56 protein-coding genes, 1 tRNA gene and 1 pseudogene (2 of these 58 cut by a window edge) are annotated in these 57,671 nt (G+C 41.7%); 29 read left to right on the top strand and 29 right to left on the bottom strand.

All coding sequences use genetic code 11. The annotated features are described in order from the left end of the window. Nucleotides 1-515: the end of a hybrid sensor histidine kinase/response regulator gene (locus tag GD630_RS00795; RefSeq protein ID WP_143865259.1), read on the top strand. Its footprint begins 1,792 nt before the window's first position; only the last 515 of its 2,307 coding nucleotides appear in the window; the start codon falls outside the window, past its left edge; the stop codon is at nucleotides 513-515. Continuing rightward, a pseudogene (locus tag GD630_RS00790) lies at nucleotides 508-1,835 on the top strand (sigma-54-dependent transcriptional regulator). Before GD630_RS00795 ends, GD630_RS00790 begins: the two are co-directional and overlap by 8 nt. Nucleotides 1,836-1,979: 144 nt before the next feature. On the opposite strand, the gene GD630_RS00785 reads toward GD630_RS00790, so the two are convergent. From GD630_RS00785 to GD630_RS00770, 4 genes are all read right to left on the bottom strand, one after another. Next, complete coding sequence (locus GD630_RS00785; RefSeq protein ID WP_143865258.1) at nucleotides 1,980-3,095, bottom strand: site-specific integrase; 1,116 nt, start codon at nucleotides 3,093-3,095, stop codon at nucleotides 1,980-1,982. Nucleotides 3,096-3,337: 242 nt separating this feature from the next. Beyond that, a tRNA-Lys gene (locus GD630_RS00780) sits at nucleotides 3,338-3,410 on the bottom strand. Between the two features lie 93 nt (nucleotides 3,411-3,503). Further along, nucleotides 3,504-4,637 (bottom strand): AI-2E family transporter, encoded by a 1,134-nt coding sequence (locus GD630_RS00775; protein ID WP_143865257.1) that lies wholly within the window; start codon nucleotides 4,635-4,637, stop codon nucleotides 3,504-3,506. A 22-nt stretch (nucleotides 4,638-4,659) separates the two neighbouring features. Continuing rightward, complete coding sequence (locus GD630_RS00770) at nucleotides 4,660-5,259, bottom strand: thymidine kinase (protein ID WP_143865256.1); 600 nt, start codon at nucleotides 5,257-5,259, stop codon at nucleotides 4,660-4,662. A gap of 139 nt (nucleotides 5,260-5,398) precedes the next feature. Between GD630_RS00770 and GD630_RS00765 the strand changes: the two genes are divergently transcribed. The 4 genes from GD630_RS00765 (at nucleotide 5,399) to GD630_RS00750 (ending at nucleotide 8,303) form a co-directional block, all read left to right on the top strand. Beyond that, nucleotides 5,399-5,935 carry a hypothetical protein gene (locus tag GD630_RS00765; protein ID WP_143865255.1) on the top strand — a complete coding sequence of 179 codons (537 nt, stop codon included), beginning with the start codon at nucleotides 5,399-5,401 and terminating at the stop codon, nucleotides 5,933-5,935. 7 nt (nucleotides 5,936-5,942) lie between these two features. Continuing rightward, nucleotides 5,943-6,617: a 16S rRNA (cytidine(1402)-2'-O)-methyltransferase gene (gene rsmI / locus GD630_RS00760; protein WP_143865254.1), complete on the top strand. Its 675-nt coding sequence runs from the start codon at nucleotides 5,943-5,945 to the stop codon at nucleotides 6,615-6,617. 36 nt (nucleotides 6,618-6,653) lie between these two features. Next, nucleotides 6,654-7,511 (top strand): Cbp1 family collagen-binding glycoprotein adhesin, encoded by an 858-nt coding sequence (locus GD630_RS00755; RefSeq protein ID WP_143865253.1) that lies wholly within the window; start codon nucleotides 6,654-6,656, stop codon nucleotides 7,509-7,511. Between the two features lie 99 nt (nucleotides 7,512-7,610). Continuing rightward, nucleotides 7,611-8,303 (top strand): YjjG family noncanonical pyrimidine nucleotidase, encoded by a 693-nt coding sequence (locus GD630_RS00750; protein ID WP_143865252.1) that lies wholly within the window; start codon nucleotides 7,611-7,613, stop codon nucleotides 8,301-8,303. Between the two features lie 176 nt (nucleotides 8,304-8,479). On the opposite strand, the gene GD630_RS00745 is transcribed toward GD630_RS00750, so the two are convergent. Continuing rightward, nucleotides 8,480-9,655, bottom strand: a complete 1,176-nt coding sequence (locus tag GD630_RS00745) for a site-specific integrase (protein WP_143865251.1) — start codon at nucleotides 9,653-9,655, stop codon at nucleotides 8,480-8,482. Nucleotides 9,656-9,793: 138 nt separating this feature from the next. Between GD630_RS00745 and hflX the strand changes: the two genes are divergently transcribed. The 4 genes from hflX (at nucleotide 9,794) to GD630_RS00725 (ending at nucleotide 16,073) form a co-directional block, all read left to right on the top strand. Then, nucleotides 9,794-11,050 carry a GTPase HflX gene (gene hflX, locus GD630_RS00740; protein ID WP_143865250.1) on the top strand — a complete coding sequence of 419 codons (1,257 nt, stop codon included), beginning with the start codon at nucleotides 9,794-9,796 and terminating at the stop codon, nucleotides 11,048-11,050. A 16-nt stretch (nucleotides 11,051-11,066) separates the two neighbouring features. After that, nucleotides 11,067-13,058, top strand: a complete 1,992-nt coding sequence (locus GD630_RS00735) for a DUF4954 family protein (RefSeq protein WP_143865249.1) — start codon at nucleotides 11,067-11,069, stop codon at nucleotides 13,056-13,058. A gap of 114 nt (nucleotides 13,059-13,172) precedes the next feature. Beyond that, nucleotides 13,173-14,810 (top strand): fumarate hydratase, encoded by a 1,638-nt coding sequence (locus GD630_RS00730; protein ID WP_143865248.1) that lies wholly within the window; start codon nucleotides 13,173-13,175, stop codon nucleotides 14,808-14,810. 102 nt (nucleotides 14,811-14,912) lie between these two features. After that, nucleotides 14,913-16,073 (top strand): acyltransferase, encoded by a 1,161-nt coding sequence (locus GD630_RS00725; protein WP_143865247.1) that lies wholly within the window; start codon nucleotides 14,913-14,915, stop codon nucleotides 16,071-16,073. A gap of 9 nt (nucleotides 16,074-16,082) precedes the next feature. On the opposite strand, the gene GD630_RS00720 is transcribed toward GD630_RS00725, so the two are convergent. The 8 genes from GD630_RS00720 to GD630_RS00685 all read right to left on the bottom strand — a co-directional run bounded on the left by GD630_RS00720 (nucleotide 16,083) and on the right by GD630_RS00685 (nucleotide 26,596). Continuing rightward, the gene (locus GD630_RS00720) at nucleotides 16,083-17,426 is read right to left on the bottom strand and encodes a TolC family protein (protein ID WP_143865246.1); all 1,344 of its coding nucleotides are present in this window, start codon (nucleotides 17,424-17,426) and stop codon (nucleotides 16,083-16,085) included. Next, nucleotides 17,423-20,455, bottom strand: coding sequence for an efflux RND transporter permease subunit (locus tag GD630_RS00715; RefSeq protein ID WP_143865245.1), 3,033 nt, complete (start codon nucleotides 20,453-20,455; stop codon nucleotides 17,423-17,425). The genes GD630_RS00720 and GD630_RS00715 overlap by 4 nt, the downstream gene beginning before the upstream one ends. A gap of 12 nt (nucleotides 20,456-20,467) precedes the next feature. Beyond that, nucleotides 20,468-21,553 (bottom strand): efflux RND transporter periplasmic adaptor subunit, encoded by a 1,086-nt coding sequence (locus GD630_RS00710; protein WP_007767191.1) that lies wholly within the window; start codon nucleotides 21,551-21,553, stop codon nucleotides 20,468-20,470. Between the two features lie 138 nt (nucleotides 21,554-21,691). Then, the gene (gene rsgA, locus GD630_RS00705) at nucleotides 21,692-22,624 is read right to left on the bottom strand and encodes a ribosome small subunit-dependent GTPase A (protein ID WP_143865244.1); all 933 of its coding nucleotides are present in this window, start codon (nucleotides 22,622-22,624) and stop codon (nucleotides 21,692-21,694) included. A 91-nt stretch (nucleotides 22,625-22,715) separates the two neighbouring features. Then, on the bottom strand, nucleotides 22,716-23,276 hold the full coding sequence (gene frr, locus GD630_RS00700) for a ribosome recycling factor (RefSeq protein ID WP_007757891.1): 561 nt from the start codon (nucleotides 23,274-23,276) through the stop codon (nucleotides 22,716-22,718). Between the two features lie 51 nt (nucleotides 23,277-23,327). Continuing rightward, the gene (locus GD630_RS00695) at nucleotides 23,328-24,239 is read right to left on the bottom strand and encodes a DMT family transporter (RefSeq protein ID WP_143865243.1); all 912 of its coding nucleotides are present in this window, start codon (nucleotides 24,237-24,239) and stop codon (nucleotides 23,328-23,330) included. Between the two features lie 263 nt (nucleotides 24,240-24,502). Further along, nucleotides 24,503-25,213: a UMP kinase gene (pyrH, locus tag GD630_RS00690; RefSeq protein ID WP_007767185.1), complete on the bottom strand. Its 711-nt coding sequence runs from the start codon at nucleotides 25,211-25,213 to the stop codon at nucleotides 24,503-24,505. Between the two features lie 57 nt (nucleotides 25,214-25,270). Then, nucleotides 25,271-26,596 (bottom strand): MATE family efflux transporter, encoded by a 1,326-nt coding sequence (locus GD630_RS00685; RefSeq protein WP_143865242.1) that lies wholly within the window; start codon nucleotides 26,594-26,596, stop codon nucleotides 25,271-25,273. Nucleotides 26,597-26,708: 112 nt separating this feature from the next. On the opposite strand from GD630_RS00685, the gene GD630_RS00680 reads away from it, so the two are divergent. After that, nucleotides 26,709-27,392, top strand: a complete 684-nt coding sequence (locus GD630_RS00680) for a tetratricopeptide repeat protein (RefSeq protein ID WP_143865241.1) — start codon at nucleotides 26,709-26,711, stop codon at nucleotides 27,390-27,392. Nucleotides 27,393-27,426: 34 nt separating this feature from the next. Here GD630_RS00680 and GD630_RS00675 read toward each other — a convergent pair whose 3' ends face one another. The 4 genes from GD630_RS00675 to GD630_RS00660 all read right to left on the bottom strand — a co-directional run bounded on the left by GD630_RS00675 (nucleotide 27,427) and on the right by GD630_RS00660 (nucleotide 30,301). Next, a complete protein-coding gene (locus GD630_RS00675) occupies nucleotides 27,427-28,722 on the bottom strand; it encodes a zinc-dependent metalloproteinase lipoprotein (RefSeq protein WP_143865240.1) in 1,296 nt (431 codons plus the stop codon). 69 nt (nucleotides 28,723-28,791) lie between these two features. After that, a complete protein-coding gene (locus GD630_RS00670; protein WP_143865239.1) occupies nucleotides 28,792-29,550 on the bottom strand; it encodes a biotin--[acetyl-CoA-carboxylase] ligase in 759 nt (252 codons plus the stop codon). Further along, nucleotides 29,534-29,890, bottom strand: coding sequence for an MmcQ/YjbR family DNA-binding protein (locus tag GD630_RS00665; RefSeq protein WP_143865238.1), 357 nt, complete (start codon nucleotides 29,888-29,890; stop codon nucleotides 29,534-29,536). Before GD630_RS00665 ends, GD630_RS00670 begins: the two co-directional genes overlap by 17 nt. Nucleotides 29,891-29,935: 45 nt before the next feature. Next, a complete protein-coding gene (locus tag GD630_RS00660) occupies nucleotides 29,936-30,301 on the bottom strand; it encodes a YraN family protein (protein WP_143865237.1) in 366 nt (121 codons plus the stop codon). 67 nt (nucleotides 30,302-30,368) lie between these two features. Between GD630_RS00660 and GD630_RS00655 the strand changes: the two genes are divergently transcribed. Then, nucleotides 30,369-30,602 (top strand): hypothetical protein, encoded by a 234-nt coding sequence (locus GD630_RS00655; protein WP_004299215.1) that lies wholly within the window; start codon nucleotides 30,369-30,371, stop codon nucleotides 30,600-30,602. 40 nt (nucleotides 30,603-30,642) lie between these two features. Beyond that, on the top strand, nucleotides 30,643-31,080 hold the full coding sequence (locus GD630_RS00650) for a nucleoside deaminase (RefSeq protein WP_007767165.1): 438 nt from the start codon (nucleotides 30,643-30,645) through the stop codon (nucleotides 31,078-31,080). A gap of 47 nt (nucleotides 31,081-31,127) precedes the next feature. Here the strand turns inward: GD630_RS00650 and GD630_RS00645 are convergent, their stop codons facing one another. The 3 genes from GD630_RS00645 to GD630_RS00635 form a co-directional block, all read right to left on the bottom strand. Continuing rightward, nucleotides 31,128-31,427, bottom strand: a complete 300-nt coding sequence (locus tag GD630_RS00645) for a DUF4834 family protein (RefSeq protein WP_143865236.1) — start codon at nucleotides 31,425-31,427, stop codon at nucleotides 31,128-31,130. 67 nt (nucleotides 31,428-31,494) lie between these two features. Then, nucleotides 31,495-32,202, bottom strand: a complete 708-nt coding sequence (gene pssA / locus GD630_RS00640) for a CDP-diacylglycerol--serine O-phosphatidyltransferase (protein ID WP_143865235.1) — start codon at nucleotides 32,200-32,202, stop codon at nucleotides 31,495-31,497. A gap of 10 nt (nucleotides 32,203-32,212) precedes the next feature. Further along, on the bottom strand, nucleotides 32,213-32,899 hold the full coding sequence (locus GD630_RS00635) for a phosphatidylserine decarboxylase family protein (RefSeq protein ID WP_007767159.1): 687 nt from the start codon (nucleotides 32,897-32,899) through the stop codon (nucleotides 32,213-32,215). Between the two features lie 161 nt (nucleotides 32,900-33,060). On the opposite strand from GD630_RS00635, the gene dnaE reads away from it, so the two are divergent. Genes dnaE through GD630_RS00620 form a run of 3 tightly spaced genes read left to right on the top strand, consistent with a single transcriptional unit; the run spans nucleotide 33,061 to nucleotide 37,625 of the window. Beyond that, nucleotides 33,061-36,867, top strand: a complete 3,807-nt coding sequence (gene dnaE, locus GD630_RS00630) for a DNA polymerase III subunit alpha (RefSeq protein ID WP_143865234.1) — start codon at nucleotides 33,061-33,063, stop codon at nucleotides 36,865-36,867. Nucleotides 36,868-36,922: 55 nt separating this feature from the next. After that, complete coding sequence (gene trxA, locus GD630_RS00625) at nucleotides 36,923-37,249, top strand: thioredoxin (protein ID WP_394368267.1); 327 nt, start codon at nucleotides 36,923-36,925, stop codon at nucleotides 37,247-37,249. 40 nt (nucleotides 37,250-37,289) lie between these two features. Beyond that, complete coding sequence (locus tag GD630_RS00620; RefSeq protein WP_007767155.1) at nucleotides 37,290-37,625, top strand: hypothetical protein; 336 nt, start codon at nucleotides 37,290-37,292, stop codon at nucleotides 37,623-37,625. A 445-nt stretch (nucleotides 37,626-38,070) separates the two neighbouring features. Here the strand turns inward: GD630_RS00620 and GD630_RS00615 are convergent, their stop codons facing one another. After that, complete coding sequence (locus tag GD630_RS00615; RefSeq protein WP_143865233.1) at nucleotides 38,071-38,796, bottom strand: RDD family protein; 726 nt, start codon at nucleotides 38,794-38,796, stop codon at nucleotides 38,071-38,073. A 101-nt stretch (nucleotides 38,797-38,897) separates the two neighbouring features. On the opposite strand from GD630_RS00615, the gene GD630_RS00610 reads away from it, so the two are divergent. Genes GD630_RS00610 through GD630_RS00585 form a run of 6 tightly spaced genes read left to right on the top strand, consistent with a single transcriptional unit; the run spans nucleotide 38,898 to nucleotide 44,982 of the window. Then, nucleotides 38,898-39,860 (top strand): stage II sporulation protein M, encoded by a 963-nt coding sequence (locus GD630_RS00610; protein WP_007767105.1) that lies wholly within the window; start codon nucleotides 38,898-38,900, stop codon nucleotides 39,858-39,860. Further along, entirely contained in the window at nucleotides 39,841-40,779 is a 939-nt protein-coding gene (locus GD630_RS00605; RefSeq protein WP_143865232.1) for a hypothetical protein, read from the top strand. The genes GD630_RS00610 and GD630_RS00605 overlap by 20 nt, the downstream gene beginning before the upstream one ends. A gap of 17 nt (nucleotides 40,780-40,796) precedes the next feature. Beyond that, nucleotides 40,797-41,414 carry a DUF4129 domain-containing protein gene (locus tag GD630_RS00600; protein WP_143865231.1) on the top strand — a complete coding sequence of 206 codons (618 nt, stop codon included), beginning with the start codon at nucleotides 40,797-40,799 and terminating at the stop codon, nucleotides 41,412-41,414. Then, complete coding sequence (locus GD630_RS00595; protein ID WP_143865230.1) at nucleotides 41,411-42,685, top strand: DUF4350 domain-containing protein; 1,275 nt, start codon at nucleotides 41,411-41,413, stop codon at nucleotides 42,683-42,685. Before GD630_RS00600 ends, GD630_RS00595 begins: the two co-directional genes overlap by 4 nt. A gap of 11 nt (nucleotides 42,686-42,696) precedes the next feature. After that, the gene (locus GD630_RS00590) at nucleotides 42,697-43,671 is read left to right on the top strand and encodes an AAA family ATPase (RefSeq protein WP_143865229.1); all 975 of its coding nucleotides are present in this window, start codon (nucleotides 42,697-42,699) and stop codon (nucleotides 43,669-43,671) included. Further along, complete coding sequence (locus tag GD630_RS00585; RefSeq protein ID WP_143865228.1) at nucleotides 43,672-44,982, top strand: DUF58 domain-containing protein; 1,311 nt, start codon at nucleotides 43,672-43,674, stop codon at nucleotides 44,980-44,982. It begins immediately after the preceding gene. Between the two features lie 46 nt (nucleotides 44,983-45,028). Here GD630_RS00585 and GD630_RS00580 read toward each other — a convergent pair whose 3' ends face one another. From GD630_RS00580 to GD630_RS00565, 4 genes are all read right to left on the bottom strand, one after another. Further along, on the bottom strand, nucleotides 45,029-45,256 hold the full coding sequence (locus GD630_RS00580; RefSeq protein ID WP_143865227.1) for an immunity 17 family protein: 228 nt from the start codon (nucleotides 45,254-45,256) through the stop codon (nucleotides 45,029-45,031). Then, entirely contained in the window at nucleotides 45,253-45,666 is a 414-nt protein-coding gene (tsaE, locus tag GD630_RS00575) for a tRNA (adenosine(37)-N6)-threonylcarbamoyltransferase complex ATPase subunit type 1 TsaE (RefSeq protein WP_008998923.1), read from the bottom strand. The genes GD630_RS00580 and tsaE overlap by 4 nt, the downstream gene beginning before the upstream one ends. Nucleotides 45,667-45,678: 12 nt before the next feature. Continuing rightward, entirely contained in the window at nucleotides 45,679-46,491 is an 813-nt protein-coding gene (locus tag GD630_RS00570; protein ID WP_007757858.1) for a metal ABC transporter permease, read from the bottom strand. Between the two features lie 81 nt (nucleotides 46,492-46,572). After that, nucleotides 46,573-46,998 carry a phospholipase gene (locus GD630_RS00565; protein ID WP_143865226.1) on the bottom strand — a complete coding sequence of 142 codons (426 nt, stop codon included), beginning with the start codon at nucleotides 46,996-46,998 and terminating at the stop codon, nucleotides 46,573-46,575. 114 nt (nucleotides 46,999-47,112) lie between these two features. Here GD630_RS00565 and GD630_RS00560 point away from each other — a divergent pair, with 114 nt between their 5' ends. After that, nucleotides 47,113-48,240 carry a leucine-rich repeat domain-containing protein gene (locus tag GD630_RS00560; RefSeq protein WP_143865225.1) on the top strand — a complete coding sequence of 376 codons (1,128 nt, stop codon included), beginning with the start codon at nucleotides 47,113-47,115 and terminating at the stop codon, nucleotides 48,238-48,240. 125 nt (nucleotides 48,241-48,365) lie between these two features. On the opposite strand, the gene GD630_RS00555 is transcribed toward GD630_RS00560, so the two are convergent. After that, nucleotides 48,366-49,115, bottom strand: coding sequence for a GNAT family N-acetyltransferase (locus tag GD630_RS00555; protein WP_143865224.1), 750 nt, complete (start codon nucleotides 49,113-49,115; stop codon nucleotides 48,366-48,368). Between the two features lie 93 nt (nucleotides 49,116-49,208). Continuing rightward, on the bottom strand, nucleotides 49,209-50,438 hold the full coding sequence (locus GD630_RS00550) for a 3-phosphoshikimate 1-carboxyvinyltransferase (RefSeq protein WP_182505754.1): 1,230 nt from the start codon (nucleotides 50,436-50,438) through the stop codon (nucleotides 49,209-49,211). 209 nt (nucleotides 50,439-50,647) lie between these two features. On the opposite strand from GD630_RS00550, the gene GD630_RS00545 reads away from it, so the two are divergent. Further along, nucleotides 50,648-51,715 carry a winged helix DNA-binding domain-containing protein gene (locus GD630_RS00545; RefSeq protein ID WP_143865222.1) on the top strand — a complete coding sequence of 356 codons (1,068 nt, stop codon included), beginning with the start codon at nucleotides 50,648-50,650 and terminating at the stop codon, nucleotides 51,713-51,715. A gap of 30 nt (nucleotides 51,716-51,745) precedes the next feature. On the opposite strand, the gene GD630_RS00540 is transcribed toward GD630_RS00545, so the two are convergent. Continuing rightward, the gene (locus GD630_RS00540) at nucleotides 51,746-52,387 is read right to left on the bottom strand and encodes a DUF1349 domain-containing protein (RefSeq protein ID WP_143865352.1); all 642 of its coding nucleotides are present in this window, start codon (nucleotides 52,385-52,387) and stop codon (nucleotides 51,746-51,748) included. Between the two features lie 111 nt (nucleotides 52,388-52,498). Here GD630_RS00540 and GD630_RS00535 point away from each other — a divergent pair, with 111 nt between their 5' ends. After that, nucleotides 52,499-53,272: a response regulator transcription factor gene (locus GD630_RS00535; RefSeq protein ID WP_143865221.1), complete on the top strand. Its 774-nt coding sequence runs from the start codon at nucleotides 52,499-52,501 to the stop codon at nucleotides 53,270-53,272. A gap of 17 nt (nucleotides 53,273-53,289) precedes the next feature. Here GD630_RS00535 and GD630_RS00530 read toward each other — a convergent pair whose 3' ends face one another. Beyond that, nucleotides 53,290-53,982 carry an HAD family hydrolase gene (locus GD630_RS00530; RefSeq protein WP_143865220.1) on the bottom strand — a complete coding sequence of 231 codons (693 nt, stop codon included), beginning with the start codon at nucleotides 53,980-53,982 and terminating at the stop codon, nucleotides 53,290-53,292. Between the two features lie 184 nt (nucleotides 53,983-54,166). On the opposite strand from GD630_RS00530, the gene GD630_RS00525 reads away from it, so the two are divergent. From GD630_RS00525 to GD630_RS00510, 4 genes are all read left to right on the top strand, one after another. Beyond that, nucleotides 54,167-55,231: a DUF2027 domain-containing protein gene (locus GD630_RS00525; RefSeq protein ID WP_117934294.1), complete on the top strand. Its 1,065-nt coding sequence runs from the start codon at nucleotides 54,167-54,169 to the stop codon at nucleotides 55,229-55,231. A 27-nt stretch (nucleotides 55,232-55,258) separates the two neighbouring features. Next, a complete protein-coding gene (locus GD630_RS00520) occupies nucleotides 55,259-55,828 on the top strand; it encodes an RNA polymerase sigma factor (protein WP_117934292.1) in 570 nt (189 codons plus the stop codon). 72 nt (nucleotides 55,829-55,900) lie between these two features. Then, complete coding sequence (locus tag GD630_RS00515; protein WP_143865219.1) at nucleotides 55,901-56,881, top strand: FecR family protein; 981 nt, start codon at nucleotides 55,901-55,903, stop codon at nucleotides 56,879-56,881. A 133-nt stretch (nucleotides 56,882-57,014) separates the two neighbouring features. Beyond that, nucleotides 57,015-57,671, top strand: partial view of a TonB-dependent receptor gene (locus tag GD630_RS00510; RefSeq protein ID WP_143865218.1) — the 5' end (the start) only. It continues 2,739 nt past the right edge of the window; 657 of the gene's 3,396 nt are visible here — the first part of the coding sequence; the start codon lies at nucleotides 57,015-57,017; its stop codon lies beyond the right edge, outside the window.

Raw genomic sequence — 57,671 nt, 5'->3', positions numbered from 1 at the left:
TTCTGCGCTCGTCCAACGTGGGCAATTCTCAGACAATCCCCGTGGTTGTGGCAACCGCTTCGGGCAGTTGCGATGCGGAGGAACTTTTGGAACGTGGCTTTGCCGGATGCCTGTTCAAGCCGTTTTCCATATCGGAACTGATGGAGGTTTCCGACAGATGCGCCATAAAAACAACTCCCAATGAAAAGATTGATTTTTCTGCTTTATTATCCTACGGCAATGAAGCCGTCATGTTGGAAAAGTTGATAACGGAAACCGAGAAAGAAATGCAGGCGGTTCGTGATGCAGCAAAAGAGAAATACCTGCAAAAACTGGATGCCCTGACACACCATCTGCGCAGTTCGTGGGAGATACTTCGCGCCGACCAACCGTTAAGGGTGCTTTATAGAGTGCTTCACAATGGGGTAACGCCAGATGATAACACCATTCAGCAAGCGGTTAATTCTGTGCTTGATAGAGGTGCGGAGATAGTTCAACAGGCAAAAGAAGAAAGGAGAAAATACGAAAATGGATAAGACAAGAATAATCGTTGTGGAAGACAACATAGTGTATTGCGAGTATATCTGCAATATGCTGGCACGGGAAGGATACGATACCGTGAAGGCTTACCACCTGTCAACAGCGAAGAAACAACTGCAACAAGCGGCAGATGATGATATAGTCGTTTCGGATCTGCGTCTGCCGGACGGTGACGGAATAGAACTGTTGCGCTGGATGCGCAAGGAAGGTAAGATGCAACCGTTCATCATCATGACCGACTACGCCGAAGTGCATACCGCCGTTGAAAGTATGAAACTCGGTTCGATAGACTATATACCTAAAAAACTGATAGAGGATAAACTCGTCCCACTTATTCGTACCATACAGAAGGAGCGTCAGGCAGGACTAAATCGAATACCCGTGTTCGCCCGTGAAGGTTCCGCCTTTCAGAAAATCATGCACAGGATAAAGCTGGTAGCCACTACCGATATGAGCGTGATGATATTCGGGGAGAACGGCACGGGCAAGGAACATATCGCCCACCACCTGCACGAAAAAAGCAAACGGGCTGGCAAACCATTCGTGGCGGTGGACTGTGGCTCACTCACCAAAGAACTTGCGCCGTCGGCTTTCTTCGGACACGTCAAAGGTGCGTTCACGGGTGCGGACAGTACCAAGAAAGGGTATTTCCATGAAGCGGAAGGCGGCACGCTGTTTCTTGACGAGGTGGGCAACCTCGCATTGGAAACCCAACAGATGCTGCTCCGCGCCATACAGGAAAGGCGGTATCGTCCTGTCGGTGACAAATCGGACAGAAGTTTCAATGTCCGTATCATCGCCGCCACTAATGAAGATTTGGAAGTAGCGGTGAATGAAAAGCGTTTCCGGCAAGATTTGCTATATCGCCTGCGTGATTTTGTGATAACCGTGCCGTCCTTGCGTGACTGTAAGGAGGACATTATGCCGCTTGCGGAGTTCTTCCGTGAGATAGCCAACAAAGAGTTGGAATGTAACGTGAGTGGTTTCAGTTCGGAAGCTCGTAAAGCGTTGCTGACCCACACATGGCCGGGCAACGTGCGCGAGCTTCGGCAGAAAATCATGGGAGCCGTATTACAGGCGCAGGAAGGCGTTGTCACGAAAGAGCATTTGGAGCTTAGGATAGCTGAAACAAATTCTGTTGTTGGCTTTTCCCTGCGTAACGATGAGGAAGATAAAGAGCGGATTATACGTGCTTTGAGGCAGGCTGACGGCAACCGGAAGGTTGCCGCAGAACTGAACTGCTTGGAATAAGCAGGACAACACTTTATAATAAACTTGAAGAGTATGGACTTAAATATAAATTTCGGCAACCATAGCCGATAATTTATTGAATTTGACTATCTGCAAAGGTTTATTATTCAAAAAATAATATTATCTTTGCATTTAGGAAAAGCGTTCTTTTGAATTACTGCAAAACAAAGTGAAATACAGAATTTCGCTGGTTTCTAAATCGTTACCTATTAAGCTGAAATATTTTGCAAGTGCCTGAATTTTAGCAAGAAAGAAAATTTGCCATGTCTTGCCACATGGGTTGTCAACTTTTTAGTAATTCCACACAGATCGGCAATTTCTTTCAAATAACTGTTCATCCGTTGATTACAAGGTACAGGAAGCACCATGTTCTTTTGTACACAGATCGGATTGTTCTTGTATTTTTCAGCTATTAATGCGGGAATGTCAAGCAACGGTATGTGACACATGTTATTTGTTTTTTCACGAGGCTTTCGAATCCAATCTTCCCCATTAGGATCTTTTGTAATATGCCCAGGACGTAAATGTTTTATATCCGTAAATGCTAATCCAGACAGGCAACAAAAAACAAAAATGTCGCGTACTATTTCTAAACGAGGTATATTAAATTCTTTTTCCATAATAATATGTAATTCTTCCTCGCTGAGAAATTCTCGGTTAGATTGGGTTTGTTTGAACCTGACTCCGAAGAATGGATTATCCGTCATCCATTTATTTGTAAGTGCCAATGTGATAATTTTCTTTAGGTTCTTTAAATATTTAACAGTTGTATTCTGCGCACAACTTTTTTCAGTTTTGATAAAGAATTCAAAATTGGATATGAACTCACGATTGATATTGCACAGAGGTATATCGTTTAATCGATATTCTTTTTTCAAGAACTCCTCAAGATATCGTACAGTTCTCTCATAACGGAGCACCGTAGCTTTCACCACATCTTTCCCTATTAGCTCACGATACTTTGCGTTATGTTCTTTGAAAACCTCCAATAACATCTTGGGAGTTTGTTTTTCACCATAGAATAACTTCTTCAGAATTTCAGCTGTGATAGGTTTATCATCCTGTTCCAGTTCACGATGAATACGAAGTACGCGGGTACGTACTGTTTCCAGATAGTGGTTAAGTTCCAGATACTTTCTGTCCTTACCAATCGCACATTCCCTTTGGGCATTCCACTTGCCAATTTCCACACTGCGCTTGATTTGAATTTCCGCACGTTTCCCATTTACGGTTATTCTCAGGCAGATAGGAGCCTCTCCGTTTTTCAATAATTTGGCCTTCTTGATGTAGAAAAGGACCGAAAAATAATTTCTTTTCATACTCATACACTTTAAAAGTTTAATGGTTCAAAGTTACTTTTAGAAGCGATGAATAGTATCACGTAAAATGCAGACAATCAGCGAATAAAACACCAATTCGGAGGACTAAAATTTGGAGGAATTTAAGTCCTCCGATTTCACCTGTATTAGGTGTTCCAATTTGCGGTAAAATGCAGGTTTGATATAAAAGAAAAAGCTCTGATAAGTTTGATTATCAGAGCTTTACGCATTTTTGCTGTTTCAAAAAGTGATCCGCCTGGGGCTCGAACCCAGGACCCCAACATTAAAAGTGTTGTGCTCTACCTGCTGAGCTAGCGAATCAATCCTTATTGCAAATCAGTTATTTCCTGATTGCGGGTGCAAAGGTAGCTACTTTTATTTAATTTGCAAGCGTTCTGTAGAAAAAAGTTTTAATTATTTTATCTCTTTATGGTTTGTTTCTTGATTATCAGTTATTTCTGCTTCGTCATATTTTATCTTTTCTTTATTGATAATAAAACGTTGGTAGTATGAAAGCATTAAAGTCGTTAACGGCAGAGCAATAATCATGCCGAGCATTCCCATCAATGAACCCCAGATAGAGAGAGACAAGAGAATGATGGCAGGGTTTAGGCCGGTGATCTTTCCCATGATTTTGGGGACGAGGAAAGTATCTTGTATGATTTGAACAACAGCGAAGACAGCCAATGCACATGCGATGATGATCCAGAAATTCTCTCCGGTATCTGCAGCTTTGAGAATAGCTAGTAGGACGGTAGGAAAGAAACCGATGATCTGCAAGTAGGGAACCATATTCAGAGCGCCGATGAAGAGTCCCAAAGCGATAGCCATCGGGAAGTCGATAATCAAGAAACCTATGCTAAAAAGAATACCTACGCAAAAAGCAACTAGCGCCTGACCACGGAAATACTTATTCATGCCATCCTGTACGTCACGTACCAGATTGGATGCAAATGTACGGTACTTATTCGGTAACAGATGCAACCATCCTTCGGCTATTGCTTCATAATCCAACAATATAAAGACTACATATAATAATATGATAAAGGAGGTAAAGATACTGAATAAGATATTGAGGGATTCTGCAAGCAATGTCCACAGTCTGGGTACGGTATCCTTGATTGCCGCCAGGATATTCTCCTCACTTAATATACGGTTCAATGCTTGAAGATCAACATATTCGTGAATGAACTCGGAGAGATTCTTAGGTACATTGTTTCCGGCTCCATTGGTGAGATAAGTCACTAATAAATCGTTCATTCTGCTCATTTCGGAAATCATAGGCGGTACTAGCAAATAAAATACGGTGATTCCGATAGCGCTAATCAGAAACAAAGCACAGAAAATGGAAAGGATACGGCTTTTCAATCGTAGCTTATATTGGAAGAGCTTGACTAACGGATAAATCATATAAGCAATCAACCAGGCAATGAAGAAAGGCAATAACACTCCGCTGAGACGTTCTACAAGCATCAATATTCCTACTACTAATACACATCCGATAGAGCCGCGTATGAAACTGTCGAATGTTATCTTCTTTCTTTCCATAATCTGTTTTTATTTATAGAGTTTATATTTGCTTTTCGTCTTCTTCGCGTGCACGGAGATAACATTCCCTGCACAAAGGCTCGTATTCGGACGTTTCGCCCAAAAGAACCTGTTTTTCATTCTTCACTGTACGATGAGAGAAAGAAGCCAACTGTCCGCATTTTACACAGATTGCATGAACTTTGGAAACTTCGTCGGCTATGGCGCATAATTGAGGCATAGGTCCGAACGGATTACCTTTGAAGTCCATATCCAGTCCGGCTACAATGACGCGTATACCGTTATTGGCAAGCTGATTGCATACGTCGACCAGCCCACTGTCGAAAAATTGTGCTTCATCGATACCTACTACATCTATCTCGGAAGTAAACAGCAGGATACTGGCTGATGAATCAATAGGGGTGGAGGCGATGGAATGACTGTCGTGAGAGACTACGTCTTCTTCCGAGTAACGTGTATCGATGGCCGGTTTGAATATCTCTACACGTTGTTTGGCAAACTTTGCCCTTTTCATTCTGCGGATTAACTCCTCTGTCTTTCCGGAGAACATGGAGCCGCAGATAACTTCGATTCTACCTCTTCTTCTTGTCTCCTGTATGTGGTCTTCTGAAAATAGTACCATGTGATTTTGTGTTTTCTTGATTAAATAATATGCGGACAAAGGTAAGCAATTCAATGTGCAAGAACTGTTAAATTATCCATTATTTTAAGTTATTGCATAATTTATTCCTACATTCGCATCATATTAACAATAGACTAGTATGAAACAGAAGTTGTTAACAGATATTGAGTTGGATGTTCATGGGTTGAAGTATCTGATGGACTTATATTCTAAAGAACCGACTAAGGCTGTGTTTGAACTGTTGAAACAGAACATTCTTCATATGCAGGGATGTTTGGATGAGGTATTGCAGGAATTGGAACCTGTTCGGGAAAATGCTTCTGTTCCTTGCGAGAATGCTTCTGAACCTGTGGTGGAAGAGGTGATAGTAGAGACAAAAGTGTCGGCCGATACTGAGACGGAGGAAGTCAAGCCTTCTTCTGTATTGGGCGAAAGTATAAAGACCTCTGCCGGTTTGCGTCATTCTATCAGTCTGAATGACTCTTTTCGTTTCTCACGTGAATTATTCGGAGGGGATGTTGAGTTGATGAATCGTGTTGTGGAGCAACTATCGGCTATGAGCTCTTATAAAACAGCCGTTGCGTTCCTTTCTTCAAAAGTTAATTTCAACGAGGAAAACGAAACATTAAGTGACTTCCTTGAGTTATTAAAGAAGTATTTTAACCAATCAGCATGAGAGAAGAATGGGAAAGCTATATGTAGTGCCGACGCCGGTAGGGAATCTGGAAGACATGACCTTTCGGGCTGTCAAAGTCTTGAAAGAAGTCGATCTGATTTTGGCGGAAGACACACGCACTTCCGGAATCTTGCTGAAACATTTTGAAATAAAGAACGCAATGCAATCACACCATAAATTTAATGAACATAAAACGGTGGAAAGTGTTGTTAATAGAATAAAGGCAGGTGAAACGGTGGCATTAATTTCGGACGCCGGAACACCCGGAATCTCAGATCCCGGATTTTTGGTTGTTCGTGAATGCGTACGCAACGGCATTGAAGTGCAGTGCCTGCCGGGAGCGACCGCTTTTGTTCCGGCGCTTGTTGCATCGGGATTGCCGAATGAGAAGTTCTGTTTTGAGGGATTCCTTCCTCAGAAGAAAGGACGACAGACACGATTGAAGGCATTGGCGGAAGAACGCCGTACTATGGTGTTTTATGAATCGCCCCACCGTCTGTTGAAGACGTTGACGCAGTTTGCCGAGTATTTCGGTATGGAGCGTCAGGCAACCGTGTCGCGAGAAATATCCAAACTCCATGAAGAAACAGTTCGGGGTAGTTTGGCTGAATTGATAGAGCGCTTTACCGCTACCGAACCGCGTGGCGAGATTGTGATAGTATTAGCAGGAATAGACGATTAAAATAACTTCATTTTAAAAAACGTAAAACGTAGACGTATGAAAAAGTTAGCAGTTTTATTTGTGTGCGTAGCCATGTTGGCTTCGTGTGATAGCTTTAAAGGTGGAAATAAAGACTTGAAGGCTGAAAATGATTCTCTTTTGATGGAACTTACCCAGCGCAATGCTGAACTGGATGATATGATGGGGACTTTCAATGAAGTACAGGAAGGTTTCCGTAAGATCAACGCTGCCGAAAGCCGTGTGGACTTACAACGCGGAACGATCACTGAGAATTCAGCCAGTGCGAAACAACAGATTGCTTCCGACATCGAGTTTATATCTAAACAGATGGAAGAGAACAAGGCACAGATTGCCAAGTTGCAGGCTCAACTGAAGAATAGTAAGTATAACTCTACTCAACTGAAGAAAGCGGTTGAGGCTTTGACAGCTGAGTTAAATGCAAAACAACAGCGTATTGAAGAACTCCAGACTGAATTGGCTTCTAAGAATATACGTATTCAGGAATTGGATGCTGCCGTTAGCGATCTTTCTGCAGAAAAAGAAACATTGGCTGCCGAAAACGAGGCAAAAGCTAAAACCGTTGCCGAGCAGGAAAAGAGCCTGAACGCAGCATGGTTTGTATTCGGTACAAAATCAGAGTTAAAAGCTCAGAAGATTCTTCAAAGCGGAGATGTGCTGAAAAGTGCTGATTTCAACAAGGATTATTTCACTCAAATCGATATCCGTACAACTAAAGAAATCAAGTTGTACTCTAAGCGTGCCGAACTGTTGACTACTCATCCGGCAGGTTCATACGAATTGGTGAAAGACGATAAAGGTCAGTTGACATTGAAAATTACTAATCCTACTGAATTCTGGAGTGTATCCAAATACTTGGTCATCCAGGTAAAATAGAGTAGATATCACTTTTGAATGGCCGATGTGCTGATTCCTGAATTTAAGAAATCGGCACATTGGCTTTTTTGTTTCTTATTATATACTCACTAACTACTGATGAAATATAAAAATCTATTTTTTGATCTTGACGATACTATTTGGGCCTTTTCTCAAAATGCCCGTGACACTTTTGAAGAAGTGTACCAGAAATATTCATACGGACGCTATTTTGATTCGTTCGATCATTTTTATGCAATTTATCAAAAGAGAAATACTGAACTCTGGGTTGAATATGGTGAAGGAAAGATCACGAAAGATGAATTGAACCGCCAACGTTTCTTTTATCCTTTGATGTCGGTAGGGGTGGAGGATGAAGCATTGGCGGAACAGTTTTCGAAAGATTTCTTTTCTATTATTCCTACCAAAAGAGGCTTAATGCCATACGCAAAAGAGGTGTTGGAATATCTTGCTCCGAAATATAATCTTTATATACTTTCCAACGGTTTTCGTGAATTGCAATCACGCAAGATGCGTTCGGCAGGTGTGGATGGTTATTTTAAGAAGGTGATTCTTTCGGAAGATCTCGGGGTGTTGAAGCCTTACCCTGAAATATTTAATTTTGCTCTGTCGACCACTCAGTCTGAGTTGCGGGAATCATTAATGATTGGTGACAGCTGGGAAGCTGATATTACCGGAGCTTATGGAGTTGGAATGCATCAGGTTTTCTACAATGTGACGGAGCGGACTACTTTCCCTTTTCTTCCTACTTACCAGATCCACTCTTTGAAGGAATTAATGAATTTGCTATAGGCTTGCTAGTGTGAACTGTACTTCATGATTTGTGTCAGAACTCGTTTTTCACCACAGATTACACGGATTAACACAGATGATAAATGCAGATTATCAATGCGCGGATTTTAATCTGTGTTAATCCGTGTAATCTGTGGTGATGTGGTGAATTATGCTATGTTTGTGTGTGGGTAGTGTTACTCATTCTTTTGTGAAGCAGCTTTTTCGAGGTCACGTACGATTGTGATGTCCATTATATTGGCATATACCTGAGTGGTTTTTACACTTTTGTGTCCCAACAATTTTTGTACGGTAGTTATATTTGCACCGTTATATATTAATAAGGTAGCATTCGTGTGGCGGGCCACATGGAAAGAAATGTGTTTGCTGATTCCTGCCAATTTGGCTAGTACATTCAGTTCCTTGTTAAGATTGGAATTATCTTTTAACTTGAAAAAACTATCGAGGTCATTCTTGTAGCGGTGGAGTATATGAACACCTTTGCCCTCGAACAATAGGTATAATGGAAGGCGTACCTCAGTGCCTGTTTTGACAGATTTATAGATAAGCCAAAATTCCCTATGAAACTCAATGATATTCTCGGAGGTCAGGTGAGTGAAATCAGAATATCGTAACCCAGCGTAACAACAAAATAAAAAGGCATCTTTGGGCTTTTGTAATTTTGCAAACTTTTCTGTGAGTTGAACTTCTTCCAGTTTATGCAATTCTTCAGGAGACAAATGGGTATGTCTGCCTTCTACACTTTTGATTCTATATTTTCTGAAGGCATATTTCTGTATATCCATATATTCTTTATTAATAGCAATATTGACATAACGTTTTAGATGTTTCATGTGCTTGGCAACCGTATTAAGATGATATCCCCGAGATTGCAAATAAGAATCGAATGAGGAAACAAATTCAAATGTGAGGTCTGTAAAGAAGATCTCTTTTTTGAACGCTTGAAGTAATTCGAGGGTGGAAAGATGGTTGTGCTTGGTACTTTCTTTCAAAGAAGAGGTTGCTAGTTCTTCTTTATAGAAATCTAAAAAAGACTTTTCGTTGCTTACAGGTTTCTCAAGTAAGTCCTTTAATAAACTCAATGAAATCTCTTTTCCCTGTTGCCACAATCCGAGTTCTGTTTGCTCTATTGTAGATATATATTCGTATAACATACAGTTTAGGATGTCTGCATTAGGATGGTTCTTTACCATTTTCCGTTTGTCGTCCCATTGGTTTGGTTTAATATAGATTTTAGTGGAGAGATACATCTTTTTCTTATTAAGGTAAGCTTCCACTTGTATTAATGCCATTCCTCTCTTATTCAAATTCTTTTTTCTGTTAAACACAAGGTTGTAACTAATCTTTTCCATACTTCTGTTTTTTTTATTGATGTTAGAACAATTTAGATGTAGTTCTGTGCTACATCGGTGATGAATATGCATTAATATCTCTAAAAAGATTATCTTTTTTTGCTATATTTGCACCCATATTATTATTAAAAATAAAGAATGAAAGAATTTGTAATATCCGAAGCCAAAGTAGAGACAGCAGTACTGGTCGGACTCATCACTCAGACGCAGGATGAGCGTAAAACGAACGAGTATCTGGATGAATTGGCATTCCTTGCCGAGACGGCTGGGGCGGAAGTAGTGAAACGATTTACACAGAAGTTGCCGACGGCTAACTCGGTGACTTATGTAGGAAAAGGAAAACTGGAAGAGATAAGAACATATATCCGTAACGAAGAGGAGGAAGAACGTGAAGTGGGAATGGTTATCTTTGATGATGAGCTTTCCGCGAAACAAATCCGTAATATCGAAGCCGAATTGAAGGTGAAGATACTTGACCGTACTTCGCTGATTCTTGATATATTTGCCATGCGTGCCCAGACTGCCAATGCTAAAACACAGGTGGAATTGGCGCAATATAAATATATGTTGCCACGCTTGCAACGCCTTTGGACTCACTTGGAACGCCAGGGAGGTGGCTCCGGTGCAGGTGGAGGTAAAGGCTCGGTGGGACTTCGTGGTCCGGGTGAAACACAGCTTGAAATGGACCGTCGTATCATCCTGAACCGTATGTCGTTGCTGAAAGAACGTCTGGCAGACATTGATAAGCAGAAGGCTACCCAGCGTAAAAATCGCGGACGCATGATTCGTGTTGCTTTAGTGGGGTATACCAATGTTGGTAAATCGACCATTATGAACCTCCTGTCCAAGAGCGAGGTATTTGCGGAGAATAAGCTGTTTGCAACGCTGGATACCACTGTCCGTAAGGTAATTATCGAGAATCTACCGTTCCTTTTGTCAGATACGGTCGGATTTATCCGTAAGTTACCTACCGATTTGGTGGACTCTTTCAAATCAACATTGGATGAGGTGCGCGAAGCCGACCTGCTGGTGCACGTAGTGGATATTTCCCATCCCGGATTTGAAGAACAGATTGAAGTGGTAAATAAGACACTGGCCGAGATTGGCGGCGGTGGCAAACCCATGATACTTGTATTTAATAAAATAGATGCTTACACTTACATAGAGAAAGCATCGGACGACCTTACCCCCCGAACAAAAGAAAACTTGACACTCGAAGAGCTGATGAAGACGTGGATGGCAAAGATGGAGGATAATTGCCTCTTTATTTCCGCCCGCGAGCGAATCAATATGGACGAACTGAAAAATGTAGTTTATCAACGAGTGAAAGAATTGCACGTTCAGAAATACCCTTATAACGATTTTCTTTATCAGACCTACGAAGAGGAAGAATAAATAACACTTTATTTATATGAAAGACTATCGTAGATTGACTGAAGATGAGGTACTTCAGTTGAAGAGCCAATCGTGTTTGGCTGATGATTGGGGAAATGTTTTGGTTGCCGAAGGCTTTAATTGTGAGTTCGTTCACCATACCCGCTTTTCGGGAGAAGTGAAGTTGGGCGTATTCGAGTCTGAGTTTACATTGCCGGGAGGTATCAAAAAACATTCGGGATTGCGCCATGTGACACTGCACAATGTAACAGTGGGGGATAACTGCTGCATTGAAAATATCCAGAATTATATAGCTAATTACGAAATTGGCAGTGATACCTTCATCGAAAATGTAGATATCATTCTGGTAGACAAGTTGACGACTTTCGGCAACGGGGTAGAAGTAGCGGTTCTTAATGAAACAGGGGGACGTGAGGTGCTGATTAATGATAAATTGTCTGCGCATCAGGCTTATATACTGGCATTGTACCGCCATCGTCCTGAGTTGATAAACCGTATGAAGTCGATTGCGGATTATTATTCCAACAAGCATGCTTCCGCTATCGGGAGTATCGGAGAGCATGTTATGATTCTCAATACAGGGTCTATTAAAAATGTCCGGATTGGCGACTATTGTCATATTTGCGGAACGTGCCGTTTGTCCAATGGTAGCATAAACAGCAATGTGACAGCTCCCGTACATATCGGACACGGAGTGATTTGTGATGATTTCATTATTTCCTCCGGCTCTAAAGTGGATGACGGCACTATGTTGAGCCGTTGCTTTGTAGGGCAGTCCTGTAAATTGGGACATAACTATTCTGCTTCCGATTCTTTGTTCTTTAGTAATTGCCAAGGAGAGAACGGTGAGGCCTGTGCCATCTTTGCAGGTCCTTTCACGGTGACACATCACAAATCTACCTTGCTGATTGCCGGAATGTTCTCATTTATGAATGCAGGCTCGGGGTCCAATCAGAGCAATCATATGTATAAACTCGGTCCGATTCATCAAGGAACAATGGAGAGAGGAGCCAAAACGACTTCTGATTCCTATATCTTGTGGCCGGCTCGTGTCGGAGCTTTTTCTTTGGTGATGGGACGCCATGTCAATCATGCCGATACCTCCAATCTTCCCTTCTCTTATCTGATAGAGCAGAGAAATACGACCTATCTGGTTCCGGGTGTCAATTTGAGAAGTGTCGGTACTATCCGCGATGCACAGAAATGGCCGAGACGCGATAAACGACAAGACCCGAACCGTCTGGATTATATCAATTATAACCTTTTGAGCCCTTATACCATCCAAAAGATGTTCAAGGGACGTTCCATTTTGAAAGAATTGCGACGGGTATCCGGTGAAACTTCAGAGATTTACTCTTATCAGAGTGCCAAGATCAAAAACACTTCTTTGAATAACGGTATTCGTTTTTATGAGATAGCCATTCATAAGTTCTTGGGTAATTCGATTATTAAACGATTGGAGGGTATCAATTTCCAAAGCAATGAGGAAATTCGTCAACGTTTGAAGCCCGACACGGAAATCGGAGTGGGAGAATGGGTGGACGTTTCCGGACTCATTGCTCCGAAGAGTGAGATAGACCGTCTGTTGGATGGAATTGAGAATGGTACTGTCAACCGTTTGAAATCCATCAATGCCTGCTTTGCGGAGATGCACGAGAATTATTACACCTACGAATGGACATGGGCTTATCATAAGATTCAGGAATTTTATGGTATAAATCCGGAAACCATCACAGCTCAGGATGTGATTCGTATTGTAAAATCCTGGCAGGAATCCGTAGTGGGACTGGATAAAATGGTGTATGAAGATGCAAAGAAGGAATTCTCGCTCTCTTCTATGACCGGATTTGGTGCGGATGGCTCGCACGACGAGATGCGACAAGATTTCGAACAGGTGCGCGGGGATTTTGAAAGCAATACATTTGTGACGGCTGTGTTGAAACATATTGAGGAGAAGACAGCCTTGGGGAATGAGCTTATCAAGCGAATTGAGACTATCGTAGAATAATCGAAATATTCTCCGTTATTCATTCTTAATTCTTTATTCATCATTCGCCATTCTTCATTCTTAATTGCTACCTTTGCGACACTAACTAACATTACGTAATAAAATAAGAAACTTATGGCAACACCTCCGTTTAAGTATCAGCCCATGTTTGAAAAGGGAAAAGATACAACTGAGTATTATCTGCTTACCAAAGATTATGTGTCGGTAGGCGAGTTTGAAGGACATCCCATCCTGAAAATTGAGAAAGAAGGTTTGACCGCGATGGCTAATGCGGCTTTTCGTGATGTATCATTCATGCTTCGTCGTTCGCACAACGAACAAGTTGCTAAGATTCTGAGTGATCCGGAAGCAAGTGAGAATGATAAGTATGTGGCATTGACTTTCCTGCGCAATGCGGAAGTTGCTTCAAAGGGAGTTCTTCCATTCTGCCAGGATACCGGTACTGCCATCATTCATGGTGAAAAAGGACAACAAGTGTGGACGGGCTATTCTGACGAAGAAGCTCTGTCATTGGGAGTCTATAAAACATATACCGAAGAGAATCTGCGTTATTCTCAGAATGCGCCTCTGAATATGTATGATGAGGTGAATACGAAATGTAACCTGCCTGCACAGATTGATATCGAAGCTACCGAAGGTATGGAATATGAATTCCTTTGTGTGACCAAAGGTGGTGGCTCAGCCAATAAAACTTATCTCTATCAAGAGACTAAAGCTATCTTGAATCCCGGCACACTGGTTCCGTTCTTGGTTGAAAAGATGAAAACATTGGGGACAGCCGCTTGTCCTCCTTATCATATCGCTTTCGTAATTGGCGGTACTTCTGCAGAGAAGAATCTGCTGACTGTGAAATTGGCTTCTACTCATTTTTATGATAACTTGCCGACAACAGGAAACGAATATGGTCGTGCGTTCCGTGATATTGAACTGGAAAAGGAAGTATTGGCAGAAGCGCATAAGATTGGTCTGGGTGCGCAGTTTGGCGGTAAGTATTTGGCTCACGATGTGCGTATCATCCGTCTGCCCCGTCACGGTGCTTCTTGTCCGGTAGGTTTGGGCGTTTCTTGTTCAGCCGACCGTAATATCAAGTGTAAAATCAATAAAGATGGCATTTGGATTGAGAAACTGGATTCAAATCCGGGAGAACTGATTCCGGTGGAATTGCGTAAGGCAGGAGAAGGTGATGTGGTTAAAATCGACCTGAACCGTCCGATGCCTGAAATCTTGAAGGAACTGACTAAGTATCCGGTGGCTACCCGTCTGTCATTGAATGGGACTATTATTGTGGGCCGTGATATCGCTCACGCCAAACTGAAAGAGCGTTTGGATCGTGGAGAAGATTTGCCTCAGTATATCAAAGATCATCCTATTTACTATGCCGGTCCGGCAAAAACACCGGAAGGTATGGCATGTGGTTCCATGGGACCGACTACTGCCGGACGTATGGACCCGTATGTTGACTTGTTCCAAAGTCATGGCGGCAGCATGATTATGTTGGCAAAAGGTAACCGTAGCCAGCAGGTGACAGATGCTTGTAAGAAGTACGGTGGTTTCTATCTTGGCTCTATCGGAGGTCCTGCGGCTATTCTCGCTCAGAATAATATCAAGAGCATTGAGTGCGTGGAATATCCTGAACTGGGAATGGAAGCGATCTGGAAAATTGAAGTGGAAGATTTCCCGGCATTCATTCTGGTCGATGATAAGGGGAATGACTTCTTCAAGCAACTGAAACCTTGGAATTGTACTAAATAATTAGTCTATAATTCTTTTATATAAACCATTATTGGAGGGATACCTGTCAGTTTCGTATAGGTATCCCTTTTTTACTAATTTCCCTTTCTATTACTAGCCATAATGAAAACATCGACAATTGAACTACCTAATCAGAAGAACCGGCATATTGTATGGCTGGATGTTGTACGTTTTATCGCAATGTTTACAGTCGTTTGCTGCCATTGCGCCGATCCTTTTAATTTTTATCCGGGCACTGCTCCCAATATCGGAGAGATTAAATTATGGGGGGCTATATACGGATCTGTCCTTCGTCCATGTGTGCCGTTGTTTGTGATGATAACAGGAGCTTTGCTTTTACCTGTGCGAGGCGATACTTCCGCTTTTTACAAGAAACGGATTACCCGTGTCCTGTATCCGTTCTTAATCTGGTCTGTTATTTATAATCTTTTTCCCTGGATAACGGGTTTGTTAGGATTCAGTCCCCAGATTATTCTTGATTTCTTTCCTTATGCCGGCGAAGAAGTCATGAGGCAATCTTTCTCGGTTGCTGTCAAATATATCTTGAATATCCCATTCAACTTCTCTATATTGGCAGTACATATGTGGTATATTTATCTGCTTATCGGACTTTATCTTTATTTACCTATATTTTCGGCATGGGTAGAGAAGGCTTCGGAACGTGCTAAGCAGATGTTTCTGCTAGCTTGGGGAGTTACCTTGCTGTTGCCTTACTATTATCAGTTTGTTGACGGTTATTTATGGGGCACTTGCTCATGGAACTCATTTGGAATGTTATATGCCTTTGCCGGATTCAACGGATATCTGCTGTTAGGCCACTATTTGAAGAATCTTGATTGGAGCATGAAAAAGACATTGGCAACTGGTATCCCGATGTTTGTGATCGGATACGTTGTGACGTTCTTCGGCTTCCGCCATATGACAGCTTTACCGGATTATACGGATGAGATGTTAGAGCTGTTCTTTACCTATTGCTCCCTTAATGTGGTAATGATGACCATTCCTGTATTTATGCTGGCAAAAAAAGTCAATATCCGTTCAGAAAGAATACGGAAGGCATTAGCAAACCTTACCGTATGTGGTTTCGGAGTTTATATGATTCATTATTTCTTTACCGGACCGGCTGTAATGTTGACGCGGGCTATTGGTATACCCATTCCTTTGCAAATACCGGTAGCGGCAGTAATGGCATTTGCTGTCTCCTGGTTGATTGTGAATCTGGTACACCGTATTGGTAAACCGGCAAAATACATAATGGGATAAATCTCTCTCTTATTCCTCCAAATATTTTGTTATCTTTCCGCTGATTTGTAACAATGAGATCTCGCAGATTTTGGTGTTATATTCAGCGGAAAGGATACGTTCTTCCGCATCCAACAAACTTTTTTGTGCTTCACGTACCTCAAAACCGGAAAGGTCTCCCTGTATATAACGATCCATTGCAATATCGTGATTGTCTTTAGCTGTTATAAGATTCTGTCGTTCCAGATTCAATAACTGAAGATTGTTACGATAAGCTTGCCATAAATTGCTGAGGTCGGAACGTAGTGCTAATTCAAGATTCTGTCGTTCCAGTTGACGGTTCTTAAAAGTAAGAGTTGCATTCCGCTTTTCGCGGCGGCGGTTACCGTCGAATATGTTGAAGCCGACAGTTACTCCTGCGTTAAATCCCAGATTTCCTCTTCTACTAGTGGCATTGATGTCATACTTATTGAAAGTATAGCCATATCCGGTATTTAATTTGAGATATGGATAGTTGCGTGAATTCACTTTCTTGTAGTCCAATTGGGCTAAAGTCGTATTCTGGTCAGCTTTCAATAAAGAAGCATTGGTTGCCAACGTAGAACTCCATAGATCTTCAAACTTCAGGTCGCTATGTACTTCGATAGTGGAATCTTTGATAATAACAATTTGATTGACATCGTTATTAGCCATTAACTCATTCAATTGGATACGTGATGAGTGCAGTAATTCCTGTTGTTTGATGTATTGAGCGCTATCCGCATTGAAGTCCACTTTTGCTTGCTGGTAATCCAACCCTGAAAACTTACCGACAAGATGGCTCGCTTCTGCTATACGCAGGCGTTCTTTTGAGAGCGACATTGCATAATGGAAGTTTTTCAGACGAATCTTTTGTTGGATAAAGTTATAGTACTCGGCTGTCAAGTCGGCTATAAAGTCCTCGATGGCAATACGGGTATTCGTTTCCCCTTGTCGTTCCAACTCTTTAAGTTGTTTGTAAGTCGTGCTGATATTGAATCCGTCGAAAATAGTCCAATTCAGGTTGAGGCCTACGTTGACAGTCTGATCGTAGACACCCTTGTTTTTGGTTATTTCTCCGGTTTCACGTGCTTTGCTTTCAATATTGTCCAGATTCCCTACATAACCGGCAGAGAAGTCCAAAGTAGGTAAGTAGCCTGCATTACCCGGCGTCGCATTATTTTTGCTGATCTGTTCCTCGTTGTGGACAATACGCAAAGAGTAATTGTTCTGCAATCCTTCCTCCAGACACTCCTTTAAAGTAAGTACTTGCTGTGCTTTGACTGCAGAAACGGAAAAGGCACATGCAGTGATTATATATACGATACGTTTCATACAAATATCTTTCGGTTTCATTCTTCTAGTTTTTTGATTCGGTTAGTCGAAATATAACTGTAAATGGCCGGTACGATGTACATCGTGAGAAGAGTAGAGACTACCATACCTCCTACTACTGCCGTACCCATAGCAATACGTTGGTTACAACCTTCTCCGGTGGCAAAGGCAAGCGGGATAAGTCCCAAAACCGTAGAAGCGCTTGTCATTAGGATCGGACGGAGACGTTGTAAGGCCGCATCCTTGATTGCAGTCATTTTATCTTCTCCGGTTTCCTGTTTCTGATTGGCAAATTCTACAATGAGGATACCGTTTTTAGCCACTAGACCAATCAACATGATGATACCGATCTGACTAAATATATTCATTGTGATACCACTGAAATACATGAATACTAATGCTCCGGCAATGGCTAAAGGCACTGTCAGCATGATAACCAACGGGTCTTTGAAACTTTCGAACTGTGCTGCCAGAATCAGGTAAATTAGGAGAATAGCCAGGATAAAGGCAAACATCAGACTGGAAGAACTTTCACGGTATTCCTTTGAGTCTCCGGACAGAGCTGTACGGAAAGTATCATCCAATGTTTCTTTTGCTATCTTGTCCATTTCGTCCAAACCTTGACCGATTGTCTTTCCATCGGCTAAACCTGCAGAAATAGTAGCCGACACAAAACGATTGTAACGGTACAATTTAGGAGGAGCAATACCATCTTCCAATTCAATCAGGTTGTCTAGCTGTATCATGTCTCCATTATTGCTGCGGATATAAATCGCTTTCAGATCGGCCGGCTTATTTCGCTGTTGCCGGTTGATTTCTCCCAAGATCTCATATTGTTTTCCATTCATATAGAAATACCCCATACGTTGTCCGCTTAATCCGTACTGCAAAGTCTGAGCAATGTTTTTAGTACTTACTCCCATAATGCTGGCTTTATCACGGTTGATTTGAATACGGGCTTCCGGTTTACTGAACTTCAAGTCAACGTCTGCCATCTGAAAGACCGGATTTTCATACACTTTCGCCATGAATTTGGGCAATACCTCTTCCAGTTTTTCCAGATTGGTAGCTTGAAGAACGTATTGAACCGGCATACTTCCGCGACGACCGCCGAAAGAAGACTGTTGCTGCACGAACGAACGTGCCATCGTCTTTTTCTGTACCGCTTTCGATATTTTCTCGGCTACTTCCATCTGGGTGTAGTTACGGTCCTGCATATCTTTCAAAGTAATACGCACGTTACCGCTACCACTGGAAACACGTGCAGTCACGGCTTCGGCGTCAGGAAGAATGGAATCGACAAGTTGGTTGATATCTTCTGTGTAATCCCGGATATATTCATAAGTCACACCTTCTGCACCACGAGTGTTGATGCTGATTTGTGAACGGTCCTCCAGAGGAGCCATTTCGGCCGGTACTATATTCCACAGAAATCCGATGAGACATATAGTGATGACCGTGAAAGGAAGGGCAATCCAGCGTTTACGGAGGAAAGCAGCCAATGAACGGCTATACAGACGGTTCATACCTTCAAAGAAAGGTTCTGTTTTCGCATAGAACCAACTCTGTTTCTCCCGTTTTATCAGTAATTTGGTTGCCAGCATAGGCGTGAAAGTCAGTGCGGCAAATGAAGAAATGATAACCGAACCGGAAATCACAATACTGAATTCACGGAATAATCGTCCGGTCATACCATCCATAAAGACGATGGGGAAGAATACGGCAACCAGTGTAATGGTTGTCGAGATGACAGCAAAGAAAATTTCTTTAGCTCCTTCTATTCCCGCCTCTTTCGGGCTCATTCCTTTTTCTATCCGGATATAGATGTTTTCCGTCATTACGATAGCGTCATCCACCACCAATCCCACAGACAATACGATGGCAAGCATAGAAAGTACGTTGATGGAGAAACCGGCCAGGTACATGACGAAGAATGCACCGATAAGGGAGACGGGAATCACGATACAAGGTACCAGCGTAACACGCCAATCGCGCAGGAAGAGGAAGATAATGATGATAACGAGTACGAAAGCTTCATATACGGTGGACTTTACTTCATTGATAGATGCACGGATAAATTTAGTGTTGTCGAATCCGTAATTATAATGTACATCTTCCGGCAAATCCTTTTTCATCTGCTCCATACGCTGATATACTGCGTCGGCAATTTCGATATGGTTGGCACCCGGTTGCGGAATGACTACGACACCTACCATTGGTACGCCATTCATCTTCATGTAACTTTTGATGTCGGCAGGACCTAGTTCAGCCCGACCGATGTCGCTGAAACGTACGATGCGGTTATCCGATTCCTTGATAATCAAATCGTTAAATTCATCAGCTGTATGCATCAATCCAAGTGTTCGGATTGTCAGTTCGGTGGTATTTCCCTCGATACTACCTGACGGAAGTTCCACGTTCTCATTGTCTACCGCATTTTTTACGTCAATGGGGCTGATACCATAGCCGGCCATTTTTACCGGATCCAGCCAAAGGCGCATGGAATAACGCTTCTCTCCCCAGATAGAAACGCTACTTACATCGGAGATGGTCTGCAACTGCTCCTTGACTGTCAGGTCTGCGATTTCGCTTAACTCCAATAGCGAGCGTTTGTCGCTCTGTAAAGCAACCATTAAGATAGGTTGTGCATCCGCATCAGCTTTCGATACGGTAGGGGGGTCACAGTCACGCGGCAAATACCGTTGTGCACGTGATACCTTATCACGCACGTCGTTTGCAGCGGTTTCCAGATCGACGGACAATTCAAATTCTACAGTGATACGGCTCTGTCCTTGTTGGCTGACACTGGATAAAGAGCGGATACCCGGAATACCGTTAATATTCTGTTCCAACGGCTCGGTAATCTGGTTCTCGATAACGTCGGCGTTTGCTCCCGGATAAGAACAACTGACAGAGATGATCGGATTATCCACTGACGGATATTCACGGACACCCAGATAGTTGTATCCGATAAATCCGAAAAGTAAGATAATGATGGTTAGTACGGTGGCTAATACCGGGCGGCGTATGCTTAATTCGGATATGTTCATAGGGCGCAGGTATTAATCAATTTTGTCAAGCGTTACGGCAAGTCCGGTACGGAGTTGCAGTGTTCCTGAGGTGATGATGGTATCTCCCATGTGCAACCCCCTTATTACTTGTACTTCGGATGCGGTACGGATGCCGGTTATGATATCCACCGGTTCGGCTTTTCCCGATTTATATAAATAGACCTTATCTTTACCCATTTCCGGTACAATTGCTTCTGTGGGGATAGCGATTGCGTTTTCAATCTCGTCTTTCTTCAATAATACACTCGCATAGCGGCCGGGTAGTAAAATATGCTTCACATTCGGATAGAGTGCACGTGCTGTAAATTGGTGCAGATTAGGGTCAATAGCTGATTCAACGGCATATACCTGCGCACCGAAAGCGTCCAGATTGCCTTCAACACTGAAATTCAGGTTTGTTCCTTTCTTTATTTGCTTGGCGTAACGTTCCGGTACGGAAAATTCGACTTTTAGCGGAGCGATTTTGGTTAGTTTGGCAACCACTGTTGTCGGTGAAGCATAAGTACCGATACTGACTTGACGAAGTCCGATAACTCCGTCGAACGGAGCGCGCAGTTCGGTCAGTTCAATATTTGCTTTTATAATTTCGATATCGGCATTCAAGGTTGCCAAATCTGTTTTTACTTGTTCATACGCTTCTTTACTGACAGCATCTCGCTTCAGCAATGCGTCTTGACGGAATACACGGTCTTCTGCCAGTTTCAACTGTGAGACGAGGCGTTGTAGTTGTGCCTGCAACTGTCGGTCGTTTACTTTGGCAAGCAACTGTCCTTTTTTCACCGATGTTCCTTCTTCAAAATTGATTTCAACAATCTTTCCGGAAGTTTCAAAAGATAAATCTACTTCTTCATCGGGCAGCAATACACCGGTAGTTGTAAATTCGTCTGTCAGGGATTGCGGTTTTATAATTTTGGCGTTTACATTTAAAACTTGTCTCCCTTTTTTAGATTTGCCGCTCATTATTTTGTCGGCAGCTGTTAGTTCGTCGTTCTTTTTGGGTAATTGTGAATAAATTCCTCCACCGATAATTCCGGCACCAACAAGGATGATAATCCCCCATTTAGTCTTCTTATTCATGGTTTAGTATAGTATATAGCATATTACATTGGATCTCTTAGTAGGTTAGATTGTTTTTGATAGAAAAGGTTTAATTTATGGTCTAAATTCTCCAGTATTCTTATCGTGATGAGAAAAATAAGATATTGTAGTTAGGATCTAGTAAGCTGCCCTGTATTTTCCTTCCTCTTTATCTTCCAGCATATTTAGGTAGGAAGTATAGCGTGATTCGCTGATTAAATGTTCCTCTACCGCTTTGCGCACAGCACATCCCGGTTCGTGACGGTGCGTGCAGTTGCCGTATTTACATTCTGCGGAGACTTTGAATATTTCGGGAAAGTAATGTCCGATTTCTTCTTCTTCCATATCGAATGTACCGAATCCTTTGATACCGGGAGTATCGATGATATATCCGTCTTCGTCCACAGGGAACATTTCGGAGAAAGTGGTAGTATGCATTCCTTTGTTGTGATATGAAGAGATTTCCCCCGTTTTGGTTTCTATTCCCGGCAGTATGGCATTAATAAGGGTGGATTTTCCTACTCCCGAATGTCCGGAGAACAGTGTAATCTTACCTTCCAGTGCCTTTCTGATTGCCTCTACTCCATGACCGTTTTTGGCAGAAACTTTGAAGCAGGGGTAACCGATATGTGTGTATAGATTGATTAGTGCGTCCAAATATCGGAGCTCATCTTCATCGTAGGCATCTATTTTGTTAAATACCAAATTGACAGGAACCCGATAGGCTTCTGCAGATGCGAGAAAACGGTCAATAAAGATTGTTGAAGTTTCGGGGTAATTGACAGTAACCACCAACATACATTGATCGAGGTTGGCGGCAAGGATGTGAGATTGTTTGGAAAGATTGGAAGAACGACGGATAATGTAGTTTTTTCTATCTTCTATTTCGTTGATAAAGGCAGTGCCTTCTTGGTTAAGGATAATCTGGACACGGTCGCCTACCGCTACCGGGTTGGTACTTCGGATTCCTTTGAGTCGGAAATTACCTTTGATTTTACATTCAATAAACTGTCCGTCATCGGTCTTTACCTGATACCAGCTACCAGTGTTTTTGATTACTAATCCTTTCATAAGTTGAGAATTGAGAGTTGAGAATTGAGAGTTGGTCGCGTTGTTGGTATACTACATAGTAACTTCCAACTCTCAACTCTCCATGCTCAACTTATACAGTCATAATTTCTTTATCCTTTTCAGCAAGCATATCATCAATTTGTTTGATATACTTATCGTGGATCTTTTGCAGTTTCGCTTCCGCGTTCTTTTGCTCGTCCTCTGCCAATCCGTCTTTTACAGCTTTCTTCAGTGCATCGATACCGTCTCGGCGGGCGTTGCGTACGCTGACTTTTGCAGTTTCGCCTTCGCCTTTACACTGTTTTGCCAATTGCTTACGACGTTCTTCCGTCAGAGGGGGAATACCGATACGGATCACTTCGCCGTTATTTTCGGGCATGATACCGAGGTCGGAGTCGATAATCGCTTTTTCGATGACACGGAACATACTCTTATCCCACGGTTTGATGGTGATACTACGAGCATCGGGAGTAGTTACGGCTGCTACATTGCTGATAGGAACCATACTTCCGTAAGAGTCTACGCGGATACCGTCCAACAGTCGGGTACTCGCTTTTCCGGCGCGGATATGTGCCAGTGCTTCTTCCAGATACATAACGGCCATATCCATTTTTTCTTGTGCATTGTCAAGGCAAGTCTTTACGTCTACCATATTTTTTGATAATTAAAGTTGCTATTTGATTGATTAAGTAGCAAAAGTATATTATTTTTTGTTCATCTGCAACAGCATTCCCATCTTTTTTATGAGTGATTTGCCGATGATAATCAAGGTCACGGCGGTGATAATCATTAAAATACCAACCATTAAGCGAGGAGTTAGTTTCTCATGGAACAGCATAACACCGAAAAATAAGGCTGTCACAGGTTCCAAAGCACCTAGAATGGCGGTTGGTGTGGAGCCTATATAATGGATAGCTAAGGCGGTGCAGACCAATGATATGGCGGTTGGCAGAATAGCCAAAGCCAATGTATCTGCCCATAACCAGACGGATGGTATAACCTGCAGCTCCATACAGAAGTTCAGACGGACGATGTAAACCGATAGTCCGAACAGGATGGCGTAAAATGTAAGTTTGGTGGTTGGCAGGTTTTTCAATGTTGAGCGGTTCACACCTACTATGTATATAGCATATGAGAGTGAAGACAGCAGAACAAAGATGATCCCCAACGTGGATAGCGGTTTGTCACCATCTCCTTGATAGAGCAAAGCAATACCTGAAAGTGCCAGCAGAATAGAGAAAACGGTAATTGCGGATATTTTTTCCTTGAAGAACACCCCCATAATGACAGCTACCATTACCGGATAAACAAACAAGATGGTCGAAGCGATTCCGGCATCCATGTAATTATAGCTTATAAACAGGAGCAACGATGAGAAAGAGAACAGCAAACCCATAATGACTAAGGGCAGAACGTCTGCCTTGTGAAGTGCAAAGGATTGATGCTGCATTTTCATCAGAATACCCAGCACGATTGCGGCAAAGAAATAACGGTAGAATAAAACGGTATCGACATTCATTCCGGCTGCATAGAGCGGAAGTGCAAAAAGAGGATTCATACCGTAGCTGGCAGCGGCAATGGCTCCATAGATAAAACCTTTGGTCTTGTTATTCATTGTTCTTAGTCCTTTTTTTATGGCGTGCAAAAGTACGCAGTTCACCAATGATAAACAAGCGTTTAGGCGGTTGATAGTATAATTTAATCTTTCGTATGCTAAAAACTATTTCTAAGTAAAGAGGGAACTAATCTTGTTCATGCATAAAATTAATCGTCTGACTATAGTTAAACTTGCGTCTGACTACTGTTGAACTTTCGTCTGACTATAGTCAGACGAAAAAGAATCAACTGTCAGACGATTAATTTTATTCGATCGGGAGATTAGTTGTGTACTAATGTACCTATTTCTTCTCCGCTGATTACCTTCTTTAAGTTGCCTACCGTATCCATATCAAATACAACGATAGGCAGATTGTTTTCCTTGCACATACAAGTAGCGGTTAAATCCATAACTTTCAGACCACGTTTCAGAACTTCGTCATAAGTGATGTCGTCAAACTTGGTTGCGGTAGGATCTTTTTCGGGATCAGCTGTATAGATACCGTCTACACGAGTACCTTTCAGCATAACGTCTGCTTCGATTTCAATTCCTCTCAGTGAAGAACCGGTATCTGTGGTGAAGAAGGGATTTCCCGTTCCTGCGGACATGATAACCACTTCACCGTTTTCCATACATTCGATGGCTTTCCATTTGCTGTAAAATTCACCGATAGGTTCCATCCGTACTGCTGTCAATACGCGGGCTTTCACTCCGGTGGCGACAAGTGCCGAACTGAGAGCAAGGCTGTTGATGACCGTAGCCAACATTCCCATTTGATCACCTTTCACACGGTCGAAACCTTTACTGGCTCCGCTTAGGCCACGAAAAATATTTCCGCCTCCGATGACAATGCCGATTTGCACCCCTTGTTCGTGGATTTCTTTGATTTGTTCCGCATATTCTGCCAATCTTTTTTCGTCAATGCCGTATTGCTTTTCGCCCATCAGGCTCTCTCCGCTTAATTTTAGTAGAATTCTTTTATACTTTGCCATATCTTTTACTTTTAATGTTTTCCGCAAATATAGAGATAATTTATCGGATACTCCTCATCAGTGCACGATTACTTTTCGCATGATTTGTCTCCCTAAAAAGGTTTGCACGATTCCTCTTAGTGAAAGATAAACAAGGAAAGCCAACCATAAGGCATGATTTCCCAACAAGGAATGGAATCCGTAATATATTCCGAAAAAGCTGGCGGAAGCTACCAACATGGAGTAAAGCATTTGGCGGGTAGCGGTAGCGCCGATAAAGATACCATCCCAAAGAAAGGCGGAGAAACCGGCTAATGGAATGATAAGTGCCCAATAAAAGTAGGAGTCGGAAGCGGCGATTACTGAAATATCATTGGTTAACAGACCTAGAAAGCTTTTCCCGCCAACTGAATATAAGAGGGTGAATAGAAACGAAAGACCCAATCCCCAATAAAAGAGATGATGTACGGTACTGCGGAGGCCTGTTTGATTTTTTGCGCCGATATAACGTCCAGCCAACGCCTCACCGGCATAAGCAAAGCCATCCATGATATAGGAGAATAAGGTGAATAATTGCATAAGCAAAGTGTTGACGGCTAAAACGACTTCTCCTTGTGCTGCTCCGGCAGAGGTGAAAAACATAGTGACCATGACAAGACAGAGTGTACGGAAGAATATGTCGCGGTTGACTTGAAAAAAGCGATACATGGCTTGTCTTTGTATTATTTCTTTCCAGACGATTCGTTTGTGGAGCGTATGGTAGTAACGCATATAGAGCCAAAGAGCTATGAAAAAGCCTGCATATTGGGCAATAAGAGTTCCTGCGGCTACGCCTGCCACTTTCATATCCAATAGGTAAACAAAACATAGGCTGGCAATAATATTAACTATATTCTGGGTAATGGCGATATACATCGGAAAACGTGAGTTCTGCATACCGATGAACCAGCCTGCAAATCCATAAAGCCCTAAGGTGGCGGGAGCTCCCCAAATACAGATGTAGAAGTAAGTGGTTGCCAGTTGTTCTACCTCCGGTGTGGTCTTTATAAATGTAAATGCCAAGTGCAGAATGGGATACTGAAGCAGCAGCAGGCAGAAAGCGATGAGTAATCCTACTCCGACGGAACGTAGCAATAGTCGGGTGATTTCGTTAAGGTCGTGCTGTCCGTAAGCTTGCGAAGTCATTCCACTAGTCCCCATACGAAGGAATCCGAAAATCCAATAGATGATATTGAACAGCATTCCCCCTACGGCGATGGCCCCGATATAGGCCGGAGAACCGAGATGACCTACAATGGTGACATCGATGAGTCCCAATAAAGGAACGGTGATATTCGATATGATTGATGGGATGGCAATCTGTAATATTCGTCTGTTTTCAGTGACCTGTTTTTTATCTGTCATTGTATAAAAACACTTTTATCAAATTGATTGTTCTTTTCGTCCGCAAAGGTACATCTTTTATTTTTTTTATTGTATCTTTGTGTGTCACGAACTAAATAACAAAAGTGGGATTATGAGAGCCTTAACTATCTTCTTTTTATCATTGTTTTCATTGCCGCTAGTGCTGAATGCACAGTCGGTCGATGAGATGTTGCAGAAAGTGTCTGCTGCCATTGAATCGGGGCAGCATGGACAGGCTGTGAGCTATTTCCGCCAAACAATCGGTTTGAATATAGACCGTACCGAGATGTTCTATTGGACGAGCATTGATAAGAGTAGTGAGATTAGTTCAAAATTAGCTGTAGAACTGGCTTCTGCTTATAGGAGGAACCGGAGTTATGACAAGGCTTATCTGTTTTACAAGGAATTGCTTCAAAAGACTCCTGATAATGTAGATTATCTGGAGGCATGTGCTGAGATGCAAGTGTGCCGTGGGCAGGAAAAGGAGGCTCTGCGTATGTATGAAAAGGTTTTGCAGCTGGATGCGGATAATCTGGCTGCTAATATATTCTTAGGTAATTACTATTATCTGATGGCTGAAAAGGAGAAGAAACGGTTGGATACTGATTTTAAAAAACTCGCATCGCCTACTAAGATGCAATATGCGCGTTATCGGGATGGATTATCAAAAGTCTTTTCGACCGGTTATCAGAAGGCCCGGAATTCGTTGAGAATAGTTATTTCACAATTTCCGTCAACAGAGGCTCAAAAGACACTGGATAAGATATTGAGAATAGAAAAAGAGGTGAATCGCTGAAAATAGTTCACCTCTTTTTCTATTGCCTTCTCTTTTATTTCATGATTAAAATAGGGAGGTCTAGTGGTCCGTTTGCTACAGCACGAGTACTTGTGTCTCCTTTCTTAGGACCGGGTATCAATGGGCTATATGATAAGACATGTCTGATACGTTTACGTTGATCTGGGGTAAATGAATTTGAAAAGCTGTAAGCGTAGTCCATTATATTATAGGAGATAAATGATGGTGTAGCAGCATTACAACTTTCTCTTTGTGCCAATACTGATAAAGGGTAGCTTCCTTTGGGTAACTCTCTGAGCCATTTATCATAACGTACTTTATTATAAGAAGGGGTATCTTTGCAGTAATCGGAGTCTATGCAGTCATCTATTATTCCGGACTCTCCTTCTGAAAAGACGTGATGCAAGCCTAGATAATGTCCAAGTTCATGAGCTAAGGTGACACGGATATCTGCTTTCGAATAACCTGCGTCGGATGGCTCATTTATAAACAGACTATTGATGGATACGCAATATGGAAATTGTAGATTCTTCTTTTCCATATAAGCATATTGAGTTGTATTGAGTCCTTCTAAGAAATTTTTGCCTGATGTAGTAAATGGAAGATGGGAAATTCCCAGTATTGTTGAATTAGAGTTAGGATCTGATACAAAATTGTATACCATGATATTGATGTACTTGTTAGGATCCCATAAATAGTCAACATATTTGTGCGAATTGTCTTTCATGAAAGCCTCACAGTCAATGGGGTAATTCTCCGGCCATTCTTTATATTCTACGCCTGGAGTAGATAGTGCTTTATTATTCGGATCTTCAGTTGCGAGTGTAAAGGTTAGATTCATGTCTACACTTTTGGTCGCATCTTTATAGAGTTGATTTACTGTATTAAGTATATCTTTCAAACGATTGTGGTTAACGTATTGGAGTGGCTCGTTTTTATCTTTATATAACACATGAAAGATGACCGGAAGGTTGTAATGGTACTCTTCTGCAGTATTTGTAGAACCTTTTTGGGTTATCTGAATCGTTTTACTAATCTTATGGCTGATAATAGTTATAATTGCACTTCTGGGTGTAGATTCTAAATTGGCATTAACCGATATAATTAGTTCTCCATTGCCTTCTCCTTTGGAATTATTAAAGATACACCACTGTTTATTGCTTGTGGCAGTCCACGAAGCATCACAGGTGATCTCTATTTTTAATGTTTCTCCACTTGCACTAATATCATTAAATGTAGAATTGGATATATTGAGTGTAGCCGAATCTGAATCACTGCAACCTATCAATATCCATAATAATGGAAGGAATAAAATTAGTTTTGTTCTCATAAATGAAACAGTTTTTATATAGGAAACATACGGTTCAAAGATAATGTTTTTGAGTTGAAACAGAATTGTTTATCTCAATAAATATTCCACTTCCTTAAACATATAAGCCCTTCGGACCTGTTTTTCGTCTTCTAAGATTAACTTACCTTCCGGCTCAACACAAATAATTCGTGCCAGAAATTCACCGTCAACATCTTTATATCGGTGCATTCCTTCTTTTCTGAAAAGCGATTTTTCATATTGGTTGGTTATCCGTGTTATATCTCCCTTTTGAAGTTTGGCATAATAAGACTGAACGCGGATCATGATATTCTTTAATATCTCAAAGACATCATGGCGTTTTCCGGTGATTTGATATAGTGAAACGGGATTGGGAGCCGGGCTGTAGAATTTTTCTTGGTTAATATTGATTCCGATTCCTGCAATGCTTTGACAGATGTTCCGTCCCATCAAATCGTTTTCGATTAATATTCCACAAATCTTTTTCTCTTTCCAATAAATATCGTTCGGCCATTTGATAGAAATGTCCTCAGTATAAGTACTTAACTCTTCCTTAATAGCCAAAGATATAATCTGCGAAATAAGAAACTGGCAGCGCGCTTCCAAAAAATCAGGGAAAAGCACAAAACTGAAAAGGAGGTTCTTGAGCGGTTCCGATTCCCAAGAGTTCCCACGTTGCCCTCGTCCGGATGTCTGAAAGTCGGCAACTACGGTCGTCAACTCCTCTACTTTTTGTTGGGCACAAAGAGTTTGCAGGTAGTTATTAGTCGAATTCGTTTCACTGATATGAATCAATGGAACGGGGAATATTTCAGGGGAGGGCGTCATATTCTGTACGTAGTTTTTTAGGGAACTTCTTGATGACTTCATCATAGGAGTGGTCGATCAATTGTTTTATCAGTTTATCATCTAGGTCGCGGTCAAGGAATACTTGGTTCCAATATTTCTTGTTAAAATGCCAAGCACCTTCTACGCCATTGTAATGGTCCCGCAATTCGATGGCGTAGTCTGGATCGCATTTCATCGTAATCCTGTCAGGTGTATTGAAACTAATACATAAAAACATTTTTCCCATGACTCTGATTGTCAGGAAATCATCACCGAAAGGCATATCTTCCGTAGTGGCTTTTTTGCTGAGGCTGTATTCTCTGGCTGTTTCAACATTCATAATTAATCAATTTATAATAATTTTGTATCTTCTATGTCTTGAATTTTAAAATAAAGGAGGATAAAACGCCTCTTTGATATGCTCGATCTTGAAGTTTCTGTCTTCACCCACTACTGTAATGATATCGAATCTTACAGGTACATCGATTTGAAATAGCCTCATATAGGTATCCGTAGCGCGTACGGTACGTTTTATTTTAGGGATGTCAACGGCGTCCTCCGGTTCGGCAAATTGAGTATTGCTGCGGGTCTTTACCTCCACTACAATTAATTCCTGCTCTTTGGTAGCCACAATATCCAGTTCAAAATGTCCTTTTCTCCAGTTCCGGTCACGAATAATGTAACCTTGTTGCTCCAGATAGGTTACTGCGGCATTTTCTCCGGCTTTTCCTAATTCATTATGTTTAGCCATCTTTTTTTGCAAATTTACTGCTTTTATTCTTTGTATTTACAGAAGTAAAAGTAATTTTGCAGAAGATATGAGAAAAAGAAGTAAAAAGTGCCTGAAAATGCACGTCGAGTGTACGAAACGCGAACGACGTATGAGCATTTTGTTGAGCGACGAAGAACAGCTGATTGTTGATCGTTATCTTGAGAAATACAAGATAACCAATAAGTCACGTTGGCTTCGTGAAACGATTCTCATGTTTATCCATAAGAATATGGAAGAAGATTATCCCACCCTTTTTGGTGAGCACGATATGAGGCGATAGGGGATAATCTTAAAAAAATGTAGATTAAAAACTAGAGGGGATGCTGGACGATACTTACTTTATGAAACAGGCTTTGATAGAAGCCGGTAAAGCTGCCGAACGGGGTGAAGTACCCGTAGGGGCGGTTGTCGTTTGTAAAGAACGGATTATTGCACGTGCCCACAATCTCACAGAAACATTGAATGACGTAACGGCTCATGCCGAGATGCAGGCCATTACTGCTGCCGCCAATGTCCTTGGTGGTAAGTATCTGAATGAATGTACATTGTATGTCACGGTTGAACCTTGCGTGATGTGTGCGGGAGCCATTGCATGGGCACAAACGGGGAAACTCGTATTCGGTGCCGAAGATGAAAAACGTGGCTATCAGAAATATGCCGGTTCGGCACTGCATCCCAAAACAGTGGTTGTCAAAGGACTGCTGGCAGACGAATGTGCCGCACTTATGAAAAACTTCTTTGCGGCAAAACGTAGATAGCGATTGATGGAGTGGTGATTAATAACCGAGCTGTGTAGAGTTTATCGTTATTCTTTAATTTCCTCGAAGTCTACATATTCTCCTTCATCCTGTGTGAATATCTTTTTATGCTTCTTCCTTGGAACGTCATCGGAGAATATTTCCTCTTCATGATCCGTCGGACGATGTGTCCCCTGACTGTAGCTTTGCTGGCCCGCGCTACGTCCGGATTCGTTTTGTCTCGGTCGTGATGAAGACGAAGAACGGCGGCCTATTCCGAAGATGGCTTTGAGTATGAGTCCGACAACCGAAAGACCAAATACGACAATGGCGATGATAAAGAGAAGTATAAATAAAAGTATATGCATTGGGCTATGATTTTTATATTGTAACTCTGATAAAACTCATAGTACAACAAACGTGCCAAGAGATTGTTTATTTACTTTTTCTTGTAAAAAGTGAAAGTAAAATATACCATACAACGATGGCTGCAAAGCTGCTGATTCCAAGAAATACAAGGAAAGGAATGCATACAATCAAAAATGTAAAACTGGTTTTGTTGTCATTCCATGACAGATTCTTGAATTTCAAAGAGAACATGGGTATTTCTGCTACCAATAACCATGAAAACAGACAAACAAGTATAAAAAGATAGACAGGATGACAGCTTTCGGAAATCAGTATGTCATGTGCGCCTGCTACTAAAGAAGCCCAGAATAGAGCATTGGCAGGAACAGGAAGACCGACGAAAGAAGTGGTCTGTCGGGTATCATTATTGAACTTTGCCAGCCGCAAAGCAGAGAATACGGAGATTAAGAATGCAGCGTATGGCAGGTAAGGAGCGATAAATTCCATACTTGCTGGATAGTACATTTCTTTGAACAGGGAGAACACAATCGCTGAGGGAGCAAAACCGAAGCTGACATCATCCGCCAATGAATCCAAGTCTTTTCCAATGATGGAATGTGCATTAAGTGCACGTGCCAACATTCCGTCGAAAAAATCGAATACGGAGCTTAGAATAATGAATAGTAATGCCAGTTCATAACGGGCTTCGAAAGCCATGACGCAAGCAATACAACCGGAGAAAAGGTTCAGGCAGGTTACGGTATTCGGAATATTTTTTTTAATAACGTTCGTCATTGTGACAGGATTATTTGAGTTTGGCGATAACTGTTTGGTTACCGGTTGTTAATTGTCCCATAGTGACACAGACTTCCGTGCCGATGGGTAAATATACGTCCACGCGGGAACCGAACTTGATGAATCCCATATGTTCGTCAATATAACATTCTTCGCCTACTTCTGCATAAGTGACGATACGGCGTGCCACAGCTCCGGCGATTTGGCGGGTAAGCACTTCCACTCCTTCCGGAGTTTCGATTACCACCGTAGAACGCTCGTTCTCCGTACTGGCTTTCGGCAGCCAGGCTTTCATGAAGTTTCCATTGTGATGTGCCACCTTTTTAATAGTACCGTCCACCGGATACCAATTGGCATGTACGTTGACAATACTCATAAAGATGGAGATCATTAATCTCCGGTCATGAAAATACTCGTTTTCATCAACCTCTTCGATAACAACGATTTTTCCGTCGGCAGGTGCTACGACTATTTTTTCAGTGTCCTGTCCGAAGAGACGGATCGGACAACGAAAGAAATTCACCATCAACAGATAAACTGTTATACTCGCTACTGCTACCACATAGAATGGTATCTTACAATCGATTCCCCAATAAAGAGCGGCATTAATCAATAGTAGTAGCAAGAAGCTAGCCCATAATATATGTGTTCCTTCGCGGTGAATACGTATTTTCTTTAATTTCTTTAGTCGGCCCATGAATGCTGTTTAATGATATTGCCTGCAAAAATATACTTAATTTAAAAAATCAGCAAGTAATTAGGCATAGAAATGTGAATGTTGATAACTTTTTGAGGATTATTTTTGTTTATCTCTCGGGAGATAGTAATTTTATGCCTTCAAATTAACTACTTATCATTATGCAGGATTTCGTTCATTTACATGTCCATACCCAATATTCTCTTTTGGACGGTCAGGCTAGCGTGGCTCGTCTGGTCGACAAAGCGATGAAGAATGGAATGAAGGGTATTGCCGTGACCGATCATGGAAATATGTTCGGTATTAAAGAATTTACGAACTACGTTAATAAAAAGAATAGCGGTCCCAAAGGAGAGGTCAAAGACCTGAAAAAACGAATTGCGGGTATAGAAGCCGGAACCATAGAGTGTGAGGACAAAGAAGCTGAGATTGCCGATTGTAAAGCCAAAATAGTAGAAGCGGAAAACAAACTGTTCAAACCCATCATCGGTTGTGAGATGTATGTGGCACGCCGTACGATGGACTTAAGAGAAGGTAAACTCGACCAGAGCGGTTATCACCTGATTGTATTGGCTAAAAATGAAAAGGGATACCATAACCTTATTAAATTAGTATCGCACGCATGGACGCGCGGATACTATATGCGTCCGCGTACCGACCGCAGCGAATTGGAAAAGTATCATGAAGGTCTGATTGTCTGTTCGGCTTGCCTCGGTGGAGAGATACCGAAACGGATTACCAATGATCAGTTTGCGGAAGCGGAGGAAGCCATACAGTGGTATAAGAACTTATTCGGAGATGATTTTTATCTGGAGATGCAACGCCATAAAGCGACCGTTCCCCGTGCCAATCACGAGTGTTATCCAATGCAGGTAAAAGTGAATAAATACCTGATGGAGTATGCCCAAAAGTACAACATAAAATTGATCTGTACGAACGACGTTCATTTTGTGGACGAGGAAAATGCGGAAGCGCACGACCGTCTGATCTGTTTGAGTACCGGCAAGGATTTGGATGACCCTACCCGTATGCTTTATACCAAACAAGAGTGGATGAAAACACGTGAAGAGATGAATGAACTCTTTGCGGACGTACCCGAAGCTTTGAGCAATACATTGGAAATTCTCGATAAAGTAGAATATTATTCCATCGACCATGCCCCTATTATGCCTACTTTCGCTATTCCTGAGGACTTTGGAACGGAAGAAGAATACAGAGCGAAATTTACGGAGAAAGACTTGTTCGACGAGTTTACGCAAGATGAGCATGGCAATGTGGTGTTGAGTGAAGAGGATGCGAAGGCTAAAATAAAGCGTCTGGGTGGTTATGATAAACTCTATCGTATCAAGCTCGAAGGAGACTATTTGGCTAAGTTGGCTTTCGACGGTGCGAAACGGATATATGGCGAGCCTTTGTCGGAAGAAGTGAAGGAACGCATGAATTTTGAGCTATATATCATGAAGACTATGGGTTTCCCCGGATACTTCTTGATTGTGCAAGACTTTATCAATGCCGCCCGCAAGGAGTTGGGGGTATCCGTAGGTCCGGGACGTGGATCGGCTGCCGGTTCGGCTGTGGCGTACTGTCTGGGAATTACGAAAATCGACCCTATCCAATACGATTTGCTGTTTGAACGTTTCCTGAATCCGGACCGTATCTCTTTGCCTGATATTGATGTGGACTTTGATGATGACGGTCGTGGTGAGGTACTTCGCTGGGTGACGAATAAATATGGTCAGGAAAAGGTGGCGCACATCATTACCTATGGTACGATGGCTACAAAGTTGGCTATCAAGGACGTTGCCCGTGTGCAGAAACTTCCTCTTTCGGAATCCGACCGCTTGGCTAAACTGGTGCCGGATAAAATTCCGGATAAGAAATTGAACTTGCCGAATGCGATTGCATACGTGCCCGAATTACAAGCTGCCGAAGCTTCATCGGATCCGTTGGTGCGCGATACGCTGAAATATGCCAAAATGCTTGAAGGCAATGTACGTGGTACGGGGGTGCACGCTTGCGGTACGATTATCTGCCGTGATGATATCACCGATTGGGTGCCTGTCAGCACTGCCGATGATAAAGAAACGGGTGAGAAAATGCTTGTCACCCAGTATGAAGGTTCGGTGATTGAAGATACCGGACTGATTAAGATGGACTTTCTTGGCTTGAAGACATTGTCTATCATTAAAGAAGCCGTTGAGAATATCCGTCTGAGCCGTGCCATTGAAGTGGATGTGGATCAGATTGATATTAACGATCCGGCTACTTATAAATTATACAGTGACGGCCGTACGATCGGTACATTCCAGTTTGAATCTGCCGGTATGCAGAAGTATCTGCGTGAATTGCAGCCTTCTACATTCGAAGATTTGATTGCCATGAACGCCCTCTACCGTCCGGGACCGATGGATTATATCCCCGATTTTATCGATCGTAAACATGGACGTAAGCCGATTGAGTATGATATTCCGGTAATGGAAAAGTACTTGAAGGATACATACGGGATTACGGTTTATCAGGAACAGGTGATGCTCCTGTCACGTTTGTTGGCGGACTTTACACGTGGCGAGTCCGATGCTCTTCGTAAGGCAATGGGTAAGAAGCTGCGTGACAAGCTGGATCACATGAAGCCTAAATTTATCGAGGGTGGACGTAAGAACGGACACGACCCGAAAGTTCTCGAAAAGATTTGGACGGACTGGGAAAAGTTTGCATCGTATGCTTTCAACAAGTCTCATGCTACTTGTTATTCATGGGTGGCTTATCAGACTGCCTATCTGAAAGCGAATTATCCTTCCGAATATATGGCGGCTGTGATGAGCCGAAGTTTGTCGAACATTACGGATATCACGAAGCTGATGGATGAATGTAAGGCGATGGGTATTCAGACTTTGGGACCGGATGTCAATGAGAGTAACTTGAAGTTTACTGTAAATCGTGACGGTAATATCCGTTTCGGGCTTGGAGCCGTAAAAGGAGTAGGCGAGGCTGCCGTGCAGAGTATCATGGAGGAACGTGAAAAGAACGGTCCTTTTACCGGAATTTTCGACTTTGTGCAACGTGTCAATCTGAATGCCTGCAATAAGAAGAACATGGAATGCCTCGCATTGGCCGGTGGCTTTGACAGTTTTCCGGAATTGAAACGTGAACAGTACTTTGCTGTCAACTCTAAAGGAGAAGTTTTCCTGGAAACTTTGATGCGTTATGGCAACCGTTATCAGGCTGATAAAGCTGCTGCTGTCAATTCTCTGTTTGGTGGCGAAAACGTAATTGATGTGGCAACTCCTGAGATTCCTCAGGGGGTAGAGCGTTGGAGTGATCTCGACCGTTTGAACCGTGAACGCGATTTGGTCGGTATCTACCTTTCCGCTCATCCGTTGGATGAATTCTCCATTGTATTGGAACACGTCTGCAACACACGTATGGCAGATTTGGAAGATAAAACAGCCCTTGCCGGTCGCGAAATAACGATGGGAGGTATTGTGACCAGTGTCCGTCGTGGAATCAGCAAGAACGGAAATCCGTATGGTATCGCCAAGATAGAAGACTATTCTGGCTCTACCGAGATTCCATTCTGGGGAAATGACTGGGTGACTTATCAAGGATACCTCAATGAGGGTACTTTTTTGTTTATCAAAGCCCGTTGCCAACCCAAGCAATGGCGGCAGGATGAACTGGAAGTGAAGATTACTTCTATGGAACTGCTGCCGGATGTAAAAGAAGAGTTGGTGCAGAAGATAACCATTATTATTCCGTTGTCCGTGTTGAACTCCGCTTTAATCACGGAACTTGCAACATTGACAAAAGAACATCCGGGAAATACGGAACTATATTTTAGGGTGACGGATGATATTGATGTAAACCGTATGGCGGTCGACTTAATTTCCCGTCCGGTCAAGCTTTCGGTGGGCCGTGAATTAATAACCTATTTAAAAGACCGTCCGGAATTGGGGTTCCGTATAAATTGATTATATTTGTGGCGGTAATAGTAAGTGAAATACTATTTAATAATTAATACTTAATATTTTAAAGAAAATGGCTTTAGAAATTACAGACAGCAACTATAAGGAGATCCTTGCAGAAGGAAAACCGGTTGTGGTAGATTTTTGGGCTCCTTGGTGTGGCCCTTGCAAAATGGTAGCTCCTATTATTGAAGAATTGGCGGCAGAGTTTGAAGGACAGGTAATCATCGGCAAGTGTGATGTGGATGAAAATAGCGATTTGCCTGCTGAATATGGTATCCGTAATATCCCTACCGTATTGTTTTTCAAGAATGGTGAGATTGTAGACAAGCAAGTAGGCGCTGTCGGTAAACCTGTATTTGTAGAGAAAGTAAAGAAACTGTTATAAGCAGCCTACTTAATATCTATCACTTAATACTTAAATTATCATGGGACTGGAAGAAGATTTTTTATTAGCAGATGCCGATGACGAAAAGACCATCGAGTTTATCAAAAACTATCTGCCTCAAGAACTGAAGGAGAAATTCTCGGATGACGAGTTGTATTATTTCCTCGATTTGATTGACGAGTATTACTCTGAAAGTGGAATCCTTGATGCTCAGCCCGATGCGGATGGATATGTTGATATTGATCTGGAAGAGGTTGTGGCTTACATTGTGAAAGAAGCCAAAAAGGATGAAATGGGAGAATACGATCCGGAAGAAGTTCTCTTTGTGGTTCAAGGAGAAATGGAATACGGAAATTCTCTGGGACAGGTGGACTAAACGGTGTCCGGTCTCACTGTAAGATAAAACCCTCTTTTAATTGTCACTTGTCACTTTTCTGGCTTAATCTATTGATAGCCAGGTGAAATTAGGTGACAATAGCGGGTGATAATAAGGTGATAATAGAAGAAAACGTATTTTCTATTATCACCTTAATTATTTTGAATTATAGGTTATTCTGCTGATTATCAGCCTTTAAGTATACTGTCCGATTCCCGATTCCCCGTGTCTTAAGAATGCCCTTTTCGACCATGAGGTTGAGCTCACGCAGTGCTTTTCCTTTCAATAACCCCGTTATTTGACTGTATTCTCTGCGGGTGATGAAGAAGTTCTTCTTCAAAAAGGTATCCAATCGTGCGAAACGTGTCTCTTCTTGGTATACGAACAAAGGAACTGTATATCTGGTTGTTAAGCTGTAAATATGTAGGGGCGTCGGACAAACTTCCTATATTTCTTCTAACGCATAATATTGATAATCTCTTAATACCGTCTGGAGAAATTTTTCCTGATTACCATCCTGCGGAGTGATGGAAAGAAGTGACTGTACCTTTTTGGCAAGCGCTGAGATGCGCCGTATGCGGTCTTTTTCTCCGGACTCCAGTGTACGGGTAATCACATTTACCTGTTCCAATGATAAGTCGGCGGATTGAGGGTAGACCGGACGGTAATTCTTCATCAGATAGTCAAATTCGTCAAGACTGACGTGTATTTTGCGATAGTTCTTTTCTTTAATTACCATTGTTCCGGCAGCGAGATCACCTAGACGCTGATTATTCTTGGTCAGCAGGATGACAAAGATGCCTAAACCGCTTGTCAATGGTCCGTCAACTATGAAAAGAAGCCAGCGTAGCAGGTAAGAACCAATGCTGGGAGTAGAACCGTCCAACTTTACCACACGGATATTCATCAATCTTTTTCCGAAACTCTGTCCGTGATTGAACATTTCGCAGAGAAAGGAGTAGCCGAGTATGGGCAGATAAACGATAAACAGAAAAAAGAACAGGTTGAATCCCGATGGCAAGTGTAACTTTGCAATAAGGGCAATTGTAGAATAGAGATAAAGCCCGATCAGAAAATAATCAATGATTAAAGCGATCAGACGTTCACCGATACTGGCGGGTGTTTGGCTGATACGAACAAATTGTCCGGTTATTATCGTGGATTCTGCCATTTATGGTTAAACATTTTTAGGATTCCGTTGCAAATATATTATAATTCTCTTACTTTTGCTTCCGGTTTCGGACAAAACTTATCCGGAATTTACTGAAAAGCATGAAAGAGGTTACGTTTATCCGTCGGAACATTGAAAAATGGAAAGAGACAGAGAAGATTGTGGAGCAGGCTGTCGGCTTGTCTCCCGACCGACTTGCGGATGCGTATACAGACCTGACTGCTGACCTGGCATTCGCCCAGACACATTTCCCGACTTCCCGCATCACTATTTATCTGAATAATCTGGCTTCGGCGTTGCACAACGAAATCTATCGGAACAAACGCGAGAAGTGGACACGGATTATCACCTTTTGGACGCAGGAAGTGCCGCAAACGATGTATGATGCACGTCGCGAGTTACTGGTTTCTTTTATTATTTTCGTTGCCAGCGCACTGATTGGAGTATTGTCTGCTGCGAACGATCCGGATTTCGTCCGCTTGATTCTAGGAAACGGCTATGTGGACATGACATTGGACAATATAGCCAATGGGGAGCCGATGGCGGTTTATAACGGTTCGGATGAAGTTCCGATGTTTCTGGGGATTACGCTCAACAACGTTATGGTATCTTTCAACTGCTTTGCAATGGGACTGCTGACCAGTTTCGGTACAGGCTATATGCTTCTCTCCAATGGGATTATGATAGGAGCCTTTCAGACTTTCTTTTATCAGCACGGTTTGCTTTGGGAGTCTACCCTTGCCGTCTGGCTGCATGGTACGCTCGAAATCTGGGCAATTATTGTGGCAGGTGCCGCCGGGCTGGCTTTAGGTAACGGATGGCTGTTTCCCGGGACTTATTCGAGGATTGAATCTTTCCGTCGGGGAGCGAAGCGCGGGCTGAAAATAGTTATAGGCACTGTCCCCGTATTTATAATGGCAGGATTTATAGAAGGGTTTATAACCCGCCATACGGAACTTCCGGATATGTTGAGGCTTGGTGTAATTCTCACTTCACTGGCATTTATTATTTTCTACTATATTTATTTACCAAATAAGAAAAAACATGGAATCACAGAAACCTAAGATTGCGATGTATGTGAAACGTCCTTTCGGTGAGAAGCTGAATGCTTCTTTTGATTTTATAAAGGAAAATTGGAAGCAGTTGTTGAAGTATGCAACGTATCTGATACTTCCGGTCTGTTTGCTTCAAGCGGCAAATTTTAGCGGGTTGATGGGCGGTATGACGGATCTTACCGCTATGCAGGCGGCAGGTGGAATGGGAGATGATCCGTTATCCGTTTTCGGACCTTCGTTCGCATTCAATTATGCAGGACTTGTCTTTTTTTCATTTTTGGGAGCCTTGTTGTTGACCTCTTTAATTTATGCCATGATCCGGTTGTACATTGAACGGGAAGAACGTCTGAATGGAATTCTCTTTAACGATATAAAACCGTTATTACTTCGTAATATCAAAAGATTATTCATTATAGGGGTGTTCTGTAGCTTTTTGCTTCTGCTTGCCGTTATCATTATAGTGCTGTTGGCAGTGTTGACCCCATTTACGTTACTGCTCACTCTTCCGTTATTGTTTGCATTTGCCATACCTCTTGCCTTGATGGCTCCGATTTATTTGTTTGAGGATATTTCGTTAATGGAGGCATTCAGGAAGACCTTCCGGTTGGGATTTGCCACTTGGGGAGGGGTTTTCCTGATTCTTATTGTGATGGGACTTATTGCCAGCGTGTTGCAGGGAATCGTTTCCATACCGTGGTATATAATCTATATCGTGAAAATGGTATTTACCATGAGTGACGGTGGTGAAGCAGGGTCTTCTGTCGGACTGAACTTTGCACAATATCTGTTCTCTGTCCTGATGTTGTATGGCTCTTACTTGTCAGCCATATTTACGGTTGTCGGTCTGGTCTATCAGTACGGTCACGCATCTGAGGTGGTGGACAGCATAACGGTGGAAAGTGACATAGATAATTTTGATAAACTCTAACACCGGACGCAGGAGAAATGAATCTGACTTCCCCGACTGATACGTTGGTCTGTGATACGGCGCAGCTTGCCCGATGGCAATCTGATCCGGTGTATAACTATAACCGTGAGTTGATTGCTCCGGAGATTAATCTCTTCGAATGGATCAATAAACAGTTTGGGGAATTTCTGCGTGAAATATTCGGCAGCCGTTTTGCTGATGAGTATTCGGAACTTATTCTAGTTTGTATCGCTGTCGTTATCCTGCTTTTGGTTAGTTGGTTTGTCTATAAGAAACGCCCTGAACTGTTCATGCGCTCCGGTAAGAGAACATTGCCTTATACGGTGGAAGAAGATACGATTTACGGAGTCGACTTTCCGGAAGGGATTAACGAGGCTCTTTCTCAAAGGAACTACCGGGAGGCTGTGCGGTTGCTTTATTTGCAGACATTGAAGCAGTTGAGTGATGCAGGCCGTATCGAATGGCAACCTTATAAGACTCCTACGCAATATCTGTATGAAGTGCGACTCCCTGCTTTCCGGCAACTGACAAACCATTTTTTGCAGGTGCGCTATGGAAATTTTGAAGCGACGGAAGAACTTTTCCGTACAATGCGGGCTTTACAGGAAGAAATAGAGAAAGGAGGCGTCTCGTGAAAGGAAGCCGTTGGTTTATTATCTTTATCGTAGTCTTTTTGTTGGTCATGTTTGCGGTAGAATATCATTTGCCGAAGAAATTTGTGTGGAAACCGACTTTCGGTCATTACGACAAACAGCCTTTCGGTTGTGAAGTGTTCGATAGCCTGTTGTCGTCCTCCTTGCCGCATGGATATGCGCTGTCGAAGAAAAGTTTCTATCAGTTGGAACAAGAGGATACGGTAGGACAGTGTAAAGGTATATTAGCTATAGCTGATGACTTGATATTGTCGAGTGTGGACGTGAAGGCTTTGCTGCGGATGGCTGATCGGGGAAATAAAATAATGTTAGTGAGTACCTTATTTGGTACAAATTTGGAAGATACGTTGGATTTCAGAACTTACTATTCTTATTTCAGTCCGATGGCTTTAAAGAAATATGCCGCTTCTCTGTTGGCAAAAGACAGTATATGCTGGGTGGGAGATTCTACAGTGTATTCACGCCGGACCTTTTATTTTTATCCTCAATTCTGCTCGTCCTACTTTTGGATGGATTCGCTCCGGAGTGAGGTCCTGGCACAAAGGGTGATCGACTCGAACGAGTTCCGCTATGAGACCGAAGCGGATTCTTTGGTGACGGATAGTCTTTCGTGTATACCTGTCGCGATGTCCTACCGGCATGGTAAAGGAGAGATTATTTTAGTTTCCACTCCTTTGCTTTTTACAAACTACGGGATGTTGGATGGAGGAAATGGAGCCTATCTCTTCCGTTTGCTGTCGCACATGGGAGATCTTCCTGTTCTTCGCACGGAAGGATATATGAAAGAAACGGTGCAGGTGCAGAAGTCCCCTTTCCGCTATTTCCTTTCGCAGCCACCGCTTCGCTGGGCTTTGTATCTGACTATGATTGCCATTCTTCTCTTTATGATATTTACGGCAAAGAGGCGGCAGCGGGTTATCCCCGTCATACGTGAACCGGCAAATAGATCTCTCGAATTTACCGAACTGATAGGTACACTGTATTTTCAAAAGAAGGACCATGACGACTTGGTGCGGAAGAAGTTTACTTATTTTGCCGAAGAGTTGAGAAGGGAGATTCAGGTAGACATTGAAGAGGTGGCGGATGATGAACGCTCTTTTCACCGGATTGCCCGGAAAACGGGGATGGAGGTTGAAGAGATTGCGAAGTTTATTCGTGAAGTGCGGCCGGTGATTTACGGAGGACGCAGGATTAATGCGGAGCAAATGAAAGTGTTTATTGATAAAATGAATGAAATAATCAATCATATCTAAAGAAGAAATTTATGGAAGAGAATACAGAACAACGGTTAGATTTAACTCTTTTTTCCGAGAAGATACAGGAGTTGAAGGAGCGGATTGCGTCCGTCGTTGTGGGACAGGAGCAGACTGTCGATTTGGTGTTGACGGCTGTTCTGGCGAATGGACACGTATTGATAGAAGGTGTTCCGGGCGTTGCAAAGACACTATTGGCTCGTTTGACTGCCCGTCTGATTGATGCTGACTTCAGTCGTATCCAGTTTACTCCGGATTTAATGCCGAGTGATGTGCTGGGTACAACTGTGTTTAATATGAAAACCAATGGTTTTGACTTTCATCAGGGACCGATTTTTGCAGATATCGTATTGGTAGATGAAATCAACCGTGCTCCTGCGAAGACACAGGCTGCCTTGTTTGAAGTGATGGAAGAACGCCAGGTCAGTATCGACGGGACCACTCACCGGATGGGAGAACTTTATACGATTCTGGCTACTCAGAACCCGGTGGAGCAGGAGGGGACATACAAACTTCCCGAAGCGCAGCTCGACCGTTTTCTGATGAAGATAACGATGGATTATCCTTCGCTGGAAGAGGAAGTGAACATTCTGGAACGCCACCATACGAATGCGGCATTGGTAAAACTGGAAGATGTGACCCCCGTACTTACTAAAGAAGAACTTCTTTCTCTTCGTGCCTTGATGAGCCGGGTGTTTGTAGACCGTACGCTACTTCAATATATCGCGTTGATTGTGCAGCAGACTCGTACTAGCAAGGCAGTGTATCTGGGAGCTTCTCCGCGTGCTTCCGTAGCGATGTTGCAATCTTCAAAGGCCTATGCTCTTTTGCAAGGACGTGATTTTGTGACGCCGGAAGATATCAAGTTTGTAGCTCCCTATGTACTTCAGCATCGCCTGATCCTGACTGCGGAAGCTGAAATGGAAGGATACTCGCCGGTGAAAGTGACACAGCGTTTGATTGATAAAGTGGAAGTCCCGAAATAGATGTTTTTAACTCGTCGCTTCTATATTGTCCTGATCGTAGTTATCCTGTTGCTGGGTAGCGGATACGTTCTTGCTCCGTTCTTTGTCATCGGGCAGTGGACACTTTTTGTCTTGCTTCTGGTGGTATCGGCAGATGTGTATTCTCTTTATCGTATTCGGGGAATACAGGCTTTCCGCCAGTGTGCCGACCGCTTCTCCAATGGTGATGAGAATGAGGTAAGTATTCGTGTGGAAAGCAGCTATCCGTATCCTGTATCTTTAGAGGTTATTGATGAGATTCCTTTTATCTTTCAGAAACGTGATGTTGACTTTCGTACGAAGTTACAGGCGAATGAAGGAAAGACGATAACTTACCGTTTGCGCCCTACCCGTCGCGGTGTTTATTCGTTCGGGTATGTCAGAGTTTTTGTGACCGGAAGGATTGGGTTGGTTTCCCGTCGTTATACCTGTGCGGAACCTTTGGATATCAAGGTGTATCCGTCTTATCTGATGCTTCATCAATATGAATTGTTGGCGATGAGTGATAATCTGACCGAGCTGGGAATAAAGCGTGTTCGCAGGGTGGGACATCATACGGAGTTTGAACAAATCAAAGAGTATGTAAAGGGAGACGATTATCGTACGATTAACTGGAAAGCGAGTGCACGCAGGCATGAGCTTATGGTGAATGTATATCAGGATGAACGTTCGCAGCAGATTTACAATGTGATAGATAAAGGACGGGTGATGCAGCAGGCTTTTCGTGGGATGACTTTGTTGGATTATGCGATTAATGCTTCGTTGGTGCTTTCGTATGTTGCCATGCGGAAAGAAGACAAAGCCGGATTGGTGACCTTTGATGAACACTTCGATACTTTTGTCCCTGCTTCCAGGCAGCCGGGATATATGCAAACGTTGTTGGAGAATCTGTATAGTCAGCAGACTACTTTCGGGGAGACGGATTTCTCGGCTCTTTGTGTGCATCTGAACAAACACGTCAGTAAACGGAGCTTGTTGGTGCTCTATACCAACTTTTCGAGTATAGGCAGCATGAATCGCCAGTTGGCTTATCTGAAACAGCTGAATCACCGTCACCGTTTGCTCGTGGTCTTTTTCGAGGATGCCGATCTGAAGGAATACATTGCACAACCGGCAAAAGATACGGAAGGCTATTATCGCCATGTGATTGCAGAGAAGTTTGCTTACGAGAAACGGCTCATCGTATCTACTTTGAAGCAGCACGGGATCTATTCTTTGTTGACCACACCGGAAAATCTTTCCATTGATGTGATTAATAAATATTTGGAGATGAAAGCACGGCAATTATTGTAATAGGAATATCAATAATGGTCTGACTTTTTTTTATTTCTTATAAAGCTTATAATCCCATGGCTTTTCGTGTTTCTACAAAAAAGAATATAGCCATGCCGATAATGATAATCCCTAATATCCCATAGAAGAGTCGTGCCCGGTCGCGTCCTACATTTCTGACAATGGTTTGCGCATTACGTGTTGTAAAGAACCAGTCCCAGTTAAGCAATGACGCCAGCAGGGAGACAGTTCCTGCCAGCGCAAAGATTCCTTGTACGATATATTGTCCGCTCATAGTTTAATCACTCTACTTCCGTCTTCCAATTCTTCAATCGTTACTTTTACGGCGTCACCCGGCAGTAATTCTTCCACCAGTTCCGGCCATTCGATAAAGCAGAGAGCGCCACTGTAGAAATAATCTTCGTATCCCATGTCGTACACTTCACTTAGTTTCTTGATGCGGTAAAAATCGAAGTGATAGATTAACTCCCCGGTTTCGTCCGAACGGTATTCGTTGACAATAGCAAAAGTCGGAGAACTGATAACATCGGCTACACCCAATTCTTCGCAGAGTGCTTTCACAAATGTGGTTTTACCGGCACCCATCTTTCCGTATAAAGCAAATACAGTGTTGTCGCCCATAGCAGCGATGAATTCCCGGGCTGCTTCATGGATACTTTCCAGTGATTGAATTTTGATTTCCATATACTATATCTATTATGATGACTTTTTCCTGCAACAACTCTTTCCGATTTTGCAGACAGCATAAATCAGGATAGAGAAGAATATAATTGAAGCTCCCGAGGGGACTTTCCAATGATAAGAAATAAACAATCCGCCCAAGCATCCCAAGAAACCGATACCGATGGACAACCAGATGATTTTCTTGAAGCTATAAGTGAAGAGGTTAGCCGTCATTTGTGGAATGGTGAGAAGAGATATGGCTAACACAATACCTACCATCCGCAGGCAGGCCACAATAGTCAATGCGATGAACATCATTAACACGTATTCGAATATCTCTACCGGAATCTTCTGCGAACGTGCAAATTCACGGTCAAAGGCAATATATACGATAGGGCGGATAAACAGATAAAAGAATCCGGTCAGTATGAGTGCCAATATGCCAAGCATCCATAAGTCAATTTGATTAATGGTCAGGATATTCCCAAAAAGATAAGCTGATAAGTCGGGTGCAAATCCGGGTGACAAAAAGCTGAACATGATTCCGAGTGCCATTCCCAACGTCCAGAATACTGCAATGGCAGAGTCCTCACGCATATCTTTCCGTCTGCTAAGCCACTCCACACCGAAGGCTGATAAAACCGAGAATACAGCCGCCGAGAGTATCGGGGAAATTCCGGCAAACAATCCTAGCCCGATTCCTCCGAAAGAAGCATGAGTGATTCCTCCACTGATGAACACCAAGCGGCGGGTAACGATATATGTACCGATAATCCCACAGGCAATGCTTGCCAGCAGACTACCCAACAAGGCGTGTTGAAAGAATGTATATTGTAGTAAATCCAAGTAAATTAAAAATTAAAGATTAAAGACCGTGATTAGATGATAGCAACAGGCCATCATCTCTCACCTATCATTTATCACCTATCAACTCTCTCCGTTTCTTCTTTCTCCGATAATCAGAAAGACCTCGTCTTTGAGATCATCCGGCAGTTCGATGCCACGGAGTTGAAGACTACGTACCCATCCGGCCACTTCTATATCCAATGTTGTATACAGTACATCCCGAAACATATCTGTCTCTTCTGCCGTATATGCATTTCCAGGTCTGCCGATGAATTGGTCCAGCTCTTCATCATCGTAGTATTCTATCTTTTTGCTGACAGCGGCCAACAGACTGTCCCGTTCGCATACTTCGTGTTGTCCGCAGCATTCCGCATCTACTTCTTTCACTTCCGGCATACGATCCAGTTCGCCTCTCTCTATTTTCTTCTGTAGTCTTTTGTTGCGGATGATTCCGGCTATCAGCGCGATAACACCCAGCAGTACCAGACTTATAATAAGTATCCACATACCAATATAACAATTACGAATCAAATTTGTGCAAAGTTACTTATAAATTTCATTCTATTGAGTATGGTATCTATTTCTTTTCTTACTTTTGTATGTTACTAACTTAAATATAACATGAAAAGACAGAGTATATTATTCGTTCGGAGTATGTGTGTGGTTATCTTATTCATTACTCTTGCCGCCTGTAAAGATACAGACAACAGAGCGTTTGGAGATGATTTTGATTTTCCGGCGTTGACAGATGAAAACACGATTCGCTTTACAGTAAATGTTGTAGGAGACTGGCGGCAATTGGACATTGTAGCAAGTGGGGGACGAATGGTGATAGATTGGGGAAACGGTCGTATACAGAAAATAGAAGACCCTTCTTCAATGACTGGCGGAATGGTATATAGATATGGAAATAAGGGATCATACGAAGTGAAGATTTGGGCTGAAGAGCTGCAGTTTATCGATATAAGTGGTTTGCTTCTTCCTTTGAGTAATCTTTATTTGGGAAATATGCCGCGAATGAAATCTCTGGCTTTGAATAGTATTTCTGATACCCGAGAATTGGACTTGAATACCTTTTGTCCTAATGTGGAAAGTATTAATATCGGTAGTTTCGCAGATTTGGAGCGTCTGGAGATTAAGGATTGCTCCCGATTGCGATCTATACAAGTTTATTCTAATCCAAAATTAACTTCAATAGAGTTTGGCAGTCATCCGGAAACGGAAAGTCTATACTGTTCTTATAATGATCTTTCTTCCCTTTCCCTTAAAAGCTTACCGGCATTGCGCAATATTGATTTGAGTTCTAATGAACGATTGTCACATCTGGAATTGAACGAGGAGACTTCAATTTCTGCGATATTAATACAAGGATGTGCTTTCCAATCAATTACTGATATATTGAAATGTTGCCCTTCTTTAAGGGAATTAAGTTGTTCATATAATAAATTGACTGAACTTGATCTATCCGGTTGCTCTAATATCAGTGAGTTGCGTTGTGAACATAATCAGCTAACTCGTTTAGTGGTGCCGCAAGGAAGTTTGTTAGAACATCTTTATTGTCACTCGAATCAATTGGATGAGGATGCCCTGAATACGCTGTTTGATTCCTTGGGGCAAGTGGTAAACCCTGCCATTTATTATCCGACTCCTCCCCGCCAATATAGGATTTCTTTTAATGATAATCCGGGAGCAGATGATTGTAATAGAAGTATCTTGAATGATAAGAACTGGATAGTTGAAAATAAGTAAAGTATTGACGACAAACCACTAGAGCCTTTTTTCTCTATATGTGGAGGATGGCAAATGAGAAGTCTTTTTAATGGCAGATAAAATACAATTCTGATAGCTAACGGGAAAAGTCAGGATTGTATTTCTTATTTTTTGAGTATTCTTTTTAAATAGTCGATAGTTGGCAAGTTCACAGTCTCAAAACTTCCTTTATAAAATACAGCAAAATTATTAAAAACACAAGGTAACTCTTTTGCTTTCTGTAGCGTATTTACTTGAATAAAAGAAACAGGGACATCATTTGTTTCACAATATTGTTTGATCATTTCAATGTATTTATAGATATAGGGGCATTGCATGCCATAATAAATCGTAAGTTCCTCACTTTCTATTTTCAGATTCTTGGCATTTGGTGTAAATTCCGGTGCTGTTCCGTCAAAAGAAAGAGCAAGCAATTCATATCCATTATCGGTAGTGTCAACAACTTCAAAACCAAATTTCTTTGCAAATGATTGATCAGAAAGCCAGCTCTTCTGTTTTTTTGCCCCAAGCATACAAATGCCGGATCTACCTTTTTCTTTAGCATCGGCTATGCAGTATTCCATCAACGAACTTCCATACCCGTTTCCTCTGGGACTGCCTAAAACCCATAAACAATAGAGGTAATAGTAGCTGTCTCCTATTATCGGAACCCAGGCTTTTTCAAGAGGAGCATATTCAATAAAGACCGTAGCTTTTGCATTTAACTTTCTAAAAACATGACCTTCCTTCAGTCGGTCGGAAAGCCATTGCCGTTTTGCTTCAATGCCCGGATGAGATTTCTTGCTACGGATAATACAGCATAAATGCTCATTGGAAAGATTTTCTGCTGTTATGTTTATGAAATCAGTATTCATATATGCTCTCGTTTTTATTTGGATAGTATCAATCAGACAACGGGGTAATTATAATCCTTTATTGGCCTGCTGACAGACTATAATGTCTGAAGATTATCCTTCGTTTATCACCTGAAATCCGGCCTGCTTCAAATCCTTCCAATATCCGGGATATGATTTGGTGACCACCTGCGGATCGGCAATAAGCAAATTAGGATGACAGATAACTGCCGGAGCAAATGCCATTGCCATACGATGATCTTCGTAGGTGTCAATCACCGGAATTTCCTCCGGTTCACATCGTTCGCCATTCCACATTAATATGCTGTCATTTTCTTCTTCGATAACATATCCCAGCTTTTTAAGCTCGGTGCGCAATGCGGCAATACGGTCAGTCTCTTTTATTTTCAGACTTTGTAATCCTGTGAAACGGAAAGGAATATTCAGCAAGGCACAAGTAACGACAAACGTCTGTGCCAAGTCCGGAATATCGACAAAGTCCTCTTCCAGCCTTTCCGGTGCTTTGCCTGTTTTTTTCAGTTTCACACCTTGCGATGTAAATTCGGTAGTTATACCTAGGCGTGAGAAAACTTCTGCTCCCCGACTATCACCCTGATAACTGTTACGGAACAATCCTAACAATTCTATTTCTGCTTTGGGAGACAAGGCAGAAATCTGATACCAATAGGAAGCCGCACTCCAGTCACTTTCCACTTTGAAAGGAATACTCTGGTAGAGTTGTGGAGCAACGGAAATACTGCTTGGAGAAGTCCATGCGGCTTTGGCTCCAAAGTCCTGCATCAGTTGCAATGTAAGATTAATATATGGACGGGAAATAATCTCCCCGCTCAAATGCAATGTCAAACCGTCTTTGAGTACCGGACCTATCATCAGCAAAGCAGATATATATTGTGAACTGACATTTCCTTTCAGTGTTATTTCGTTTCCTTTCAGCTCTGCCCCTTTGATATATAGGGGAGGATACCCTTCATTGTTGGTATACGCTATTTCGGCTCCTAATTCCCGAAGTGCATTAACTAATATCTGTATCGGACGTTGCTGCATACGTGCTGTTCCTGTGATGGTCCGTTCTCCCGGAGTCACACTTAAATAGGCGGTAAGAAAACGCATAGCAGTGCCCGCAGCCATGATGTCAATCGTCTCTCTCCCTTCGGTGAGAGCCTTTATCATCACCTGTGTATCGTCACAATCAGACAGGTTTTCAGGAGCATACGTTCCTTTACCCAATGCATTGATGATTAATGCACGATTACTGATACTTTTAGAAGCCGGCAACTGGATAGCTGCTGTTACCGTTGAGGGAGGGATGAGTTTATAGAGCATCATATCTATTGTTCTTTGGTTTGAGATGACAAAAATAGACATAAATTGGTATATATGCAGCTATAAAGTCAGAAAAACAATAGAAAATTTAGAATGGGGAAATTGCAATCGTATTTGAAGTAGAGGATAAAATCTCAAGAAATTACAATTGTATTTAAAATAAATGCTATATTGGTGACGAATTACAATTATATTTAAAAAGGGAGCAAATGAAAATACCGAATATACGTTTACTCAACCAACAGTTGTTAAGTCCTCTTTTTACTCAACCGAAGGAACTTGTGTCTTGGATGGGAGCCATGCAGGCGCAGAATTATTCCATGGTAAAGTGGGCAGTAGGAATGCGTTTGAAGTCGGCAACGATTCAGACTGTGGAGAAAGCGTTACGCGAGGGTGAGATTTTGAGGACTCATGTAATGCGTCCGACATGGCATCTGGTAGCGGCAGAGGATATCCGATGGATGTTGAAACTTTCTGCCGAGCGTGTGATAGCTGCCAATGAATCTTATGCGAAAGGACATAATCTGGATATCTCCGAAGAACTTTATGCGAAAAGCTATCGGTTACTGGAAAAGATTCTTAGTGGAAAAAAGAGTCTGACAAGGCAGGAGATTGCTGAACATTTTAGCCGTTCGGGAATTGTGGCGGATAATCATCATATGACCCGCTTTATGGCGCGGGCAGAACAGGTAGGTATTGTTTGTAGTGGAGAAGATAAAGGAAGTAAATGCACGTATGCGCTTTTGGAAGAACGTGTTCCGCCAATGCCCGAACTGACAAAAGATGAATCTTTGGCTCGTTTGGCCAGAAGCTATTTTCGGAGTCATGCTCCCGCTGTTTTACAAGATTTTGTCTGGTGGTCGGGACTGCCTGTTACTGAAGCAAGGCAAGCTATCTATCTGATTGATTCAGAATTGACTGCGGAAGAATGGAATGGACAGACATGGTATATTCATGAAGATTGTCGGACTCGCGGAAAAGTCTCCGGAAGTTTACATCTTCTTCCTTCTTATGATGAGTATTTACTTGGGTATAAAGACCGGACAGACGTTTTGCCTAAAGAGCATTATGCAAAAGCATTTACGAATAATGGCCTGTTTTATCCGATTGTTCTTCATGAGGGGCAGGTGATAGGAAACTGGGATAAATCTGTTAAAAAAGGAGGCTCGTTCATAGAACATTCATGGTTCCGGCTGGATGATTGTGTCGATGAAGTTGCTTTGAACCGTGAAAAGGACAGGTATATACGATTCTCATTCCCTAAAGCTATGCTTTAGGGAATGAAACAACCTGTATATGTGAAGTACCTATTTATTCATTTGTTTCTTGGTCCATTCCAGTCTTCGTTGATCGGCTAATGGAGTCACTTTAAATTCTTCGAATGTAGCGGTGAAGCCTTTCCCGTCCGGACAAGCTCCCATCAACCCAACCATGACAGGACAATTATCTTGCAACCAACAAGTGCGCATCATAATATATTCTTTATCGTCACGTGAGAAAAATATTTCTACTGCATCCAAGCAGCGGACTGCTTTTATCCATATAGAACGGGGAGCATCCGGCAACTGCACTACACTCCAATCGCTAGTCCGATGCGTTACAACAGCACTCACATTCTGTTTGCCATTCACATATTCCACACCTGCTTTGATCCAGTTTTCATGGTCGATGCGCAGCATTAATCCCATTTGGTCGAAAGTTGTTACGTAATTGCCGGTTATCTTTACTTTGACTTCGAATTCTCCACCGTAAGTGGCATAATAGAAAGGACCGTCGTCTACGGTAAATCCATAATGAGAAACCCGCCAGAAGTCAGTTTTTGCCGGAACGTCCATCACTAAAGTTTTACCATCTTTTATTTCCCATTGTTGAGGCTCATTCAGCCAGTTCATTTTATTCAAACTTTGTCCCATAGAAGAAGTTGCTATTGCCATAAAGGCTATTGACATGATTTTGATTTTTAAATATTTCATGATTATTTCTTATTTGATTATCTTTGTGGTGCAAAGATAGCGCAAGCCGCCGTGTGTAACAATACTGAATAATAACCATTTTATCGAATGGACGTATTACAAAAGGAAATAGATGAAGTTTATGCAACGCAACCGATTACTGATGAAACATTGGATAATAGGGTTGTAGAGCAGCATCGACGTTTTATTCATTCATTGACAGAGATTAATGGCGGGTGTGCTGTAATTTCAGATCTTTCGAACAGGAAGAGTTATATTGCCGTTCATCCGTGGGCACATTTCTTGGGGTTGACTCCCGAAGAAGCTGCTTTGAGTGTAATTGATTCTATGGATGAAGATTGTATTTACCGGCGTATTCATCCCGAAGATTTGGTAGAAAAGCGTTTGTTAGAATATAAGTTTTTCCAGAAAACCTTTGCAATGCCTTTTGATGAACGGTTGAAATACCGGGGAAGATGCAGAATACGTATGATGAATGAGAAAGGAGTGTATCAGTATATTGATAACTTAGTGCAGATTATGGAAAATACTCCTTCGGGGAGTGCATGGCTGATCTTTTGTCTTTATTCCCTGTCGGCAGACCAACGGACAGAGCAAGGTATATACCCTACCATTACTCACATGGAACGTGGAGAGGTAGAAACACTTTTCTTATCGGAGGAACATCGTAATATATTGTCCGAACGTGAAAAGGAAATACTTCGCTGTATACGTAAAGGACTATCAAGTAAGGAGATTGCAACAACCCTTTATATCAGTGTGAATACAGTCAACCGGCACCGACAGAATATTTTGGAGAAACTTTCTGTCGGGAATTCGATAGAAGCATGCCGGGCGGCTGAATTGATGAAACTGTTGTAATCAAGAAGAGAAATTACTTAAAACAACGTCAGTAACTCATCAACTCTTTTCACCTGTATCAGATGGTCATGTATGAATGTATCCACGACTTCATGCTTCCACATCACTTCAAAAGGAATATGTATACCATACCCTCCCAGCGATAGAACAGGCTGAATATCTGATTTCAAAGAATTGCCAACCATGACAAATTCGGAAGGAGTGATTTGTAATATATTCAACATACGCTGATATTCTTTCTCTGTTTTATCGGACATAACTTCAATGTGGTCGAAATAAGGAGTTAACCCGGAACGTTCCAGTTTATTCTCCTGATCGAGCAAATCCCCTTTGGTAGCAACTACTAATTTGTATTGCTTTTTTTCTTTCAATACTTTCAGTGTTTCTTTCACTCCCGGTAATAGCTCAATAGGCATTTCCAGCAATGATTTACCTAATTCAATAATATGTTGGATGTCTGTACCTGAAATATTTTGTCCACTCAAATGCAAAGCTGTCTCTATCATAGAAATGGTGAAAGCTTTGGCTCCATATCCGAGATACTTCAAATTATTCATTTCTGTTTGAAATAAAGCGGCTGAAATATCTTCGGAAGTGCCATAAGGCGTTAACATGTCTACGTATTGTTTTTCTATTTCCTGGAAAAACGGTTCATTACTCCATAAAGTATCGTCTGCATCGAAGGCTATGACTTTTATAAGTTCTTTCATCGGTTATTGTCGTTAATAGTAAGTTTTGAGTAATATGTCGGGCTTTTCGGATGCAAAGTTATAATAAAAAGAGGAATAAAGGCAGGCGATTTGTTTTTAGAACCGAATCACCATTTAATTTCATAGAAATCTCTATCTTTGTTACTCGTTTTTTTGAGTTTGAATTTTAATTGGATATACAACAATGAAAATAGGAGATAAAGTACGCTTTCTTAGTGAGGTAGGCGGTGGAATCGTCACTGGATTCCAGGGAAAGGATTTTGTGTTGGTGGAAGATGCGGATGGATTTGATATTCCGATGCCGATACGTGAGTGTGTAGTGATTGAAACGGATGACTATAATTTGAAGCGTAAACCGACTTCCTCTGCTCCGAAACAAGAGGAACCGGCTAAACCGGTAAAACCGGAGATGCCCGTCATTCAACGCCAGCCGGAAGTGAAGGGAGGAGATACGCTGAATGTATTTCTGGCTTATGTGCCTGAAGATGCAAAGGCTATGATGACTACTCCTTTCGAAACTTATTTGGTAAATGATAGCAATTATTATTTGTATTACACTTATTTGAGTGCAGAAGGAAAAGCATGGAAGAACCGTTCGCACGGGTTGGTGGAACCTAATACGAAATTGTTGTTGGAGGAGTTCACAAAAGATGTACTGAATGATATGGAGCGGGTGGCCGTTCAGTTGATTGCTTTCAAGGATGGTAAGCCTGCAGCTATCAAACCGGCTGTCAGTGTGGAAATACGGATTGATACCGTGAAGTTCTATAAACTTCATACCTTTAGCGATTCTGATTTCTTCGAAGAACCGGCGTTGATTTATGACATTGTGAAAGATGATATGCCTACCAAACAAGTATATGTTTCGGCAGAAGAGCTTCAAGAGGCTTTGCTGCAGAAAAAATCTGTCGATAAGCCCAGATCACAACCTATTGTGAAACCGAATCACGCTCATGGTGGAAAGAGTGAGATTGTTGAAATAGATCTTCATATCGACTCTCTACTGGATGATACTCAAGGAATGGGTAATGCTGAAATACTGAATTATCAATTGGATAAGTTTCGCGAAGTGATGGAAGTCTATAAGAACAAACGTGAGCAGAAGATTGTCTTTATTCACGGCAAAGGAGATGGTGTGCTTCGGAAAGCTATCGTTGATGAATTGAAACGGAAATATAGTAATTGCCGTTATCAGGATGCTTCTTTCCAGGAATATGGGTTTGGAGCTACGATGGTGACTATTAAATAATATCACATTTCCAGTAATATAGATAACATGGATAAAGATCAGCTAAAAAGGCTACGTTTAGGTTCATATCGTGATTTTGATGCATTATATAAAATGTATGCAGGGAATCTGTATGGCTTTGTGTTAGGAATGACACGTTCTGCTGATTTGGCTGGTAGTATTGTTCAAGATACTTTTATAAAAGTCTGGATCAATAGAGAATTTATTGATCCAGATCTTTCTTTTAAATCATATTTGTTCAAAATATCTCGAAATTTGATCATAGATGAATTCCGAAAGCGTCTTAATGAACCTCTTTTTGAAGATTATCTGAATTATTGTGATGAGGCAGTATTAAGTACTCCTACTGAGATTGAAAAAAAATTGGATTTTGATCTTTTTGTAGAAGAATTAAATCGGGCAAAGGATAAATTAACTTCGAGGCAACGAGAAATATTCGAAATGAGTAAAGAGGAAGGATTAACTTCTTCAGAGATAGCTAGCAAATTGGGAATAAGTGAACAAACGGTCTATAATCAACTTTCTACTGCCTTGAGACTTCTTAAGAAGGAAATAAAAGGTACTCTTCTCTTCTTTTTCACTCTTTTTTTTAGTTGATAAAAAAAACTCATTTTTCCATAGTAGATTATATTAGCAGTTTCGTATTAACTATATAGAAACAGTTAACATATGGAAAGAAAGACACATACTCTATTAGAAAAATTTGTGCGTAATTCTATCACCTCGCAAGAAGGTAAGGAATTAAAGAACTCTGTTGCAAAGATGTCTAATGAAGAATTGGCACGAGCGTTATCGGATGTTTGGGAAAACTATGATACATTGGTTACCGTACCAGATGATGTTGGTCATTTTATGAAAAAACTAAGTCCGACTCCTTATTCCCGCCGGCCTCGTTTTCTGTATACTTTTCTCAAAATTGCAGCCGCAATTGTCATACCGATTTTGTTAGGTACTCAAATTTATTTTTATTATAGTAATGAAAAACTAAATAGCCTGTTGAATTCTCAATTGATGGTACAAGTAGAGAGTGGGGATAAAACAGAATTGACATTACCAGATGGTACGAAAGTTTATCTGAATGCTACTACTTCTCTATCATATCCTTCTGATTTTGGATTGAAGAATAGAAATATATATCTTTCAGGAGAAGCCTATTTGGTAGTTTCCAAAGATGTAAAGAAACCATTTTATGTACATACAGAAAATGTGAATATTGAAGTACTAGGTACTACATTCAACATATGTGCTTATCCTGAACAGGAACATGTGGAAACGATGCTGATAGAGGGAAGCGTCAAGCTGACTACTACAGGTAATCGTGCTCATGCGGTTGTAATGAAGCCACATGAGAAGGTTGTTTATAGTAAATTGAATGATTCATTATATATTTCACCAACATCTGGCGAATTTGAAACAGCTTGGATGAGAGGAGAATTAGTATTCCGTTCAACTTGTTTCTCGGATATAATGAAGAAACTAGAGAAACGCTATGGAATGAAAATCGAAATACTAGAGAATAAATATAATTTGGACTTATTTACCGGAAGCTTTAAAGAAGATAATATTTATGATGTATTAAAGATTCTCCAAATGCATTATGATTTTACTTTTAAGGCAAAGGATGATAAAATAGTGATTAAATCAGAGTAGTAACTTTAAATTAAATCAGATGAAAGAAAGAGCACCATAAAAAAGGGAACCGAAAAGTTGGCAGACTGACGGTTCCCCTCTAGTTAATACAATTGTGAGTATTATTTAGTATTAACCTTATATGATAATTATAATGAAAAATGTCAAGAAAGAGTGTAACTCTTTTAAATGCAACTTTTACAAAAGTAGCAATAATTATTTAATTCTGTTTTATATCTTTTTATTTTTTATTCCATTGAGCTTGTTTGCACAGCAACAGGATAAAAATGAGTATATAACATTGTCTGTGAAAAACACAAGTATACAGCATGTTTTAAACCAGGTTGAAAAGGAGACTGTATACAGATTTACTTATCGTGACACAGATTTAGCGAAGGTTGGAAAAATAACTCTTTCCGTAAAACAAATGCCTGTTGAAGCTTTTCTGAAAAAGATACTCTTATCTACAGGATTGACATATCGAAGAAGTGGAAATTCATTTGCTATTATCCGAGAAAGCAAGAAAGATAATAAGAAAGACGACGTAAGAACAATCAGTGGGATAGTGACGGATGGTTCCGATAATACGCCATTGATTGGAGCCAGTGTTAAGATTAGAGGAAAAGACGTGGGAGTAATAACAGACTTGAACGGAAAATTCTCTCTTCCGGAATGTACGAATAAAAGTATATTAGAAGTCTCTTATATAGGTTACGATAAACGCTTGCTTCCTGTAGGAGATCTGGGATTTATTGAGGTAAAAATGGGTTCTTCCAATGAATTGGAAGAAGTGATAGTTGTGGGCGCCGGA

The sequence above is a fragment of the Bacteroides zhangwenhongii genome (assembly GCF_009193325.2).
GTDB lineage: Bacteria > Bacteroidota > Bacteroidia > Bacteroidales > Bacteroidaceae > Bacteroides > Bacteroides zhangwenhongii.
Note: the sequence above shows the minus strand (reverse complement) of the source record. Positions and strands in the feature narration are given on the sequence as shown.

Bases quoted from the DNA above. Each gene is read 5' to 3' on its own strand.
- tsaE (WP_008998923.1), bottom strand. From the start codon at position 45,666: ATGGAAATCAAAATTCAATCACTGGAAAGTATCCATGAAGCAGCCCGG.
- frr (WP_007757891.1), bottom strand. From the start codon at position 23,276: ATGGTAGACGTAAAGACTTGCCTTGACAATGCACAAGAAAAAATGGAT.
- GD630_RS00685 (WP_143865242.1), bottom strand. From the start codon at position 26,596: ATGACAGATAAAAAACAGGTCACTGAAAACAGACGAATATTACAGATT.
- GD630_RS00550 (WP_182505754.1), bottom strand. From the start codon at position 50,438: ATGCTCTATAAACTCATCCCTCCCTCAACGGTAACAGCAGCTATCCAG.
- GD630_RS00715 (WP_143865245.1), bottom strand. From the start codon at position 20,455: ATGAACATATCCGAATTAAGCATACGCCGCCCGGTATTAGCCACCGTA.
- GD630_RS00520 (WP_117934292.1), top strand. From the start codon at position 55,259: ATGGATAAAGATCAGCTAAAAAGGCTACGTTTAGGTTCATATCGTGAT.
- GD630_RS00605 (WP_143865232.1), top strand. From the start codon at position 39,841: ATGGAATCACAGAAACCTAAGATTGCGATGTATGTGAAACGTCCTTTC.
- GD630_RS00610 (WP_007767105.1), top strand. From the start codon at position 38,898: ATGAAAGAGGTTACGTTTATCCGTCGGAACATTGAAAAATGGAAAGAG.
- GD630_RS00720 (WP_143865246.1), bottom strand. From the start codon at position 17,426: ATGAAACCGAAAGATATTTGTATGAAACGTATCGTATATATAATCACT.
- GD630_RS00745 (WP_143865251.1), bottom strand. From the start codon at position 9,655: ATGGAAAAGATTAGTTACAACCTTGTGTTTAACAGAAAAAAGAATTTG.
- GD630_RS00695 (WP_143865243.1), bottom strand. From the start codon at position 24,239: ATGAATAACAAGACCAAAGGTTTTATCTATGGAGCCATTGCCGCTGCC.
- GD630_RS00755 (WP_143865253.1), top strand. From the start codon at position 6,654: ATGAAAAAGTTAGCAGTTTTATTTGTGTGCGTAGCCATGTTGGCTTCG.
- GD630_RS00675 (WP_143865240.1), bottom strand. From the start codon at position 28,722: ATGAGAACAAAACTAATTTTATTCCTTCCATTATTATGGATATTGATA.
- GD630_RS00735 (WP_143865249.1), top strand. From the start codon at position 11,067: ATGAAAGACTATCGTAGATTGACTGAAGATGAGGTACTTCAGTTGAAG.
- GD630_RS00710 (WP_007767191.1), bottom strand. From the start codon at position 21,553: ATGAATAAGAAGACTAAATGGGGGATTATCATCCTTGTTGGTGCCGGA.
- GD630_RS00525 (WP_117934294.1), top strand. From the start codon at position 54,167: ATGAAAATAGGAGATAAAGTACGCTTTCTTAGTGAGGTAGGCGGTGGA.
- GD630_RS00660 (WP_143865237.1), bottom strand. From the start codon at position 30,301: ATGGCTAAACATAATGAATTAGGAAAAGCCGGAGAAAATGCCGCAGTA.
- GD630_RS00680 (WP_143865241.1), top strand. From the start codon at position 26,709: ATGAGAGCCTTAACTATCTTCTTTTTATCATTGTTTTCATTGCCGCTA.
- GD630_RS00580 (WP_143865227.1), bottom strand. From the start codon at position 45,256: ATGAGCGGACAATATATCGTACAAGGAATCTTTGCGCTGGCAGGAACT.
- GD630_RS00770 (WP_143865256.1), bottom strand. From the start codon at position 5,259: ATGGTACTATTTTCAGAAGACCACATACAGGAGACAAGAAGAAGAGGT.
- GD630_RS00590 (WP_143865229.1), top strand. From the start codon at position 42,697: ATGGAAGAGAATACAGAACAACGGTTAGATTTAACTCTTTTTTCCGAG.
- GD630_RS00765 (WP_143865255.1), top strand. From the start codon at position 5,399: ATGAAACAGAAGTTGTTAACAGATATTGAGTTGGATGTTCATGGGTTG.
- pssA (WP_143865235.1), bottom strand. From the start codon at position 32,202: ATGACGAACGTTATTAAAAAAAATATTCCGAATACCGTAACCTGCCTG.
- GD630_RS00530 (WP_143865220.1), bottom strand. From the start codon at position 53,982: ATGAAAGAACTTATAAAAGTCATAGCCTTCGATGCAGACGATACTTTA.
- dnaE (WP_143865234.1), top strand. From the start codon at position 33,061: ATGCAGGATTTCGTTCATTTACATGTCCATACCCAATATTCTCTTTTG.
- GD630_RS00560 (WP_143865225.1), top strand. From the start codon at position 47,113: ATGAAAAGACAGAGTATATTATTCGTTCGGAGTATGTGTGTGGTTATC.
- GD630_RS00540 (WP_143865352.1), bottom strand. From the start codon at position 52,387: ATGTCAATAGCCTTTATGGCAATAGCAACTTCTTCTATGGGACAAAGT.
- GD630_RS00585 (WP_143865228.1), top strand. From the start codon at position 43,672: ATGTTTTTAACTCGTCGCTTCTATATTGTCCTGATCGTAGTTATCCTG.
- rsmI (WP_143865254.1), top strand. From the start codon at position 5,943: ATGGGAAAGCTATATGTAGTGCCGACGCCGGTAGGGAATCTGGAAGAC.
- GD630_RS00650 (WP_007767165.1), top strand. From the start codon at position 30,643: ATGCTGGACGATACTTACTTTATGAAACAGGCTTTGATAGAAGCCGGT.
- GD630_RS00645 (WP_143865236.1), bottom strand. From the start codon at position 31,427: ATGCATATACTTTTATTTATACTTCTCTTTATCATCGCCATTGTCGTA.
- GD630_RS00545 (WP_143865222.1), top strand. From the start codon at position 50,648: ATGAAAATACCGAATATACGTTTACTCAACCAACAGTTGTTAAGTCCT.
- GD630_RS00730 (WP_143865248.1), top strand. From the start codon at position 13,173: ATGGCAACACCTCCGTTTAAGTATCAGCCCATGTTTGAAAAGGGAAAA.
- hflX (WP_143865250.1), top strand. From the start codon at position 9,794: ATGAAAGAATTTGTAATATCCGAAGCCAAAGTAGAGACAGCAGTACTG.
- GD630_RS00785 (WP_143865258.1), bottom strand. From the start codon at position 3,095: ATGAGTATGAAAAGAAATTATTTTTCGGTCCTTTTCTACATCAAGAAG.
- pyrH (WP_007767185.1), bottom strand. From the start codon at position 25,213: ATGGCAAAGTATAAAAGAATTCTACTAAAATTAAGCGGAGAGAGCCTG.
- GD630_RS00655 (WP_004299215.1), top strand. From the start codon at position 30,369: ATGAGAAAAAGAAGTAAAAAGTGCCTGAAAATGCACGTCGAGTGTACG.
- GD630_RS00615 (WP_143865233.1), bottom strand. From the start codon at position 38,796: ATGGCAGAATCCACGATAATAACCGGACAATTTGTTCGTATCAGCCAA.
- rsgA (WP_143865244.1), bottom strand. From the start codon at position 22,624: ATGAAAGGATTAGTAATCAAAAACACTGGTAGCTGGTATCAGGTAAAG.
- GD630_RS00555 (WP_143865224.1), bottom strand. From the start codon at position 49,115: ATGAATACTGATTTCATAAACATAACAGCAGAAAATCTTTCCAATGAG.
- GD630_RS00535 (WP_143865221.1), top strand. From the start codon at position 52,499: ATGGACGTATTACAAAAGGAAATAGATGAAGTTTATGCAACGCAACCG.
- GD630_RS00665 (WP_143865238.1), bottom strand. From the start codon at position 29,890: ATGAATGTTGAAACAGCCAGAGAATACAGCCTCAGCAAAAAAGCCACT.
- GD630_RS00725 (WP_143865247.1), top strand. From the start codon at position 14,913: ATGAAAACATCGACAATTGAACTACCTAATCAGAAGAACCGGCATATT.
- GD630_RS00635 (WP_007767159.1), bottom strand. From the start codon at position 32,899: ATGGGCCGACTAAAGAAATTAAAGAAAATACGTATTCACCGCGAAGGA.
- GD630_RS00670 (WP_143865239.1), bottom strand. From the start codon at position 29,550: ATGACGCCCTCCCCTGAAATATTCCCCGTTCCATTGATTCATATCAGT.
- GD630_RS00750 (WP_143865252.1), top strand. From the start codon at position 7,611: ATGAAATATAAAAATCTATTTTTTGATCTTGACGATACTATTTGGGCC.
- GD630_RS00600 (WP_143865231.1), top strand. From the start codon at position 40,797: ATGAATCTGACTTCCCCGACTGATACGTTGGTCTGTGATACGGCGCAG.
- GD630_RS00775 (WP_143865257.1), bottom strand. From the start codon at position 4,637: ATGGAAAGAAAGAAGATAACATTCGACAGTTTCATACGCGGCTCTATC.
- GD630_RS00565 (WP_143865226.1), bottom strand. From the start codon at position 46,998: ATGTGGATACTTATTATAAGTCTGGTACTGCTGGGTGTTATCGCGCTG.
- GD630_RS00620 (WP_007767155.1), top strand. From the start codon at position 37,290: ATGGGACTGGAAGAAGATTTTTTATTAGCAGATGCCGATGACGAAAAG.
- GD630_RS00515 (WP_143865219.1), top strand. From the start codon at position 55,901: ATGGAAAGAAAGACACATACTCTATTAGAAAAATTTGTGCGTAATTCT.